Below are 57,671 nucleotides of genomic sequence, written 5' to 3' on the forward strand. Positions count from 1 at the left end.
TTTTTGTAGAGGCTGCCTTTTGGGCCGACAAGTGTGATGGGGGCAGACCCACTAATATCACCTGATTCTCGTAACGGTGGTTTTACTCCTAACCGGACCGAATCAGTTTGACTTACTTCCACTTGGGTCATTGTACGCGCAGGACCAAGAACGCGCACTTTTTCAAGGCTCCCTCTTGGTCCCACAATCGTAATAGATTCGTTTGCAGCGAATTGACCTGGTTGAGATAAATCCGCTTTTTTCGTTAATTCATAGCCCTCACCAAAAAGGGCTTCTAGGTCGTTTTTACTTAAATGACAATGCCGGGCAGAAACAGCCATTGGGACGGAATGATTCCTTGCGGAGGCTTCTGTTAACCGTAAAACAACTTCCTCCACAATCGATTGAATGGCCTGGTGGTCCATGTTTCATGCTCCTAACCTATTATTCTGGAAAAATTAAAGTTCGATATCTAATTTTGGTAAAATGCTTTCCAATTCGTTGTGTGGACGTGGAATGACATGAACACTCATAAGCTCACCTACACGTTCAGCTGCAGCAGCACCCGCTTCTGTTGCTGCTTTAACGGCACCAACATCACCACGTACGAGAACAGTCACAATCCCTCCGCCTACATGAACCTTCCCAATTAAATGAACATTTGCTGCCTTAACCATTGCGTCAGCAGCTTCAACAGATGCTACTAATCCCTTCGTTTCAATCATTCCTAATGCAGTTAATTCTCTTGCCATTTTACATTCCTCCTAAATTAGTTGTTTTTATATTTTTGAATGACTTGATTCACCATTTCAGCAATAACCTTTGCGTCGACTTCCCCTTTTGGTGCTACTTGCTTGAGCACTTGGTCAACGATATGTTCAATATCCTGTTTATCACCTGCACTTTTTTTAGTAGATGCAGATGGTTTTGGGATGGAAACTTCCTTGATTCCATAAGCCATTCTCTTTATGTTAATAAGATGGCGTGCTGTGACATTATCTGAAGTAATATTACCTCCAAAGGAGCCACAGCCAAGTGTTAATGAAGGCATTAAGCCTGTTGTAGCTCCAACTGCCCCAATCGATGAAAGGGTATTGACCATTAATCTTGAAACAGGCATTTCAAGAACAAATTCTTTTGCGACAGCATCATCATTCGTATGGAGCGATAAGCTGTGACCTCTTCCTCCAAGATTCAGAAGCTTTAAACAATATTCCTTGGCCTCTTGGTAGTGTTCAGCCGTATAAAGGGCAAAGACTGGTGACAGTTTTTCAATCGAGAACGGTACATCTTTTCCCACACGTGACTCTTCAGCAATTAGTACCCTTGTTTCAGCTGGGACATGAACTCCCGCCATTTCAGCAATCTTTATGGCTGTTTGTCCTACAATCGCTGGATTTAAATGTCCATGTGTGAGAGTAATGACTTTTTCAACTAATGCTTTCTCTTTTGCATTCAGCATGTAAGCACCATTATTTTTTAACTCACGAATCACCATTTGCTGGATATTCCGATCGACAACTAGTGCTTGCTCCGTTGCACAGATAGTTCCATTATCAAATGATTTACTATCTACTATCATCGATACCGCTTTTGAAACATTTGCACTCTTTTCAATATAACAAGGGACATTTCCAGGTCCTACCCCATAGGCAGGTTTTCCGGAGCTATATGCAGCCCGAACTAAGGCACCACCGCCCGTTGCTAATATTACATTAACATCACGATGCTTCATTAATTCGTTCGATGCAGCCATTGACGGCTTTGAAATCCAGCCAATCAGTCCATCAGGTGCACCCGCTTGTACCGCAGCATCTTGACAAATTTTCAATGCTTCAACCGTACATTTAACCGCACGTGGATGCGGACTGACGACAATTGCATTTCTAGTTTTTAATGAAATCAATGCTTTAAAAATCGCTGTTGATGTTGGGTTAGTCGTTGGGATAATCCCAGCAACCACACCATAGGGATATGCTACTTCCGTTATTTTCTTAACACGGTCTTCCAGAATGATTCCAACTGTTTTTTCATCTTTAATGGATTCAAAGACAGCCATTGAACCAACTTCATTTTTTATTTTTTTATGTTCCACGATACCCATGCCAGTTTCTTCAACCGCCATTTGCGCAAGCTCAAGGGATTTTGAATAAGCGGCTTGTGCCACACGCTTAACAATTTCATCTACTTGTTCCTGAGAATAGGACATGTAGGTTAATTGAGCTTCTTTAGCACGCTTGACGGCATCCCGCATCTCTTGTATCGATTGGAGATCCTGATCAAATTGCACTATTACACACTCCTTTTGTAACTCTAATTCCTACTTAAGAGGATTTTTGGCGATATCCAAAATCGCATCCCTGAAAGCGTCTGCCGCAGCTTGACAAGCTGATTGTGTGCCAGTCAAAAATCCACCGCCAAAATTTGTTTCAGACGGGGGCCCAAAAAACTTAACAAGCTTGACATCTGCTGCCTTCAAAGCAGCATCTAACCCATAGACCGCTTCTAACGGAGGAGCAATTAGATAGGCCAAGGGCTCGCCTAGCTTGATTCCCGCTTCCTTCGAAAGGTAGGATCCTGTTCTTGAAACCACATGTGCATACAGCGCATGCGTTTTTTCCAGATTGATTGCTTCGAAAAAGGCATCAAACTTAGCTGTTTGGAGCACCGCTTCCATTCCACTTTTCACTTCGTCAGGCGACACACCAGCGATTATGCCTATCATCTCTCCCGACAATGGCCCGGAAGCATGGCCGGAACCAGCGTAAAAGGAACGAGCATAAACCACTTGGACATCTGCTCTTTTCGTTGCTTCATCCAGGGCAGTATATCCAATATCATCAACCGTTGAGGTAAAAATGGCCAAGCTTCTATGATGCGGCTCCAGATTAAATTGCTTCGCCAAATCAGGGTCAACATTTGGAATCACACGAACTGCTAATATATCAGCATGAATACGTTCTAAAGCCAAACTACTTACCTCCTAGTTTTCCTTTTGAACAAGCGACACTCCGCTAGCTTCATATTTTAAAATTTTCTGAATAACCGTACCAAGGTAGGCTCCGGCCTCGACAGGCGGGATACCGCCCTTGTGAATATTCGAAATCACCATACGTTCAGCCTCAATTGTTCCTATTCTCGGCTTAAAGCATAAATAGGCACTCAAGGATTCTGCACTAACAAGACCTGGACGCTCCCCAATCAATAAGACGACTACCTTAGGCTGAAGCAACTCACCTACATCATCCATAACGGCAACCCGTCCCTTTTCGATATAAAAAGGGGTACCTATATCAAGTCCCAAACTTCTTAGTGATTGCATTAATGATAAGAAGACGTCCTCAACATTTTCTTCAACTGCACTTGAACTCAGTCCATCGGAAACAATAATTTGAACGGTGGGAGCTTTTCGACATTTCTCGCTAATGATTTGCTTCGCTTCATCCGAAAGCTTTCGCCCTAAATCTGGACGGCGAATGTAAACCTCTTTATCACGAACCTTTGTACTAACCTTAAATAGATCAAGTCGTTTTAAAAGCTCCTCATTTACATCTCCATAAACAGCATCTACAGCAGCAGCATGATCAAAACGGAATTTTAGCCAAGTATTCGTTTTCGGACGTAAACCTGCTCTTCCGACTCCTATTCGGGCTGGTGTTTTGCTAATCAGCTCTTTTAATTCTTCCGGATTAAATGGATTTTCAATTCCTGAAGTAGGATAAATTGCGTTAGTCCGTTGCTCATCCATTACAATTGTTGACTCTTTCTTTTTAAGTGACTTGGATTCAGAGTTTTGCGGAAATGTTATTAATTCCTGTCCGTCTTCCACTTTCATGCTTGGCAGATTTAGAGTTGGACGATTGGAACTTTCATGTTCAGTGCTAGATGAGTGATTCCAGAATTTCACTGTTGAAGCTAGAGAAACACGGTTTGCTTCCAAGTTTCCATCTGAACTATATTGGGTTTGTAATTTTTCGACAATCAATTTTGTTACTTTCTCTATTAGCTCAGGATTCAATTCAATCATCTCCTATCTCGAAAAAATGGTCGGATCCCCAGCAATCTTACTTAGCTTGCCATTTTCAAAAATCCCCATTTTATCGAGCCATTCAGTGAAGATTGGGGATGGTTGTTTGTTCATCGTTTGTCTTAGTGTTGCGACATCATGGTAGCTCAGTGATTGATAATTTAACATGCAATCATCCCCCATCGGTGCAGCGATTACAAAGTTCACACCTGCAGCAGTAAGTAGAACTCCGAGATCTTCAATATCATTTTGATCTGCTTTAATATGATTGGTATAGCAGATGTCAACACCCATCGGAATGCCATGCATTTTTCCCATAAAATGATCTTCTAGACCGGCACGAATAACTTGCTTATTGTTATACAAGTACTCTGGACCGATGAAGCCAACCACTGTATTAACAATATAAGGATCATAAAAACGCGCGAACCCATAATTTCTTGATTCAAGCGTCATTTGGTCGATTCCAAAATGAGCTTCAGCTGACAATTCAGAGCCTTGGCCCGTTTCAAAGTAAAGACGCTGCGGCCCAGTTCCTGTTCCTAAAGTCTTAGCCATATCGTTAGCCTCCTGAAGCAGGGAAGCTGTAATCCCAAACGAGCGATTAGCTACTTCGGTCCCAGCGATACTCTGGAAAATCATATCTGCTGGTGCCCCTTGTTCTATCGCCTTCATCTGTGCCGTTACATGAGCAAGGACGCAATTTTGAGTCGGTATTTCCCATTCTTTAATAAAATTATAGGTCGCATGAAGCAGTCGCTTCACACTTTCTACAGAATCATCAACGGGATTTATTCCTATGACCGCATCTCCCATACCGTAGGACAAGCCTTCCTTAAGTGAGGCAATCATCCCTTCAACATTATCCGTAGGATGGTTAGGCTGGAGCCTGGAAGCCAGTGTGCCTTTATAACCGATGGTGATATTGCATTTTGATAAAATTTCGATTTTGTTTGCGGAATGGACAAGGTCAAGGTTGGACATGATTTTCGCTACTGAAGCAATCATTTCACTATTTAACCCTCGGCTAAGCCTTTTTAAATCTTCACCAGTAGTTGTGTCACTTAAAATATACTCCCGAAGCTCTGCGACAGACCAGTTTTTAATGGATTGATAGACTGGTTCGTTTAGTTGACCTTCAATAATTCGGGAAACTTCATCCTCTTCCGGTGATAGTAATGGATTTTCACGAATGTCTGAAAGAGTCAACTGACTAAGCACTTCTTTCGCTGCAATTCGTTCTTGGACCGTTTCAGCTGCTAATCCTGCCAAACGGTCACCAGATTTTTCTTCGTTCGCTTTTGAAAATAAGTCTTTTAAAGATGTGAATTGATAAACTGTTCCTAAATAATTGGTTTGTAGCTTCATTTGATTGATCCTCCTTTCTTAATGATGAAACGTTAGTGTTTTAATCACCACTGGTACAACACTTGTTTGTAATAAATGACCAATATCGATATAATCACCATGTTCAACTCGAATTTGATCAATACAGATAATGCTTTGAGAAGGATTCTGGACTTTTATCGTCTGCCCCAAGACCTTCGCATGGTCACTTTCAAGAACTATGACTAATGGTTGCTTACGGTTAGGTTTTAATTGCATCGATTCAAGAATCGATGCAGCCAATGCTTGAACATCACGAAAGCCAAGATAAGGGATTTCCGATATATACAAGGCAAAGTTTTGACCTTCCCTCTGTGGGTCATAAATGTCCATTGCATTTTTTACAGCTTCAGACATTTTCATTATTCCTTCTTGTAGCTCATGCCCAAGTCGGACTTGATAAACAGGTAGATTCCGAATGGGGAGATCATTACTTTCAGCATGAATGGTTGCGCCACTTATTTCGGTCGTCTGCGTCCCAGCTCCGAGAACGGTTGCTCGAACCGTTTCTTCCGGCTTCACCCATGTCCACGAAGATAATTCTTGACTTTCCCTAAGGGATGCTGCAAGTAATTCCCCAATATCGTCATAATGAGCTCCTCCAGCTGATAAGGTCTCATATTTATATATACATTCACTTATTCCACCGGAAAACATGATTGTCTCAATCTCATCCTGCCAATTCGGCTCATGTCCTAAAAGTAAAGGGTGATCTGATACCAATAGTTCTCCCTTCAACATTCTCGCAATGACAGCTGCCATATAATCCGTGAGTTTTTTGATCTCTGGCAAATGACGGCTATCCCCTTCCCGGACTGTTGTCCCCCATTGTTGAAACAATTTCTTAATGGGTGGTGAGACACTTTGAATATGGTTACCGTTAAACTCAATTAATCTGCCACCGATATGCAACGTACAAGTACCACAAAGCTTTCCCGATTTATAAACAGCAACATTGGCGGTCCCCCCGCCGATATCAATATTAGCCATTACTTTTCCTGATTTTTTTGAATATTCATAGGCTCCCGAACCTTTTGCCGCAATAATTCCCTCTAAATCTGGGCCAGCAGTTGCGACTAAAAATTCACCCGCATGTTCCGATAAATAATGAACCATTTCTTGTGCGTTTTGTTTTGTTGCGGTTTCACCAGTTATGATGACTGCTCCAGTTTGAATATCATTTGGTTCAATACCAGCCTGACTATATTCTTTCTCTACTAGGGTTTCTACCGCCTTCATATCAATTGTAGTGGTTGATAGTAATGGCGTTCTATATATGGGACTGCGATGTAATACTTCGGTATTAATAATCTCAATCCTAGGCATATGCATCCCACCCGCCATATTCATCAGGGAGAATTTGCTAATGACTATCTTTGTCGTACTAGTACCGATGTCGATCCCCGCACTAAGAATCTCCTCTTTTTGAGGTTCGTACCTTTTAATGACTATCACCTCACTCCAAACATGCAGAAGAGAGTTCGCATCCACATTATTTTTGAAAAATAAAAAAGGCACCCCATTCGAACTATCTGTTTAATGATAGTTCGTATAGAAGGCGCCTTTGCCAATTTCATTCATTTGTATACTTTGAATATAGTCTATTTCTTCACTTTTGTAAAGGGTTTCATAGGAAAATAACTACCTCATCTGAGACACCTTCAGTGTACTTTTTCATCTCTTGCATAGTGTTGCATTTCACAAGATCCCGAATTTCCTGTAAACCTTTTTCAGTAACAGAAGAGGAAATAACGATCGGTCCTCTTGGTATCACTCTTTTTAATTGGGTAATAGCTCCAGCGATATCTGCTATGTCAGAGTCGCTTTTTGTGACCACTCCAATTGGAAGCTTATTGATACCTGTACTGAAACTTGGAGGGAAAATCGTCTTTTGCTTCGTTGCATCCTGCAAATATAATACATGAGTTACCTCAAGTGCCGTTGCCATAATATTTTTATAGAAATATGGATTTTCCGTGTATTCGCCAGGCGTATCAACAATCCAGTCATAATAGGTAAGTGCTTGCGTTTTAACCGCTTCAGCCTCTCGTTCAAGCAACGCGTTGGTTAACGTTGATTTTCCAGCACCGATAGAGCCTATCAGCATCGCTCGATTTTTCTTCGTCATCATAAGATTCCTCCACTACGATTTTGTAATTTGAGCAGGGGTGTACCTTAATATTTCAGACAAGAATCGGTTTATTTCTTCCATCGCCATTTGTACCGAGGATACACTACCGATAATTACAAGACTGCCTGTAAATCGGTCTAAAAAGCCAATTTGAACATCGGCCGCTTTTGTAGCTAAATCTCCAGCGATGATAACGGTTTCACTTGGTGTCAAGGTTAAAATGCCCATTGCACCAGCTTGTTGAATCCCTAATTTGTTAAACATATCAGGATCAGGATTTGCAATGATATGACTTAATGTCACTTGCTTTCCTGGTACGAATTCCTGGATGAATCGTTTTTTTTCTTCACTCATTATTACGGCCCCCCTAGGTGCCAATCTCTTATTATCCTACTTTTTTCACATTTTCCTGTTTCGGTAAATATTCATCCTTACCAATAATTCCTGCCTCACGATCCTTTTTCTCTAATTCAAGTGCCTTTGGTACCGATAACCAATAGGCTAAACCAATGCCAATGATACCTGCAGATATCTTTCCAACAATTATTGGTAATATCAAGGTCGGCTGAAAATTAGCTGTAAATGATAAATGGTCCCCTAATAAAAAAGCCGAACAAACGGCAAATGAAATATTAATTACCTTGTCTTTAGGTGGCATTGTTTTAACAAGCTTAAACATCGCTAGGATATTAGCTATGGTTGCAACAATCCCTGCACTTCCTTCTTTACTCAGGCCTACCTTGCGACCTAGTGCTTCAAGTGGGCCGCCAGCATATTTTTGAAGCAAATAAACCATCGGGAATGCACCCGCTAGCATAATTCCAATATAACCAGCTGTTTCTAAGGCGCGGAATTGATCTGCTTTATCAGCCATAATTGGGTGGAAACCCCAGCCTCCAAACACGTTTGTAAATAGACCTGTAAAAATTTCCACAATGGAGAAAACAAGAACAAGCTTGATAGCAGCATCCATGATTCGTCCAAACCACATAAAGGCCTTGATCATAAAGTCTGGTAAGAAATATAATCCTACAGCAATTATAACAACAAACAGAAGAAGTGGACTTAAATTTAAGAGAATCTTTCCATAACCTAATGCAAATTGGTATTTTGCCTCACCTGAAGTGGAAATGAAATCACGAAATTTTGAGCTTGATAGTGTGATAATCGTACTTGAAATAAGTGCACCTATCGGAATTGTCAGTACTCCTGACATCACACCAAGGGCCATATACTTGTGATCACGCTTATCTAGCATTGCAAGTCCCATAGGGATTGAGAAAACAATGGTCGCACCAGCCATAAAGCCGACGATCATGGCCATTATCCATCCTTCTTGTGTTTGCTTTAACACTTCCGCTAATTGATAGCCACCCATGTCGGTTGCTAATATGGCCGTGGCAGCAATCGCTGGGTCTGCCCCAATTGCAGAAAAGAATGGACCACAAACCTTCCCAATAAACCATGAAAGATAAGGAATTGATGCCATGATCCCAGCAGCTGGTACGAAAATATGCCCGACTGAATGAAGCCCTTCCATAAATTGCTTTCCTAATCCATCATCACTGTTACGAATTGCTGCAATTGCCCCCAGCACAGCACAAGTCATGATTATGTAGATAACAATCTTTCCTACCATTTCCATTATTATTCCTCCAAAAAAGTATTTTCATAATATATTAAGTGGAAAATGTACGAACCCATCATGAGATAGGATATAACTGGAAAGGGAATAACCCCCATATTTAGCCATTTCAATTCTTCTAAAGAAAGACAGCTTGTGCAAAAAAAATTCACTTTTTGCTGCCCTCCGCCCCTTTTCCTCAAAAAAGACAAAAAGGTGCCGTGCGATTTTCATAAATAAAAACCACAGAGCACCTTTGCCCGGACTATTCACTTATTAAGTGTTTTAAGCGTTATACTTTAGAATAATTTTCTTCGCAACATTTTCCATTGTAACCTGCTTGTTCATACTGACTTTTCTCATTTTCCTGAAAGCTTCCTCTTCAGGCAGATTAAGTTTCTGCATGAGGATTCCTTTTGCTTTTTCAATCATTTTTCTTTCCATAAGTTGTTTGTTCATAACTTCTACTTGTTCTCGATATGCATTTGCATTTTCAGCTTGCCTTAACGCTATTTCAACCGCCGGTATTAAATTGTCTTCGTTAATCGGCTTCACTAAATAACCCATAATATTCGCTTGTTTCGCTTTATCCACATACTCACGCTGGCTGTATGCAGTTAAAAGCAGGATTGGTGTGTTCATTCTTTTTGAAATAATTTCGCTTGCCTTTAGCCCATTCAATTTTGGCATTTTTATATCCATAATAATCAAATCAGGTTCCAATAAAAAGGCCTGTTCTATGGCTTTTTCTCCATCTCCGGCTTGGGCGACCACCTCGTACCCAGCATCTTCTAGCATCATTGCAACATCTAAGCGGACGATAGACTCGTCCTCCACGACCATGATTCGCTTTTTCACTCCTCAACCACCTCCCTATCAATAGGGAATCTAACTAAGGCTATGGTCCCTGTTTCCGCAGGTTCAATCGAAAAATGACCGGATAAATCGTGCTCAATCATCATCCCTACTATTTCCAAACCTAATGAATCTTTCGATTTAGGTGAATATCCTTCGCCGTTGTCGATTACCTGGACCTCAATTTCATTGCCATTTTGCGCGAACAGGACCGAAATCTTTCCTTCATTCATGGATTTAAAAGCATGTTTGACACAATTTTGAATTAATTCATTAATCACTAATGCCACGGAAACGGCCTTATTAGATTTAATTAGGAGGTGAGGCGGTCCTGAATAAGAGATGCTGACCTTTTTATTTTCATGCTCTGCTTCAAATACGAGCATGTTGCCAATTTTCTCTATTAATCTATAAATATCAACATCATCAACACTTGAGTTAGAAAGGATAATTTCATATACTGATGCAATGCTGGCAATTCGATTCAGACTTTCCACAAAGTGGACTTTACTTTCCTCCGGCAGACCCTTCCGTATTTGCAGGCGTAACAAGCTAGCCACTGTTTGCAGATTGTTTTTTACCCGGTGGTGAATTTCACGAATCACTACTGATTTAACAATTAACTCTCTTTCCTTTTCCCTTAATTCGGTAATATTTTTAAAAATCACAAAGGTACCATTTGATTTCTCTTGCTGACCTAGTGTAATTTTTTTTATTTGAAAAACTTTATTCAATATATTTACTTCTCTAACTAATAGTTCTTCTGGATCACTGAGAATCTTTTTGATAATTGGGAAATATTGGACAAGCAAATCCCCCGGCTTAAAATTCCCTTCTCCTATTTCTTGGGTTAAATTTGTAGCTGCAGGGTTGCAATAAAGAACCTTCCCTTCATGATCAATAAAGAATAATGCTTCTTCAATTACCTCCGGAATAATGGATCTACCCTCGGTCATGCCAATGAGAATTTCACTTAACGTTTCTGTTGCTTCTGATAACGCTTCCATTTTTTGCTGATATCGAACCTGTTCACTTATATCCTTTTCCATAATAAGTGTCCCAATGATACGATTGTTACTGGCTTTAATTGGGACCACACTTTGATCGACTGTCTTTCCTTCTTGAGTCAATGCCCGATTAAGAAACATCGGCTTACCTGTTCTTAATGTAAAGAAAACAGAAGGTTCAAAAGCCTCATAGACCAACTTTCCTACAACCGGTTTTTTATAGACTGACTTAGTTGTTGTAGGTGCAGCTTCTGCCACGACAATTGCATGCTTCCCCTCTTTTGTAGGGCAATCCACGAAAACATTTGCTTTATTTAAGTCAGCAATTAACGGCAATGTTACCACAATCTCATTAATTCTTTGAACGTCTTCATCCGAAAGATTCGTATGAAGTGTACATAATTCCTCAACCATATTGTAGTGCATTTGTTAGATCTCTCCTAAAAGGTGTAGAAAGACAGAATATATGAAATATTATAGTAGACATTTGCGAATTTTGTCAATAATGTGACGGTCTGGACATTTTAAGAAGATGATAGATTCTAAATGGTATCAGATGAATATTAAGAATAGTGCAGGCTAACACCAGAATTCGATCAAAGCTAATTCAATTTTAATTGGGTCAATATAACTCCACTTGCTTTATGCTGTAAAACATCTGCTAATAAATCAGCTAAATATGCCCCAGCTTCAACAGGCGGTATCCCACCATCGTGGATATTAGAAATAACCGTCCTATCTGCTTCGACTGTGTCTTGATTTGGACGATAAATAAGATAAGCACTAATACTTTTTGAAGTAGCTAGGCCAGGCCGTTCGCCAATAAGAGAAATGACTACATCACAATTGGTAATGGATGCTATTTCATCCTGGATCCATACACGGCTTCTTTTTATAAAAACAGTTTCGCCAATTGAAATATTTTTCACCTGTAATCCTTGAATCAGCGCTGGAAGTAAATCCCGAATATTCGCTTCGATCCCAGATGAGCTAAGTCCATCCGAAACAATAATTTGTACTTGTTTGTTTTTCGAAAGATTCTTTTCAGCCCATTTTCTTGAAGCCTCATTAAGCTGGCGTCCACTATCTAAATTCATTAAATATTCATCCATAGATTCCGATTTAGACTGGAGGACTGGAAGCTTCACTTCTGTTAAAAACTCCTCAGAAACCCCTCTAAATACGGCGTCTTGCGCAGCGGCATGATCGATACGAAAATCAAGGTATTCCCTTGTCTTCATGCGAGTTCCGGTCCGTCCAATACCAATTCTTGCGGGAGTAATCGATTGAACCTTTTCAATTGTTTCACGATCTATCGGACTGTCTACTCTGACAACCTTTTCTTTTTCAAAAACTAGACTCCGAACTATTTCTTCTACCTTTTCCTTGTTGTTTGGTGTTGATAACTGACTTGAATTCTTATGTTCTGCCATTTTCAATTCTTCCAGCACTTGTTTAACTATCGCCTGTATATCCATCAGTAATTCCTCCTTTCTTATTTAAAAATGGATAAATCTCCAGCCCGCTCGGTGAGGCGTCCATTTTCCATAATCCCGATTTTCTCCAACCACAGTTCAAATTCCCGTAATGGACGAAGACCAAGCATTTCTCTTAAGCTAGCATCATCATGATAGCTTGTATCTTGATAGCTAAGCATGACATCATCCCCGCCAGGTACACCCATATAGAAGTTTGCACTGGCAAGTGCTGTCAGCATACCGGCAATTTCCTGATCATTTTGGTCAGCTTGCATATGGTTCGTATATGTTGGAGCAATCCCCATCGGAAGTCCATGTAATTTCCCCATAAAAAGATCCTCAAGATCCGCACGAATCACTTGTTTGCCATCATAAATGGTTTCCGGTCCAATGAAGCCTGAAACATTATTAACCATAAACGGTTTCCAGTGGCGTGCATAGCCATAGGTTCTCGCTTCAAGAGTCTGCATATCAATCCCAAGATGGGCGTCAAGTGATACTTCTGATCCTTGGCCTGTTTCAAAATAAAGCTGATTGGGCCCAGTAGATGTGCCATATTTCGCCATTAATTCATATGCTTCATCCAATATGGCCTTTGAAACACCAAAATCATTATTGGCTGCTTGTGTTCCAGCAAGGCTTTGGAACATAAGCGCAATCGGCGCCCCTTTTCTCAACGCTTGCATTTGTGTTGTAATATGGGCAAGCACGCAGTTTTGTGTTGGAATTTCCCATTTTTGGATAAATTCGTGGGTCATATGTAATATCCGTGAAACTGACTCTACGCTATCATTATTCGGGTTCACACCAATCACGGCATCGCCAGATCCATATGACAAACCCTCTTTCATGGATGCTAGAATTCCTTCAGGGTTATCGCTTGGATGGTTAGGTTGGCAACGAAAGGCCAAACGCCTCTGTTCTCCAATCGTTGTATTACAATGAGCAGTTGGTCTAATTTTTTGAGATGCCATCACTAAGTCAATACTCGACATTAGTTTTGCCACAGCCGAAATCATCTCACTTGTTAAGCCTTTGCAAATTCGAAATAAATCAGATGAATTTGTTTTGTGTGATAATATATTTTCTCTTAATTCTCCAACCGACCAATTTGCTATTTCTTGATAAATGTATTGATTGAGATCATCATAAATAATTCTTGTGACTTCATCCTGTTCATACGGAATAACAGGATTCTCATAAATCTCCTTTAATGTGAGCTCACTTAAAACGACTTTTGCTGCCATCCGTTCTAGGTAAGACTGAGCACCAATACCCGCCATTTTATCTCCTGATTTTTCTTCACTTGCCTTGGCTAAAACCTCACGAATCGAATGAAACTGGAACCTTTCATTTTTAACCGTACATGTAAACAAGCTTCTTCCCCCCTTCAGTCTTGAAAATCCTTTGTATCGCTTTGAATAAACTGTCTGGAAAGCGGTTGCAATTATGGAAGCATTTCAAGACAAAAAGACGCCCTACTCGTATAAGCCATAAGAATGACTTAACAAGTAAGGCGCCTTCACCTAGCATTTTCACTTAATATTAATTATAACAAGATGATGTTTGAAAAGATAGAATTTTTAATATTTTTCAACTGAATTGTCTGTTAATTTAAACAATAAAACTCCCCATATTTAAATCTATGATTCATTTGAATATTCCCATGATAGTGCCCGTCCAGCTCAATCAAATTTTGCCGATCTCGTCTGAAAAATAGGGCGGAGACAACTTTTTTTTCTATTTAAATTTACGAAATAATTCTAAATCCAAAAAACAATGCCAGGTAACCACTTAATTATCGATGGTTACCTGACACCCTATTGTAGCTATGTTTTTTTTAAATTGTATGGTTAGTAAATTACTTACTTATTCGTTTCAACCTCAAAAGTTAAACTCCTTTAAATGCTTGACGATATATTTCAGCTAATTCTGATATTAATGGAAGTTTTGGATTTGCAGTTGTACATTGGTCTTCAAATGCTCGTTCAGCGAGATAATCTACTTTGCTTTCGAATAGTTCTTTCTCCACATTATTTGCTTCAATGCTCATAGGGATTTCAAGCACATGAGCTAGCTTAATAATGGCCTGAACGAGGCTCTCTACGCCTTCTTCCGTTGAACAAGCTGGGAGACCTAATGTTCTCGCAATTTCCGCATAGCGCTTGTCAGCGACAAAGTGGGCATATTTCGGAAACGCGGTAAACTTCTTCGGTTTGGTTGCATTATAGCGAATGACATGTGGAAGCAAAATTGTATTCGCTCTTCCGTGAGCGATATGGAATTCTGCCCCAAGCTTATGCGCAAGGCTGTGATTTATGCCAAGAAACGCATTGGCAAAGGCCATACCAGCAATCGTTGATGCATTATGCACTTTTTCGCGAGCTAATTCGTCACTTCCATTTCGATAGGCTCTTGGCAAATATTCAAATACGAGCTGAATGGCTTTCATGGCGAGTCCATCTGTATAATCATTGGCCATACAGGAAACATAAGCTTCAATGGCGTGAGTCAGAACGTCCATTCCAGTATCTGCTGTAATCGTCTTAGGCACCGTCATAACAAACTGCGGATCAATAATTGCTACATCTGGTGTCAATTCATAATCGGCAAGCGGATATTTCATATTTGCTTCTTTATCGGTAATAACGGAAAATGACGTTACCTCAGATCCTGTTCCAGAAGTAGTCGGAATAGCTACGAATTGTGCTCTTTCACCTAAATGTGGATATTTCACAATACGTTTACGAATATCTAGGAATTTTTGTTTAAGTCCAAAGAATTCAGCATCAGGATGTTCATAAAACAACCACATTCCTTTAGCAGCATCCATTGCTGAACCCCCGCCAAGAGCAATGATGACATCAGGCTGGAATTTAGCCATCATTTCTGCCCCCTTCAAGACGGTTTCAATCGAAGGGTCAGGTTCCACCTCTGAAAAAATTTCGCAATGGACATAATCCGGACGCTTTCTTAAATAATAGAGAACTTTATCAACATAGCCTAATTTCACCATTCCAGGATCAGTAACAATAAAGGCTTTGGATAACTTAGGCATTTTTGCTAAATACTGAATGGAATTTTTTTCAAAATAAATTTTAGACGGAACCTTAAACCATTGCATATTGACATTCCTTTTAGCCACTTTTTTAATATTAATTAAATGGATCGCACCCACGTTAGTGGAAACAGAGTTGCCTCCATATGTGCCGCAGCCAAGTGTTAAGGAAGGCATGTAGGCATTATAAATATCACCGATAGCACCTTGTGAGGATGGCGCGTTTACAATAATCCTCCCTGCTTTCATTCGTAAGCCAAACTTCTTAATCGCGGTTTGATCAGTAGAGTGAATAACCGCAGAATGCCCTAAACCACCAAATTCTAGCATTTCTTCAGCTCTCTTTAATCCTTCCTCAAGACCACTAACCTTGTAACAAGCTAGTACGGGGCTTAATTTTTCTCTCGAAAGCGGGTAACCAGGTCCTACTCCTTTTAATTCAGCAACAAGAATTTTTGTATCCTCAGGGACATTTACGCCTGCCATTGCCGCAATTTTTGAGGCAGCCATTCCAACAATATCAGGGTTTACAGCACAGGAATGTTCATTAATGACTAATTTTTCAACCTTTTCTATTTCTTCTTTATTTAAAAAATAACAATTGTTTGCAATCATTTCATTTTTTACATCATCATAAATTTCTTTATCTATAATGACAGCCTGTTCTGAGGCACAAATCATCCCATTATCAAATGTTTTTGATAAGATTAGATCATTAACTGCTTGATACAGATTAGCTGTTTTATCAATATAACAAGGGACATTCCCTGGTCCAACTCCAAGGGCAGGTTTTCCTGAACTGTAGGCGGATTTAACCATGCCCGCACCACCTGTGGCAAGAATCATCGAAACCTTCATATGGTTCATCAGAGCTTGTGTTGCCTCAAGTGAAGGCGTTTCAATCCATTGAATGCAATTTTCTGGCGCCCCAGCCATTATCGCTGCATCTCTAAGTACCCTAGCCGCTTCACTGCTGCATTTCTGTGCGGATGGATGGAAAGCAAAAACAATCGGATTTCTTGTTTTAATCGAAATGAGTGCTTTAAACATCGTAGTTGAAGTTGGATTTGTGACAGGCGTCACCCCCGCTATAACTCCCACAGGCTCAGCAATTTCAATGATTCCTTCATGTTCATTCTCATTTATGATGCCAACGGTTTTATCATATTTGATATTATGATAGACATACTCCGTCGCAAACATGTTTTTAATGATTTTATCTTCATAAACGCCTCTGCCTGTTTCTTCAACCGCAAGTTTTGCAAGCGGCATATGCTGATCAAGCCCGGCCAAGGACATTTTCATGACAATTTCATCAATCATTTCTTGGTCAAAGCTGCGGAATTCTTCCAATGCTTTTAGACCATTTTCCACTAAAACATCAACCATTTGTATAACACTCTGCTTTTCTATCATTGCTTTTTCTGCCAAAGCCATGATTATCCCTCCAATTGGTTAAAAAAAATGGTGAAGAACTTTACAAAAATACATATAAAAACTAAGGATTAACATTTTTTAAAAAGTTTGTGAAACATTTCACATGTTGAAGAAAAAAAAATGAATATTTACGTTTCACAAGTTTTTAATCGCAAACGGGATTTCTAGGAATTTTTTCAAATGAAATATCCGTTAGTACTTTTGAATAACTTTTTACTATGATCACGTAATTGATCGTCCAAATATATGCTGGAATATTTTCATTTTCTTTAAACATCATTGCCTCAAATTCGTCGCCCACTGTTTCTTCAAACACCTCAAGTGTATAAGTTTCAGAATCTGTAGAGAAGGTTCTCCATTCACAAGCCATCATGTTTTATCACTCCTTATTTCTTTATGTATTCATCATAACACGAGTTTCAAATAATAGTTTGTGAAATATTGAACAATCTTTGAATTGTGATTATTTTTATCAAAAATAGTACAATTCCCTTATATTAGCCTTTACTGCCAAAGTTAACATTAATTAATAATTATCATCTTCTACACAAAAGGAAACGTTTACAAAATTTATGTTATATTGTTATAACAACCCAGGTGGTGCCAAACACCAATATTGTAGCTTCTTTATAGATTGAAATGCCGTGAGCTGATATAAAAAAATATCGGTACGTATTTTTTTATAGTTTAGAATAATCTGATATGAACTCGCAGGTATCTTGAAAATATCTTAGTGTTTAAAAATCCTTCCACGCATGTGATTCTATAAATCCCTTTTCAACCTTTTTAATTACTATTAAAAACTCCGATTAGTTCTCATTTTGTTATACAACAAATCCTAACTGTACTATATCAATTTGTAAGTTTAATAGATACTGATGCTAAAATTATTTCTGATAACCGTAACTTTATAAGCGTTAGTACGCTATTATTATTTCTTAACTTAATAATCTGTTGTAATTGTTTTATTATCCTGTTACAATTAAAATGCATCATTTTTAGAAAATTCATAAAATTAAATCTCAGTAACATTGAGACCTTTAACTGATGGGAGGAATACTTTTGTCAAAAATGCCGAAAAGCAATGAATTAGGTTTTTTTGAGATTCGTCTTGAATCGATCGGCGGGTTGGGAGCTAATTTAGCTGGAAAAATGCTTTCTGAGGATGGAGTTGTTGGAAACGGACTAAACGGAGTCGGTTTTTCATCCTATGGATCAGAGAAAAAAGGCTCCCCTGTAAAAGCGCATATTCGTTTTTGCGATCCCGTTACAAACATCAGAGACACCACACCAATTGAACGTCCACATGTAGTAGGCATATTCCATGATGCCCTTTTTAAAACTATTGATTGTACAAGCGGGATTTATCCAGACAGCACCATCTTAGTGAATTCACAAAAATCCCCTTACGAACTGAAGAATGACTTGAAAATCCCTAGCGGAACAATCGCCATCGTTGATGCAACAGGAATTGCATTAGAAGAACAAACAAAAGTCAATACCGCTATGCTGGGAGCGCTTTATCGGATCTTGGACTTCTTAGACCCTGATTCTATGAAACAAACAATTAGCCGGACGTTTGAGTCGAAGTATCCACACCTTGTGGAACCCAATATCCGGACGTTTGAACGCGGGTACAATGAAGTAAAATTCAAAACATATTCGTTTGATGATGTAATCGAACATAAACCATTTTCTAGAGCAGAACCGCTGCTCGGTTATCAAACTCATGCCATTGGCGGTACCATCACAAATCCAGGAAACAGTATATTAAAGGATTTAAGCATTTCACGTGCCGGAATGCTGCCGCATTTTCATGAACAGAAATGTATTAATTGTGCAGCCTGTGATACCGCGTGCCCAGACTTTTGCTTTGTTTGGGAAGAACAAGAAGACAAACGGGGCCGACCGCAAATGTTCCTTCAAGGTATTGACTACCAATATTGCAAAGGCTGTTTGAAATGCGTCCATGCTTGTCCTGTTGATGCATTAACAGGAGAAAGAGAATATAATGACGGCTACGCAGACAAGAATCGTGTGCCACATCTATTTGATTTGGCCATTCAAAATTAAGGAAAGGACGGATTCTTCATGTCCATTGATTTAAGCCAAGAAAAGTTAACCATTCCAAATGGAACGGTTGAGCAAAGTGTCGTATTTGAATCCGGCAATGAAATGGCTGCCTATGCAGCACACCAAATTAATTATCATGTTATGGGGTATTTTCCGATTTCTCCTTCAACAGAAGTTGCCCAGTTCCTTGATGGGATGAAAGCCAAAGGCGAGCATGATATCGTGTTGATCCCTGCTGACGGAGAACACGGATCAGCCGGTATCTGCTACGGGGCTTCGACTGGCGGCGGACGTGTTTTTAACGCTACAAGTGCAAATGGGTTTCTCTATATGCTAGAGCAGTTGCCTGTTCAATCGGGAACTCGATTTCCAATGGTGTTAAATTTGGTCAACCGCTCCGTATCCGGACCATTAAATATTCATGGAGATCACTCCGATTTATATTTCGCGTTAAATACCGGATGGCCGATCCTAATGGCCCGTGATCCGCAAATCGTCTATGATATGAACATTATCGCGATTAAACTAGCGGAAGATCCTGAAGTCCGACTACCCGTCATCGTCTCATTCGACGGTTATTTCACCTCCCATCAAAAGAGACGGGTCGATGTGATGAAAAATAAAGAAGATGTACAGAAGTTTATCGGCGAGCCAAATGCGAACTTCCCTCATGCATTAGATCGCGAGAATCCAGTCACAATAGGTCCTTATATGAATGAACCCGACTACATTAATAACTGTTATCAACAATCGGAAGCCATGTATAAAGCAGAGCAGGTCTTCGAAAAAATTTCGAAAGAATATGCCGAATTAACCGGGCGTGAATATCCTATTCTTGATTTATATCGCATGGATGATGCAGACGTGGCAGTGTTTATGTTGAATTCGGCCGCCGAGGTTTGCAAGGATGTAGCCGACCGGCTCCGCATACAGGGGATAAAAGCCGGTGTCATCTCTCCAAATATGATTCGTCCCTTCCCGCAAAAACAATTAGTTGAAAGTTTGAGAAATGTAAAAGCGGTTACAGTTGGAGACCGTGCCGACTCATACGGAGCACATGGTGGAAACATGGCACTAGAATTAAAAGCGGCTTTGCAAACAGCGGGAAATGTTAGTACAAAGGTAATTAACCGAATCTACGGATTGGGCGGCAAAGATTTTTATGCTGATGACGCAGAACACTTTTTCCAATTAGCACAAGAAGCGGCTGAAAAAAGCTGTGTTGAAAAGCCATTTGACTACTTCGGGCATAATCCCGGCAACTCGAAATTTGCGTCAAAACGCGTCTTGAACCCAATGAAAAAAGAAGACTTGAACACTGGTTTAATCACCGTCACGCCTGATGAAAATACTGGTGAACTAAAGGTTAAAATCCCTCCACTAAGGAGTTTAACGAAAAAACCAAAACGGTTAGCTTCTGGACACGGGGCATGCCCAGGGTGCGGAATCTTCTCAGGACTAGAGCTGTTCTTTAAAGGAATTGAAGGAGACATTGTTGCTTTATTCCATACCGGATGTGCCATGGTTGTGACAACTGGCTTTCCATACAGTGCACATAAAGCGACTTACATCCACAATCTCTTTCAAAATGGCTCGGCAACGTTATCAGGACTTGTGGAAATGTTTCATGAAAGAAAACGGCGTGGTGAATTAACTGACTTAGGACTGAGCGATGATTTTACCTTTGTTATGGTTACGGGTGACGGTGGCATGGATATTGGCATGGGTCCTGCCATCGGAACCGCATTAAGGAACCATAAAATGATCATCCTTGAATATGATAACGAAGGCTACATGAATACGGGTAGCCAGCTCTCCTATTCGACACCAATGGGACATATGACAAGCACCTCAAATGTTGGCTCCTTCCAAAATGGAAAACCGTTTCATCACAAGGATACGGCGCAAATCATGGCTGCTACTCATATTCCTTATGTATTTACAGGAACAGAAGCGTTTGACAGGGATCTATTAAAAAAGGCAGCTAAGGCCCAGTGGTATGCTAAAAATGAAGGCTTGGTTTACGGTAAAATTTTGATTACTTGTCCATTGAACTGGAAATCGAAGGATGAATTAGGTCAAACGATTGTAGAGGCTGCTGTCAACTCCTGCTTCTTCCCGCTTTATGAGGTGGAACGTGGACTCACGACAGTTACCTATGATCCTGAGAATAAAAACAAACGGATCGCGGTATCAGAGTGGCTGAAGCTAATGGGGAAAACGAAACATTTACTAAAAGAAAACAGCAAAGACATGCTTAAAATGTTTGATGATGAGGTAGAGCGCCGTTGGATTAGGCTCAAAGCAAAGCACGAAAGCCCTTACCTATAGAGGTAAAAATAACATTATCTATGAACCCTTTAACTACACAAAAAGGGGAAATAAATCGAGTAAAAAAAGAGTACTAACAAATTTATATCTTACACAATAACAGATGAAAGGCATTGGTACCGATCCAATGCCTTTTGCATTTCCAATAGTTCATCAGCAAAGGTATCCTGTTTCATCCCCCCATGTTTTTATCAAATGGTAATAAGCAAGCTTGATCTCCTCTTCATATTGTTGAATTTGAGTGGAGTCAATTTTATATAAATTAATGATTGTGGCAGCATCATGTTAGGAAAAGAGTACAGAAGGTACTATACTTATAGTTATGAAAATCAAAAAGGAGGAGTATAGTTTGAAAAGCTTACATGATACAACCACTTTACATAATGGAGTCAAAATGCCTTGGTTTGGACTTGGCGTTTATAAAGTTCAGGAAGGTGAAGAGGCGCTTCAATCCGTTAAATCTGCAATTAAAGCTGGTTATAGAAGCATTGATACCGCAGCCCTTTATGAAAATGAAGATAGTGTTGGGCAGGCCATTAAAGAATCCGGGGTTCCCCGTGAAGAACTATTCATTACAACAAAAGTATGGAATTCGGATCAGCGAAATGATTCAGTATTAGAAGCCTTTGAAACGAGCTTAGTAAAGCTTGGGCTTGATTACGTCGATTTATATTTAGTCCACTGGCCCGTAAAAGGAAAGTATAAACAAACATGGAAGGTTCTCGAAAAACTATATAAAGATGGCCGCATTCGGGCAATTGGTGTTAGTAATTTTAATATCAACCATCTAGAGGACCTAATGTCAGTGGCAGAGATTAAACCAATGGTCAATCAGGTTGAATTACATCCCCTTTTAGCTCAGTCTGAACTTCGCAATTTTTGCAAGAAACAGGAAATCCAAATTGAAGCTTGGGCTCCACTTGGGCAAGGCAGGCTCCTTGAACATCCTGTTTTAAAAGAAATTGCCGCTAGTCACAATAAATCAACAGCCCAAGTCATTTTGCGCTGGGATCTGCAAAATGAAATTGTCACCATCCCAAAATCGGTTAAGGAAAGCCGTATTATTGAAAATGCGAATATCTTTGATTTTGTCCTTAGAGAAAGCGATATGGAGAAAATAAATGCACTGAACGAAAACAATCGATACGGAGCAGATCCGGACAATTTTAATTTTTAAAATATGCTGGTTTGGCAAATACTGTTGCTTTTCTTACTAAATTCCCCAATACCTTTGATTAGGATGGGGATTTTTTTCCTCTCTTTTTTCGGTGTAAGCCTACGTAGAACCCTTCCATCGGCTTTGGCTCTCTTTTTTCGGGAGAATGCCTACGTAGAACCCTTCTACATCGACTTTTGCTTTCTTTTTTCGGGAGAATGCCTACGTAGAACCTTTCTACATCGACTTTTGCTCTTTTTTTTAGGGAGAATGCCTACGTAGAACCCTTCTACATCGACTTTTCCTCTTTTTTTTAGGGAGAATGCCTACGTAGAACCTTTCTATATCGGCTTTTGCTCTCTTTTTTCAGGAGAGTGCCTACGTAGAATCTTTCTACATCGACTTTCCTCTCTTTTTTCGGAGGAATGCCTACGTAGAACCCTTCTACATCGACTTTTCCTCTCATTTTTCGGTGTAAGCTTACGTAGGACCCTTCTACTTCGGCTTTTGCTCTCTTTATTCGGGAGAATGCCTACGTAGAACCCTTCTACCTCAGCGAATTTTATGATATATCAGCGAATCGAAGAGTAATTGTCAAATTGTCCTTAAATTTCAATAAAAACAACATTCTATAAAAAAAGAGACTTAACATAAAATGGTAACAGATTCAGTTAGAAGGTGGAAAATCTAATTTGACAATATTTTGACATTAAAATTGGCAGGTATTAGGAACAAATAAAATAAGAAAAAGGATGTCATTTGACATCCTTTTTAGCTTATTATCGGCTATTTCTTTTTTTAAAGAACAAATAAATGATGCCAAACAACAAAATTACTCCAACAATATATTGTAATAAATTATTCCAATTATATTCGCTGTCACCTTGTTCACCGCTACCAGCATATTTACCGTCATAGTTAGCTTTTATAAATGATTTTTCGCTTTCCTTAACTGCAATTGCATCATTTATGTTAACACCTTTGATTGCATAGTATTCAGTGCCTTTGGGAAATTTATTTGAAAAATTACCACTATAAGTACCTTCGTTGTCTGAATACTTAGTAACCTCACCTATCTTCTTATCGATTTCTTTGGTTTCAATATGAGTTTCCGAAACAATATAAGTGTTACCATCATAGACAACAAAAGCATATGCCCATTTCGCATAAGTTGTACTAATAAGGAAAATAAACCCGAGTATGAAGACGAAAAACAGACTTATTATGTTTCGCAACACTATCCCTCCTTTAAAAATTAGACGATTTCATACTATTATCTTTACATCTTTTAATCTATACTGGACATTTTTTAAACCATATCAAGTTCTTTTTAAAGTTTCTTTACTATTTATTTCAATTTAAACAATGCAGCATCTTAATTTCTCATGAAGAAAATAAAACAGTTTATCAAAACTCCTGAGGGAGTATAGGATGTTTACTCATTATAGACATTTAGTTTTGTATTGCTTGAGGATTTTCCGATTTTTTCCTTTCATATTACTTGAATTTTATTTATATTATGGTAATATTATAAATAAAATTATAATATTCAGTATATTCTTAATAGTTGATTCCGTTGTGTTCCTTTGCCTTCCATAACTTGTGTTGTTCAATATCCCTTCTTATTTAAATTATTTTCTGTCACTGTCACGAAAAATTAAGAAATGATGAAATGGAGTGAATCAAATGTATAATTCACAAAGTGGTTCTTACGAAGTTGTAAACACTAATGTTTGTCATAATTGCGGTGGATTAACCATTAAAAATGAAGAACTTTCTTCAGACAAGAAGCTGGGAATTGCCTATCCTATGTTTGGTTGGCTATTCTTCTTTATTTCCCTTCTTTTTATTCCACTTCTGTTTGGGGCTGGAGCATTAATCATGGGGTTTTTGACTTATCATGATAGAAATAAAATCCACGGTGCAATATTATTGTTTTTTGCAGCTGCAGGTTTAATCATAGGTTCAATTTTCAGTTTTATGGTTTCAGGAACTTTGTTTATTTAGTGCAAATAAATTAAATAAATTAAATATCATATCATTATTGGTTTTTAAATTTAATTAAAATTGTAACTACTGTATTAATGCGGGGTGCCTGTACACCCCGTATTTTCTTGTTCCATATAATGTTTACCCGGTATTTAATTAAAAGAACACTTAGACGAGATTTTCTATACTCGAATGAAATTCTTTTTTATTATTACCTTTATTATTCGAACAATAGACTTTTGAATCATATGATTTTTAAAACGATAAGTGTGTAAAGCACAGTTTTCCTTATTAGAAGCACTATTATTTGAATAGGGGTTTTTTACCTGATGCATACTTCATTTCAAAGTTTGGAAAAAAGCGTCAAATTCATTTAGTATTCTCTTTTTTCCAATAGTCATAAATAAATTCTTTGAACATTTCATTCAAAGCTTTCCTTTTTTGATTTTTCAGCCAATCGACCTGGTCGATTGGCAGTTTTAATTTTAACCTAACTTCTTCATTAGGCATTTCCACTTTTCTTATTTCATCTAATGTGATGCCTTCTTCTATATTCGGAAACCATGAATCATTTTCGTTCACCCTATCGAAATCTTCATACTCTTGAGTGTCTTCAAGCTCACATAATAAATTTAGCTGTGGCAATCCACCTTGCAAGATTTTTACATTCATAATGGAATTGATGATTCTACCATCTTCTAATTCTATTTCAACAATGAGGTTATCTTCCTTTTTATATTTTTTCACCACAACCTCACTGACAATCATATCCAATTCTAAAGTGAATCCCGAATTTGATTCAAAGATATAGATCGCGTTTTTAAATACATGGATACTCTCACCATCAAATTTCACTGATTTTACAACTACCATATACCGTTCCCCCATAAAGTTGTTTCATCTATTCGCTTACAGACAGTTAATGGATATAGGGCCGATCCCTTTATGAGTTTTCGACAGATTGACCCCTTTTTGTATAAAAATCACATTTTTCCTATCATTATATAACCAAATCCCATCTTTCTTCTATAAAAATATATAAAACTATTTAAGCTGTTGTTTAATATTCGATGGTAAATCGGCTATTTTAACAATTGTAACCCACAAATCGCAAACTATTTTTGAAACACGATTTCCTATAACTACAGTAGGACTGATTCCACCTCCTAAATCCGGGGTAAGCCTACCGTTTTCTTCCAAGATTTTTTCTATGGCAACAAGTATTTTCTTCCAATATCTTCATATTCAGATAGTCAAATATTTGGCTGACTGACCAAATAGCAGCAAGTGGATTTGCTATCCCTTTTCCCGCTATGTCCGGTGCTGAACCATTTTATTAACAGACCCTCATCTATGAAACAAATATGTAATCTCAATTAGTAACAATTAGTATTATTGATTTCAGTCTCTGCTTCAATCATCCTGCCAAATCGGTAACCTTCAATAAGAACATGTCGTTCGTGGTCACTTAATCGACGCTCCCATTTGGTTTCTAAATATAAAATGACTTCGTTATAGTAAATTTCCGGATAATCAAAAGGTTTATTCATAAGTATGTCTCCTCCTTATCATAATCACCCCTACCTTAAAAGTCTTGTCCAAACTATCCAATTTTAAAAAAGAACATGTTAAAAACATTTTCTAGTTGTGGCCCAGAAGGGATGATCAATAATGAATCTGAGGAAGAAACAATATTATTAGGGTAGATTTAAAAATTGTCGAAAATATCGTAAAGAAAAAAGGACAACATTTTCAAGTAGCACCTATTTTATTTGCTTCATCATCAAAATGTGTTCCTTCAGAACCCATCCACGACATCATTGTCCTGGGCTATTGGCTCTCTACATGTAATAATAATTCTTATTGGCAATAATCTTAAAAATCCAAAACGGAGTGGTACCCGTACAGGCACTGGACCTTATGGAACTATTCTAGGAATTTTGAATGTTTCCTCTTCAAGTACATGAATACCTCCGATTACTTCATAAGCGGAACCTATTGAAACAAGCAAATCACCGGTGATAGCAAGTTTTTGTTCTTGGAGAAGTTTTAATAAATCCGTTTCTCCTATTTGCCTTGTTACAGATACGGCCTCTAGTATTTGCCCAATCGTCCTAATCCAAACCCCTGTCAAAATTTGTTGTTCACCGAATCTATTGGCATCTTCCTCTAACTTAAAAAGCGACGATAAAGCTTTAAGTTCAAGGATTTGGCCCAATACTTGAATCCAAAGCCCTAATAGTACCTCTTTTTCCAGTTCTAAAATTTTATTGCTTTTTTTATTGCTGGAATTTTTTTGGTTATGGTTCTTTTGTTTTGAATAATCCATGCCTACCAACCCCGGAACTAAATTTTGCTTTATTTTATGTGAAACAAATACAATTGTGTATTCCGTTTTTGAAAACCCGAAAAGCCAGGATAGGTTAAATCCTAGCTTTCTAGTTAAGGTTCTTATGCAAATTAAATAATCCAAAATTCAAAGTCCTCACCATTTGCCCATAAATTCCCTGTGAAAAAATATTAACTGCAAATAGATTTCTCAGGAATGGTTCTAGTTTCCTTCCTGTTCCTGAATAGGAATCAAAGCTAACATTTCTGACAAAATATCGTTTGTCGTCCCTCTTGCTCATTTTCTTCAAAAAAGTGAACTGTCCAATCTCTAAATTCAACTAACAACTCTTGAGGATGCAGCTTATATTGATTAGATACTCGCAGATTCTCGGTCTGCGGTGACTGATAAAAGGTTTCCATAAAAAAATAACCATTCTCTTTTATCATGTTTTTTACTATATGAAAAAGTGAGCGATCAAGGTAATAAGTAATGACAACTAAGTTAAATGAACTGTTTTGCCAATTAAGATCATTCCATTTTGTTAGGTCGTATACTCTTGGGTGGATTTTAAGTTTATTGTTAGTTGCCAGTTCCTGAATATAGTTTATAGCGACATCCGAAATATCAATAGCCTGGACTTGATAGTTCATGCGAGCAAGAAATAAACTGTTTCCGCCCAGTCCACAAGCAAGATCAAGTGCTGTCCCTCCATTTAGAAAATCAATTAGTTTTTCTAACCTGGGATTCGGTACAGGGTCCTTCTGTTCACACACACGTTCTTTATGTTTCGAATTCCATTTCATTCTAGTGTTCATTTGAAAATCCCCTGTGATAGTTTGTTCATAATAATCCACTCCAATTTCGAGCCGTGCTGTTATTTTTAATCAATAACTCTTGCCACATCACCGCCGCATTTTTTACATTTTCCTTCTAAAACAATGCCAGTTGATAAATCTTTAACAGTGTATCTTTCAATTTGAACGACATCTCCACAAGAAACGCACCAAACATTCCGCTCAAGCTTTCTACGGATTTCTATAGGAATAGAAATCCATTTCTTATTTGCGGAAAAAGAGATCACTTCTTGATTATCATTTATTTTAGGTTCATCTTCTACTTTTTCCAATAAATCAATAACTTCTTGGATGTTTGTCCTGACTTTTTTTACCTCAATCATTTGCCACGCATCCAATATGGTAATGAGCTCTTTATTGCCTGATTCTGCAATCTTATCTAATAAAAGAAGAATCAGGCCGCGGTTCCGGTCTTTTAATGTTTCAACAAATTCATATGTTCTATTTTCAGCAGCAGCAAGAAGCTTTTCCATTAATTCATTAGCATAGGTCTCGCGTTCAATTTCCCAGCCTTTATCGGTAAAGACAAGTAGTGGAAGTTTACCATTATATTCGATTGCTAGATATTGATGAAGAATCATCCAGTCTATTTTTGCGAGAATCTCTTTTTGCGAAACCCCATTAAATGCTCCATATACAGGACTGTAGTTCAATTCTAGCTCTAATAACTTTTTATCTTTCGAGCCCGCCAAGATTTTGGCAAGCATAGCACGGCCGCCACTCATGATCAAATCATCTGCCCCTCGCAAAATGACTTTTATTTCATTGGTTGGCAAAGACTTAATCCCGTTTGCATTAAGCTCATATGTTACTCGATTTCTTTTTTTACCCATCACTTCTCCCCCATTTATAAAAACAATTCGTCATACCTCAACCTATTACAAGTATAGCCATGAATAAATTTTTATAAAAGGATTATGTATATTACCCTACAATTTCAAGTTTCTATATTCCACAAATGCTTTCTACCCCATCAAAAGTTATAGTATATGGCATAATCTACTGCATAATATATCCACAAGAATTGCAAGAGTTTTCTGAATTAAATTATTGACGCGAAGTCATATTCCTTGTTATGATTTCCCTTGAAAATATATCCAAAAGAAAGGGATGATAATGGTGGGCTCAGAAAATTTTCTGCCAACACTGGATTTTGCCAAACAACTGGACAAGAATGATTCACTTGCTCGGTTTCGTGAAGAGTTTTATATAAATCCTAATTCCATCTATATGGACGGGAATTCCTTAGGACTGCTTTCGAAACGAGCGGAACGGACACTGTTAAATACCCTTCAAGATTGGAAGGATTATGGAATCGACGGCTGGACAAAAGGAGAGCAGCCTTGGTTTTTCCTGTCAGAAAAATTAGCGAAAATGATGGCTCCGCTCGTGGGAGCTTCTGCTGAAGAGGTAATTGCAAGCGGTTCCACAACCATCAATCTCCATCAACTTGTTGCGACTTTTTATAGTCCAAAAGGATCGCAGACAAAAATTTTAGCAGATGAATTAAACTTTCCCAGTGATATCTATGCCCTAAAAAGCCAACTGCACAACCATGGACTTGATCCCGATGTTCATCTTATTCGTGTAAAAAGTCAGGATGGGAGATTAATAGAAGAGAATGATATTATCGAAGCGATGACCGAAGAGGTAGCAATGATTATCCTGCCAACCGTACTGTACCGCAGCGGGCAAATACTTGATATCAGACGATTGACAGATGAGGCACATAAGCGAAATATCTTAATCGGCTTTGACGCCTGCCATTCGATTGGCGCCATTCCTCATTCATTCACTGATTGGGACGTTGACTTTGCTTATTGGTGTAATTACAAATATTTAAACGGCGGGCCTGGTGCTGTCGGTGGGTTGTATGTTAATCGTAAACATTTCGGAAGGTCTCCTGGTTTAGCTGGATGGTTTGGATCGAGCAAAGATAAACAGTTTGACCTTGAGCATACCTTTACACCGGCGGATACAGCTGCGGCTTATCAAATTGGCACACCGCATGTATTAAGTCTTGCCCCCTTAATTGGGTCTTTAGAAATATTTGCAGAAGCCGGCATTGAAAATATTCGGCAAAAGTCCCTGCACATCAATCAATATTTGATGGATCTTATTAAACATGAGTTAGTGGATATGGATTTTGTCATCGGGAATCCTAGCGAGAATATCCGCCGCGGCGGGCATGTCAGTCTTGAACATAGTGAAGCCGCACGCATTTGCAAGTCCTTGAAAGAAAACGGGATTATTCCTGACTTCCGGGCACCAAACATCATCCGCCTGGCCCCTGTAGCCCTTTATAGTACCTACGAAGAGGTTTGGAAGGTAGTCCAAACTCTCAAAGTCATTATGAAGGAAAAGCAGTTTGAGAAGTTTGCCAATGAACGTGAGGTCGTTGCGTGACATTTATTTTTAGAAATGCAGAAGCCGTCTAGCAGCCGGTAAAAATGATTAGTTTTACTTATTTAACAATCATCGGGGCCCTTCATCTCGTTAGTTTAATGCTTACGACTTGGGTTACCGATTTTAAGATATTGGTTCAGTTCGGAATCCCATGGCACACCTTTTTATGAATATAAGAAAGCTTCGAATCTAGTATTCAGCAAACCAATGAGACAAATATTATTGACTTATAAAATAGGAGGATGAATTTATGGAGAACTTAGACAACAGTGCGCAAAACAAGGCTTCCGGGCTGGAAAAAGCGATTCAAACCAATTTTCAAAAAGAGATGTCTTACGGTGATTATCTTCACCTTGATAAAATTTTATCAAGTCAGCAGCGACTTTCGAATCACCACGATGAAATGCTGTTTATCATCATTCATCAAACGAGCGAGTTATGGATGAAGCTTATTCTGCATGAGTTGCATGCCGCCATTCAGAGTATTCTTCGTAACGATTTGGAACCATCATTTAAAATGCTGTCGCGTGTTTCAAGAATTCAACAGCAGTTAATCCAGTCATGGAACGTTCTTACTACCTTGACCCCGGCTGATTATATGCAGTTTCGTCATAAGCTTGGGCATTCATCCGGATTCCAATCCTTTCAAAACCGCCAAATTGAGTTTGCTTTAGGTCAAAAAAATGCTCACACCCTAGCGGTTTATAAACATCAGGATGATCTATTTGAATCCTTGACGAAGTCCCTTCATGAACCAAGTATTTATGATGCAGCCCTCTCAGCACTCGCCACCCATGGATTACCTGTTGATGAAAAAGTTCTAAACCGGGATTGGTCTCAAAGCTATGAGCCAAATCTTAGTGTCGAGGAGGCGTGGCTGACCGTTTATCGAAACACCGAAAAATATTGGGATTTATATGAACTAGCAGAAAAACTGGTAGACATAGGTAATCAACAGCAGCTCTGGCGCTTTAATCACATGTCCACGGTAGAAAGAATCATCGGGAATAAGCAAGGGACAGGCGGCTCTTCCGGGGTAAACTATCTAAAAAGAGTTCTCGACCACCATTTTTTCCCAGAGCTCTTGAGTCTTCGAACAAAGCTTTAATAAACTTAACTCACAAAAACTAGAGGAGTAGGAGGCTGTTGACAAAAATGAATAAATGGATGGATATTTCGCAGCGGCTGGAAAATCAGATTCCTGTCTGGCCGGGAGATACACCTTTCAGCTACAAAGTGAGCTGGAGCAAAGAAGATAGCGGATCAGTCAATGTGGGTCAGATGACGATGAGTACTCATACGGGCACCCACATTGATGCGCCTTTTCATTTTGATAATGATGGAAAAAGAGTAAATGAACTTGATATTAATTTGTATATCGGGCCGGCGCTTGTTATTCATGTACCAAATGTGACGAGCATCGGTGTTAAGGAATTAGCCGGGATGGATATAGAAAACGTAACCCGTCTGATAATTCGCACGGATGCATGGCAGGAGCGACAAGTGTTTCCTGACTCAATCCCTCCGATTGAACCAGCGTTAGCGGCATATCTTGCTGAGCTTGGAGTTAGGCTTCTTGGCCTTGATTTACCATCCGTTGATCCATTAGATAGTAAAGATCTATCTGCCCATCATGAACTAAATCGTTACGGCATTCATATTTTAGAAGGACTGGTATTAGACGATGTTGCGCCAGGAGATTATGAATTAGCAGCCCTCCCACTCCCGTTAGTGGAGGCAGATGGAAGTCCAGTCCGTGCCGTGATAAGGAAATTAAAATAGGCCTTAACAATTTGTTAAGGTCTTATTTCATGCCAGCATGCTGTGAGGAAAAATGGGGTCAGTCCTCAGGTGCGTTAGGACTTTAGTTCACCTGGGGACTAACTCAATTTACTAGATCATTTACCTAATAATACAATGACGGTATTAATCATGAATGGTAGTGAGGAATTTTGTCTAATAGGAGAATTTATTTTGAAGGTGATTTTTCCTGATTATCGATGAAGATGATGCTTTCGATTTGCAACATAACAGAAAGTACGTGGATAAACGCCTCTTGTATAGTAGAATTTTTTAAATATTCGTCATAGTGGTGGTGTAAGCAACTGGCCATAGCTTCTCTTGCCTCATAATCGAAATGATAAAAATCAACAATTGGGAAAAATAATCCTCCTCCTAATGGGATTAGTGTCCCCATGACGATTTCCCCTTTTTTAGGCGGGATAGCAATTGGATCATAAACAATGACATCCAGCGGTTTTTCCGTCAAAATATCAATAACAACAAAGAATCGATCATTATATAATGTCGCCATAAGACGCACTCCTCATCACTAAAGTAACGAGTGTGCGGGCATTCATCATCAAGCTTTTTGCGCTCTATAAAAACAACGCACTCCTCATGCGCTTTGATAGAAAGGTGATACCGCTACGCTGAATTATTATTTTGCATAAAGGTTTACATCTGTTTTTAGTAACTATATCTAAGTATTCGGTTAATCCCTATATTGTATTGCTAATCCTTTTAAGAAATTCCGAGCGTATCTATCACCACACACTTTATAATTCTTATGTCCTTCTTTTCTTAATAAAGCGCTTAATTCACCTTTTGTTATCAGGACTCCTGCTTCTTCTAATATTTCAAGCATATCCTCACTTGTTAATGATAGTGCTATTTTCAATTTCTTTAGCAATACATTATTAACACTTCCATTATCCTTTATAGACATTGCTGGTCTTTCAGGTTGTCCTGGTTTTGAATCTTGTTTACCTCTTTTAAAGATAATTAGGCCATTTAAAAATGACTCCAACATGAAATTCGTGCATAGTATATTCTCTTCATCTTCATCTATATCACCATCATTGCCAACTTCATTCTGGTAGCTGTCCTTAGATTTTTTGAGGATCTTTAGCAGTTCTTCTTTTGTTACCTCAATGTCTCCAAGTTTAAATATCTCTACCATATCTGTATTTTTTATATCTAGAGCATATCTCAATCGAATTAATATATCATTATTATTCATGTTCATCTTTAATCCTCCAAAAATATTGACTACTTGCAAAGCACTCAAAGATTATTCTCCAAAAATTTAAATCCTTAAAATGTTAAATAATATCACCAAGGCTCCCATTTGTACAGAACCGGAATGAAGAGTTTATGATTGGAAAATGAGTAAACCCAATAAAGAGTTATGTGGAACATCGTTGTGAAACAAGAAAATCCGATGCGTGGCACCGGAACTTCTATTTTTAGGGATGACAAACTCTTAATGGTCCCGGTTCACAATATAATTCATTAAATGCTTCAGAAATGAGGTATTGCGCGGCACCTCTTGCAACGATTCCATTGCAAGACAGTAATGTTCCCACATCTCTATTCTAGCACCATCAGAACCTAGGATGGACACAAACGTCGAATGGTTGTTTTCAGCATCTTTGCCAATCGGTTTTCCGAGTAAGTTCAGCTCTCCTTCAACATCAAGCAGGTCGTCCTTAATCTGAAACGCAATCCCTGCATGATGGGCGAATTTTTTCAAAGCTTCCATTTCGAACTCTTTTGCATGAGCGAGAATGGCAGGCATGATGAGAGAAGCTTCGAATGCTTTTCCCGTTTTATAAAAGCACATCTTATTCAATTGTTCCAGTGTCAAAGGTTTCCCTATGGAATCCAGATCCATTGCCTGTCCCCTACACATAACCTCTGTCGTTTGAGCGGAATATTGAATCAACTTAAGCACTGTTTTCGCATCGAACTGGTCAAGAGATGCTTGTTCCTCAATAGCCTTCTGGGTCAGAAAGAGACCCGTTAATTCAGCAATGGCAATATTATACACCTGATGTAGGGTTGGATGCCCCCTACGGGTGGACGCATTATCCTGGGATGGCAGATCATCGAAGATTAGGGATGCAGTATGCATATATTCCAATGATCTCAAAAGTGGCACGATTGCTGAACTTTTTAATCCATATCCGCTCGTGCCCATAACCCAAGTGATTATTGGCCTCAATCGCTTTCCATCGCCTTCCAGACTGTAATTGGCAGCATCAATAATTGGCTCTTTCATCAGAGAAACATTCTCGGTTTGAGGGATATTTAAGATGTTATTGATCTGAATGCGTACGTTTTCAATCGTATCTAAAAAGTCCTCCTGTTCCTTCCGTTCATTTTTCATAATGGTAATCATATGGTCCCGAATCAGTTTATCAAAGAAATCCACATCATCTGCTTTTTGAACCATATGTTGGATGACACGATTGAATTCCGGATTTCCAGATGCAAATAGCTCCATCACTTCGTTGTATTTTACCTTTCCCATTCGTTCTTTAAATCGTTTTAGACCATTTATGGCACGATCCAGAATCACCTCACAGGTCTTGGGATCTGAGTGGAACACGTTATGGATCAGATGGGAGATGACCGTCCAGTATAATTCAAAGGGGTTGATAAGATCCTGACGCTTATCATGATATTTCATATAATAGGTATACGGTGTTACGGCCCCCTCCTTCATGTCATCAAACATATCTGCAAAATCGTCCGCCAGCTGGTTGTAAATTCCATAAAAGAATGTTCGGTTGTCAAAGCCCTCATCCGCAGGAGCACTGATGACGGAACGGACAATCAATCGGGAAGAAGAGGATTTTAAAATGATCGGTATATAAAGCTCTTCATTTGTGTAATTTGCATTGGATAGATCCTTTACACGGTCCACTTCCTGAGAATGAAAAAACACATAGGATTGCTCGAAAAAATTTTTTCTTGTATCGCGTCGTTGATGGGACTTAATATACTTAAAGGCATCTCGGAGTTCCAAATGAATATATCGGATCAAATCCATGTTTTTTCCTGTCCACTCACCCAATTCTGGTACAGATCCGGTGATAAGGGTGGTACGTATCAAATTGGAATATTGTTTTTTCTCTTTAGCGGACAAGACGTTAGCATCTAGAAGATCGTCAATGAAGGGATAGGTCAGACCATAGGAATAGCCGAGCCTAATCGCTTCATCCAGTTTCTGAGTACGTTCTTCAGGTGTTATTTCATTGTCCATTTCTTCAACCACGTGCATTATTACCCCAGCAATGATTTTAATAAGTTTTCGCTGGGCTTGCTCAGCATCCATCTCCTTTGGAATATGGGTGGAAACAATCTTAAGTTTATTTACCACCCAGATCATGGTGGCTTCAATGCCTTCCTTCTGGGCCCACCGGTACAACCCGGCCATGCTCATCGTCTGCATTTTGTCTCCGTGGTCTGGTCCATTGGAATGAATCAGATGAGTTTTTAAACTGTCAACGACACGCCGCACCCTGGTCTGTGTGTCAGGTGAGTCCAGGGCTTTACCCAGGTCCCGCATGAAAATATAGGAGATGCTTCGATCCAGGTAATTATCTAGTTTGCCTGTGGAATCCAGCCATTTGATATAATTGTGATATCCCTGGGAATCAGGTTTTCCCTTTCTACGTGAAAAAAAGGATAATAATCGATGATGATGAATATGGTTGTGTTTCCACGATTGAATATCTTTTGTTAAGGCCGGGACATAGGTCTTTTGCATGACCTGGAGATAAAGTGATTGATAATAATCAGCAGCCTTCTGCTCAGCCAGCTGATAGCATGCATCGGCATTTTTTATTAATTGCTCATTCATACTATACATACATTACCTCTACTTAATGGTTTCTTATATATATGTTTCGCGATATAAACCAAACGGAGATTAATTATCCAAGCATTATCCCAATCATTGATTGACAAACGAAATCCTAATGAAAAATCATAAATAAAACCACCACACACATTAAAACATCCGTTAAGGTCATCACTAAAAATACATGTACATCCTATATTTTAACAAACATTTTCCTTTAAACTATTAAAATATATGTATACGCTAAAATAACACCTTTATTACCATCTATAATTTTCCATAACTTGTCTTCAATTTCTAAATTTATATTCATTTTTATATCCTCAAAATCAAATTCAGCTTCCGTTTAATGAGATATTCTTAACAGGTGATTTGACTTTTTTTCACTAGGCTCATTTACCCAGCATGCAAAAAGTGAAAGCCAATAATTTTGGAAAAATCCTTTTTGGAGATAATACCAATGATTAATATTTTTATTTAATATAAATGAACCCCACTGTCTCATTATCAGTGGGGTTCCATTCGTTTAATTATTAGGCTGTTTTCGTAAAATTTGTTGTTTTTAATTATAAAATATTTAACAATATATTATTTGACAACTTACCTTTTTGGTGTAAAATTACACTAAACGGTTTATTTACATAATAATTAGAAAGTAATAGCTTTAATTTAGTATTCGGTTTGAAATAACCGTGAATAAATTTTACTGAAAGGATTGATGTTTATGAAGAATTTGCTCTCGATAATTTTGCCAAGTATTGTAATTTTTACATTTATATGGATAGATTCGATGTTTCCTGAAAGTAAATATATATTATTAGGAATATATTTACTCTTCCCAATAATATTTATTATTCAAGGATATATTTGTTCAACCTCAAAAGGAATTTTGATATTCGGATTTTTGTTATCATCTATTGCAATTATTCTACCTATTTCAATTTGGTATAATATGGGGAGTATGATTACTCCAGTAATAGTATATATATTTTTAGGAATATTTTCGTTCTTTTTATTCAGCAAAAATAAAAGATAGACTAAATTTTTACTTTTTGAATTTCAAATCTGAACTACACTGTGATGTTATCCCACTCGTGATTTAATCCAACTCAAAATTTAGCTTATAGACTTTTTTTAAATATTTCGGAATATCCCAAATGCAAACAAGTCCTTTTGGAAGAGAAACCAACATATTTTCTGCTACATTATAAGTTATATCTCCTACTGTAATATTTACTTCTCCTTCATGTACATAAAATGTTTCCGTTTCTTCCACTTCCCAATGAGCCTTGTGTGTCGTGTTTTCCCAGGGTTCCCATGTATCAACTCCTATTTGCTCGAATTCTTGAGTTGAAATCTTTTTAACAACAAACGCCATCATTCTTCCTCCTTATAAAAACGAAATGAATTAAGAAATCTCATTAAAATAATAAATACAAAATCAATTAGATTATTTTTTGAACATCTTTATATTTTTCATTTTCATTAAGATTCCTTAATCTATGAAACTCTCTATACATAAAGACAACAGCTACTATAAATGCAAGTACATCTGCAATCGGAATGGAGTACCATACACCATTAACCCCCAAAAAACTAGAAAGAATATAGAATAGTGGTATCGCAAAAAGAAAAGATCTCCCTATTGCTATAAATGTTGCCTTAATGTTTTGCTCGATTGCTTCAAAGTAACATGATATAAGCAAAATGATCGCCGCAAGCGGAAAAGTAAGATTGAACACTCTGGTCGACCATACACCGATATCTTGTAAAGCAGCGTCTCCTCCTGTAAAGAAACTAACTATTGAATCAGTAAAGAAAAATAATAATACGGTAAAGAAAATAGTCATTATGAATGTGAATTTAATTCCTAACGAAGTAGCTTCCCTTACTCGATTATAAAGTCTAGCTCCGTAATTATAGCTAATTAAAGGTTGAATACCAGTTGTTATTCCCATAATTAAAAGTACGAGAAAGTTAGTTATATATCCATTTTGGATTGTAAAGGCAGATACATGTAACTCTCCCCCTAATGAAGCTAACAAATTATTGATGACAATAATGGAGATAAACATAGTAAGTGAAATTGAGAATGAGGCAAAACCAGTGGCATTAACTTCTATCATGTTGCTAAGCTTCATCCTAAGATCCTTCAACTTAGGTTTTAAGGAAGTTTTACTCAAAAGAAAATAAAAAATCAGCAGACTTGGGAACGATGTAGAAATATTATTAGACCAAGCAGAAGCTACTACTCCATATTGAAACTTATGATATAGAATTAATTCAACAGTAGCAGCCAAAATCGCTCCTGCAAACCAACTCAACGTGCTAAGTCCTGGTCGTTCATCGAGAATAGCAAAAACACTTAGAATAACCGCTAATACCTGAAACGGGAAAAAAATCCAAGCGTGATTTCCAAATTGCATTGCGTACGGTAAAGCCGCATCATTCGCACCAAAAAAACGCATTAGAGGTTCATTATAGATGTAACCAAAGATAGCAATAACCGTTGACAAGATGACACCGAACCAGATCGATTGACCAGTAATACTTCTCGCTTCATCGATTTTGCCAGCTCCCAACCTTAGGGCAACAACCGCTCCAGCTCCCACTCCAATTAGTACACCTATGGCACGAGAGAGAACTTGTACAGTATAACCAATACCAACCCCTGCCATCTCTTTTGTCCCCAATTGCCCTACAATATTTCCGTCTACAAATGAAGGCGCTGCCAAAAAAATGTTACCTAGAATAGCGAGGAAAATATAACGGTAAAACAAACTCTTTATATTTTTTGTTCCTAATTCCCTTTCTTCAAGTGTTTTAGCGTCAATAGTTGATTGCTCTTGGTCATCTATTTTCTTCATAAACTTCCTCCCTTAATTGCAATTTTCAATTAGAAAACCATCCAACAGGGTGTGCCTTATAGCTTACATTAATTTGTTTTATTTCTGAAAATTCATCAAGGCCAAATATTCCTAAGCCTCTTCCGATTCCACTCTGTTTATAACCACCCCATGGAGCTTGTATAGTTGCTACATGATAGCAGTTCACCCAGGTGATGCCCGCCTTTATTTTCTTGACTACACGCATCGCTTTCTCTAAATCTTTACAAAAAACAGCACCACCCAATCCAAATACTGTATCATTTGCTAATGTGATTGCTTCTTCTTCATCTTTAAACTTTTGAATTACTAAGACTGGGCCAAATATCTCTTCTTGAACAATTCTCATATCCGGTCTAGTATTGGTGAAAATTGTAGGTTCAACAAAAAAGCCGTTTTCAAAACCGTTATCTATTATTCTATTTCCTCCACAAGCAAGTATTGCACCTTCCTGTTTTCCTATTTCGATATACCTTAATACCTTTTGCATATGAGCTTCACTAACAAGCGGTCCCATTTCACTTGTAGCTTTATTACCATGACCTATGACTATCTTTTTTGCACGCTCTACCAGTCTTTCAACAAATTGGTCGTGAATACTATCTTCAATTAGGAGACGGGAAGCTGCTGTACATACCTGACCACTATTTAAGAAGATATTGAATAGTGCGTTATCTACGGCAATTTCTAAGTCATTATCAGCAAACACAATGGTTGGAGATTTCCCTCCTAACTCTAAAGAAATTTTCTTTGTATTTTCTGCAGCAACACGCATAATATTCTGTCCTGTTTCCGTTCCACCAATAAAGGCCACTTTATCTACCAAATTACTATCTACCATCTCGCTTCCAACTGTACTTCCTGGTCCCATTACTAAATTTGCAACTCCTGTTGGCACTCCTGCCTTTTCGAAAATTTCGAACAGTTTAACTGCTGTGACAGGTGTGATCTCTGATGGTTTTAATATAAATGTATTTCCTGCTACTAGTGCAGGCGCAATCTGCCACGAAGCCATAAGGAGTGGAAAATTCCATGGAACTATAAGACTGCACACCCCTATTGGTTCACGGATAACTATTGTCTGAACAGAGTCGCCCACATTAAAGATTTCACCTTCTGGTTGAGTAATAAGGCTTGCATAGTATCGGAAACATTCAATCGCATTTTGAACATCTGTTTTTGCAGCCAGTAACATCTTTCCATTATTTAATGTTTCAAGCATCGCTATTTCCTCTGCGTTTTCTTCCAACAAATTAGCGATATTATGCAAATATTTTGCACGAGTTTTAAAAGGAAGTGTAGACCAAATTCCGCTATCAAAAGTTTTACGTGCTACCGATATAGCATATTTGGCATCCTCAGCAGCACCTTCAGCTGCTACTGCAATTAGCTCACCATTTGCGGGGTTTATTACTTCCCTTTTTTCTCCAGAGGTAGAAGTAATCCATTCTCCATCGATAAACATATTAAGTTCCATCATTTTTATCCTCTCCTTTACGCTAACCAATCAAGCAAACGATGATACTTACTTGCTAAATTGATAAGTAATCCTTTCTGACTTGAAAATGGAAATGGCTTTAACTTCATTTCACCAAATCGATACATATCTTCACTTTCTTTAACAACGTATTGTGCAAGTAATTTCCCAAAAAGAGTAGCTAAAGAAGCACCGTGACCACAATACCCAGCTGCGAAGAATGTGCCATCCTCCATTCTTCCGAGAACCGGGAACATATCTCTAGTTACACCAATTAATCCGTCCCAACGATAATTAACATTACATCCCTTTAATTCAGGGAAGACTTTAATCATCGCGTCATAGACTTCGTTGTATACGCTTTCACCGCGGTTTGGAATAATATCTCCTCCACCAAATGCAATTCGGGAATCTGGTGTCCTACGAAAATAATATAAGAAGTTACTCGTATCAAAAATCATTTGTCCTTTTGGAAGCAATCTTTTTAACGTCGATTCTGGTAAAATTTCTGTCGCGATGATTTGACTACTAATAGAAAGAATTCCTTGATGAAGCGGTTTCATAATTTTTTCAGAATAAGCATCTGTTGCTAAAATGAGTTCTTTCGCTTTCACTTTTCCTGATTCTGTAAATACTTCTACGTATCCTGATTCTCTTTTCACATTTAAAACTTTCGACTTTTCATAAATCTTTGCACCATGTGATTCAGCTGCCTCTGCTAAGCCACGTACATAATTTAGAGGATGAAAAGAGTAACTTAAAGGATCTTCCACACCGCCGTAATAGGCTGTGGAATGAATAACCTCACCCATTTGATTTTTCTCTATTATTTTTGTTTCATATCCAAAATGCTTATTGATGAACTCACTTTCTTTTTTCATCCCCTCAAAGTGCTTCGCTTTAAAAGCAGCTACAACATGTCCTGTTTTTTGGAGGGAACAATCAATCTGATAATCATTTATTAATTGCTCAACAAGTTGTAGACTCTCTAATGAAAGTTCGTTAAGTTGCTTTGCTTCATCCAAGCCCCACTTATCGGCTAGCTCCATTAATGTAGGTTTGTATCCAGGCAATAGCATCCCACCGTTACGACCACTTGCTCCCCATCCCACGGTTTCTTGTTCCAAAACGATAGTATTGTATCCCTTTTTCTGTAAGTGGAGGGAAGCAGATATACCGGTAAAACCGGCTCCAACAATGACTACATCAGTATTTTCATCCCCCAAAAGTACAGGACGTTTTTTGGGGGGATTGGCTGTAGCTTTCCATAATGATAAAGTACTCATGAAAATTGTCTCCTTTTAGTAGTTATTTAATTTATTGTTTTATATTTTCATATTTAGAGGTGCTTCTCTCAAATAGGATTTCTCCATCGACTATAGTCATGGTTACTGTTAAATCTTTAATATTCTGATCTTCTGCATTCAGAAGGCTGTTATCTAATACTACGAGATCCGCAAGTTTCCCTACTTCGAGACTTCCCTTACGCTCTTCCTCAAAGCTTGCATAAGCCCCATTCCATGTATACATACGAATTGCTTCTAATACACTGATTCGTTGATTTCTACCTACATTAATACCATTTTTGCTTTTTCTATTTACGGCAACATGGATTCCTAATAACGGATTACAGGAGGTTACAGGACAATCAGAACCAGCAGCAGCTATAATCTTTTGATTCAAGAAATCACGTAGAGGATACATATGATCTACGCGCTTTCCATAATTCTTGATATAACACTCACCAAATTCATAAAAGAATGGAGGATTCGGAATAGGAATGACATCAAGTTTTTTCATGCGCTCCTGTAAGTCTGGTTCAGTAATTCCAGCATGTTCAATACGATGCCGACAGTTTTTTCGAGGATACCTTTTCTGTAAACTCTCAATACTGTTCAGAACCATTTCAATTGCTCGATCTCCTTGAGCATGTGCTGTTATCTGATATCCCTTTTGATGTGCTTTGGTTAAAATCTTATCAATTTCTTCTTGAGTATAATAAAGTATTCCATAATCATTTGGATTACTAGTGTAAGGTTTTCTTGTTGCGATAGTAGGACCACTACTGCTTCCATCAGTAAATATTTTAGCTGGTCCAACTCTAAACTTATCGTCACCTATACCAGTAACAATTCCAGCATCAATCATTTTGTCAATAAACTCTTCCGAATTATTCAACGAACATATCATTGCATATACACGAACCCGAACCTCTCCAGATTGTACTGCCAAGAAAATGTTTCTGAAATGATCTGGACCATGCCCGCCGGCATCATGAATACTTGTAATCCCAAAGGAGAGGAACTCATCAGATGCTAGTTTAAAAGATCTAAGCAATTCTTCACCAGAATATTTTGCTACCTCAGCCATCTTCATATTTGTACTCTCAATTAATCTCCCAGTTAAATTACCTGTCTGATCTCTTTCAATTTGATCATTCTCATAATCAGTTGTATTTTCATTAATACCCGCTATCTCTAGCGCTTTACTATTTACCACGCATATATGGTTACATGTTCGAGAAATATAGATGGGGTGTTCCTTAGAAATTTCATTTAATTCATCTATTGTTGGATATCTTCCCTCCAATATTGTCATTTCGTTAAATCCTGAAGCTCTAATCCATTGTCCGGTTGGTGTTTCTAATTTTTTTGCCTTAAGAGCTTGTAGAAGGTCTTTTATTGACTTGATTTGTAGCTCTTTACAATCGACTCCTAATTTATTCGTTCCGTGTAGGATATGTAGATGCGAATCAATAAACCCTGGAAGGACGGTTTTTCCTTGCAAATCAATAACCTTTGTTTTCTCAGTAATATAAGAACTTGTAACCTGATTTGATCCTACAGCAATAATTTTGTTCCCTTTAATAGCAATCGATTGTTCAACATTGTTTTTATGATCTACTGTTATAACCTCACCATTTAGAAATACAATATCAGCAGCCACACAATTTCCTCCTTTATAATGTAATTTCAGGAATAAATATATTTAGAATTTTCTATATTTTTGTATTGTTATGTAAATTCGTTATACTTATAATAATTGTTAGGTTTAACTTTATGTCAATAGGATATTATTGGATTATTTCTTAAAAATATGGAGTTAAAGACCACTTTTTTTGTAGCTTGGAGGGGTATAATTGAAAATCGGATCTTTTGCTAAACTTTTTAATGTTTCTGTCGACACTATTCGTTACTATATTGAACTAGGGTTATTAGTTCCGGAGAAAAATGGGGCCCAGTTTCATATGAATCAATCCTGCCTCGATGACATGGAATTAATAGTAGAACTAAAGATTCTGCAATTCTCATTAAAAGAAATTCAACAATTCCTTTCGTACAAACGTTTAACGATGAATATTGACATTGGTTATTACAAAAAACTCTTATTGGATAAGAAAAACAATTTTTTAGATGAAAAAAGGGAACTAAACCGATTCATTAGACTCGTGGATAATAAGTTACAATCCCTCGATCAGCCTAATGTTCCATGTAGTTCTATAGGTGTCCCAATTTCATTTGTTCCATTTTTTTATTGTCCGTATTGTAAAATCCCATTAATTATTACTGATGCGTCCATATTGAACAGTTCAATTTCTGCAGCAAAACTAACTTGTTCATGCGGTTACTTTACCTCGATACAAGATGGAATAATTATTACTTCAAATTTAGAGGAATCTCCCTACTGTATCCTAAATGATGAAACAATGAAAGAATTCAACCCAAACTTTGTCAGTTTAAGGGAAAAAGGAGATCAATGGATAATTAAGTTATTGAAGGAACAAAATTTATCTAATAAAGTCGTAATTGAAACAAATATTGATATTTCTGCATCCTTACCAAAGTACATATCGTCACTTGACCTTGACACCTTTTATATATTTTGTGGTTTCTCTTTGACTATGATTAAAAAATTGAGGAATTTTATTGAAAGAATCAATCCAAAACTTCGTGTCATTTATATTCAAAATACTGACTATACTCTTCCTCTTAAACCAGGGTCAATAGATGTCATTATAGATAGTATTACCACTAACGATATTTGTTCGCATATGAATGTCTTCCCCATTACCTTATTACAAAATTATATAAATCAAGATACTAAGGTTATTGGTAACTATCTATACTACCATGAAGGTGCAACCTCTTTACTAAATTTTCGTACCTTATATCCGAATTCACATCAACATGTCTTATATCCAAATTACCTTGAGTATAACTTAGAGAAAGAAGGCTTAAAGATTCAGAACAAAACAGTTATTGGATCGACAGATAACCCTGGTATTTTTCTTGATTATCATGAACAAGGTGAAAAAGTTAATCTACTCGGTTATATTGCAAATAGAATAGATAATTTTAAATTCTCGGAAATATTTTGAACCCCACATCTTTTTTTACTTTTTATGATTTTTGTTGCCACTTCAGCTGTATTACGTCAAACTAAACATCCTGTTACAACGAAAAAACCTTGATATCAAAAAGGATACCAAGGTTCTGTTATGATGACCTGTGAGGGGTTCGAACCCCCGACCTCAAACCTGTCAATTTATCTGAGTTAATGATTTCTGGTAAATAAGGCTCTTTAATGTATGGATTCTAGCCGTAAAAAGAAATGGCTCAAAGTTGAAATAACAAATTTAATCTATCGGCAGCCCCATCATTTTCTTTTTCATCTTTAATAATGTAAAAATTAAGAATTACTGCTTAATGGTTTTTCTGGATTCCATCCATTAATATAGAGACAACTTGTTTTACAACCAACTTAGGATCGCTTTTGCTGTCCCACCATAATGGAACCGAATTTGCCGAACTGAAAAGAGTATTGATAATGATTTTATCGTCGATTGATTTAAGTTGGTCAGGATTTTTTATACGCCATTCCCGTAAACATAGTAAATAAGGTTCTACAATCGCTTTTTTAAATTTGATAATTTGGTCTTTATATTCGGGCGGAGAAGAATCATCTGAACTTAATGTTGGAATAGAAAACGGAAAATCCTCAAGAAATAATAGAATATGTGCTTCTAGCATTTTTGTGAGACGTGTCTGTGGGTCTTGAATAGATTTTGGTTGCTCGAGTTTTTCTAGCCAATAATCAAATACCACCTTGTAACAATTAAATAATAATTCATTTTTGGATGAAAAATATCGATACAAAGCAGCTCTAGTTATCCCCATTTCTGAAGCAATATCTTCTAATGTTGTTTTATAGTAGCCTTTTTTAGCAAACATATTAAATGCTGTTTTTATTATTTCTCTTTTCTGATTCACCCTATTTTGATGTATTCGTTCGCTAACATCTTCAGGTTTAGTTTCTTTTGTAAAATTATTAATAAAATCCACAACACTTTTCCTCCATTATTAACAAAAAACAAAATATTTTTAAATGACAATATTTTTGCAAGAGTCAAGTATATATTTTCACCATTTTACAAGAAAATCCTTCTTTTTTAAATAATTGCTCCTAAACTAGTTATATTACAAACTACTTCCATGATATTTTTTTATATTCTTGTAATCGGTTAATGGAGGATGATTCCTCTCAGTTTTGTTACATTTTATCCAACTTTATTAACAAAATGAGTACCCAATAAATGAAAAACATTTACTAAGTACTCATTTTTATAAAGGGCTTGACAAGTTTCCCGCTGTTATTAATAAATCATTGCTTTATTTTTTTAGAATAGTGACAGCTGCGACGGCATTTTCCAGTCCAAACATACCACCTGCATTTTGCGCTAATGCCATCTTTACATTTTGAACTTGAGTAAAACCAGCTGTACCTCGAATTTGATTTACCAACTCACAAATCTGACCAAGTCCAGTCGCACCAACTGGATGACCTTTTGCTTCAAGCCCTCCACTCGGATTAACGGGTTTTAGACCATTAATATGTGTAATCTTTTCTTCTATTAATTTTCCAGCCTCACCAAATTTACATAGACCCAGCTCTTCGTAAGCCATCAATTCCGCTGATGCAGCTGCATCATGAACCTCAAAAACATCAATCTCTTCTGGCCCAACACTTGCGGTTTGATATGCAGCTCTACTGGTTTCTTCTATTACATTCGGTTCCCCTATGGAATGTTCTTTTCCTGAAAGGATAACAGATGCAGCGACATAAATCGGTTTATTTGTTAATTTTTTTGCATAGTTTGCAGAACATAGAACAACTGCGGCTGCACCATCACTGATTGGAGAACACATATATCTGGTAAAGGGTTCAGCGACTACCCGGTCAAGAAGTACTTCTTCAATCGTTATTGGCTTGGATCTTTGAGCAAAAGGATTTTTACTTCCATTTGTGTGGTTTTTAGAAGCCACCATCGCTAAGTGATTTTTAGTGACACCCGATCGATTCATATATTCTCTAGCTTTCTTGGCATAGACATCCATAAAAATACTATGAGACCTGTTCGAAGCATCTATTGCATCCTTTATCTCTTCAACATCTACTCCACCTTCAAAAGCTTTAATCGTGACTGTTCGGTCTTCATGTGTCATTTTTTCAACACCGAGAACTAATACACAATCATACATGCCTGCTTTTATAGCAACTGATGCTAGATGCAGTGCAGAGGAGGAACTTGCACAAGCATTCTCAATGTTAAAAATAGGTATACCACCCATACCAACAGAACGGAGGACGACTTGACCTCTAATCGATTCCTGACCAGTTACCACTCCAGCTACCGCATTCCCAACGTATGCTGCTTGGATTGCTTCCCTTGGGATTCCAGCATCATCTAGAGCCTTTATGATCGCTTCACTACCGAGCTGTTTAAGACCTTTATTAAGAAACTTACCAAATTGTGTCATACCGATACCACAAATTACAACATCATTCATACTATGGTTTTCTCCTCCAAAAAATTATTATTCATCCTTTACAATCGTGATGGCGTTTATCGGACAACTATCAGCTGCTTCTTGAATTTTATTACTATCATTTCCATCTACATTCACGACTGTTGATTTTCCCTCTGAATCTAATGTAAATGTCTGTGCCGCATAATAAATACATGTTGTCGACCCTATGCACTTATTTTTGTCCACATATACCCTAATTCTATTGCCCATGCTCAATCCATCCCTCTCGGAAAATTAGTCGAAAATTACCGGTAACTGCTTTAATGCTCGGCTGATAATGTTTGGTTGCCACTCCAAGTCTGTCCTTTCTAATTGAATATTTTTAAGATGCTTTAAAACTTGATTTATCGCTATCGTTGATTCGAGTCTGGCTAAAGGAGCTCCTAAGCAATAGTGAATTCCCTTGCCAAATCCGAGGTGATGATTGGACTGTCTTGTTATATCTAATTTATCCGGATATTCAAATACTTCGGGATCACGATTTGCTATGTTTTGCATTAATAGAACACGTTGGCCCTTTTTAATTTCTTTGTCAGCTATTTCAACATCTTCCTTGGCTATTCTCATAATTGCTTTACTGGGGCCTTCATAACGAATTAATTCTTCAATCGCTGAATGAATTAGTGATGGGTTTGCTCTTAATTTTTCTAGCTGGGCAGGATTTTTTAGAAGTGAATATAAACCGTTTGCAATTAAATTAGTTGTTGTTTCATGTCCGCCAAATATAAGCAAAGTGCATGTAGAGATCACCTCACCCATAGAAAGGACATCACCTTTTTCTTTTGCAGTTACAAGCGCTGTAATCAAATCATTTTGTGGATTTTTATGACGAGCCTGAATCACATCTTCTAAATAATAAACCATTTGCTGCAAGCCATTTTTTGCCCGTTCATGTCTATTGGTTTCTTTTACCGCTCCAAAAACAAGCAACAACAAATCGTCAGACCATTGCTTTAATAAATCTCTGTCTTCATCAGGTAACCCAAGCATTTTAGAGATGACCAAAATGGGTAGTAGAAAGGCATAATCACTGATAACATCCATTTTTCCCTTACTTTGTACGTGATGCAACAAATAATCAGTAATTTCGTGCATAAACGGGCGCATTTCTTCGACTGCTTTTGGTGTAAATGCTTTGTTTACCAACATCCGAATTCTGGTATGATTAGGTGGATCATTAAACACCATCCATTTTGAAAGAATCTCATACGTAGAAGCCATGTCCAGCACCATCTGTTCCGGCATATTTTTTGAAGGTCTAATCCGTTCAGCGGTAAAACGGTTATCGATTAGTATTTTGCTAATATCATGATATCGTGTAAAAACCCAACCATTCCATCGTTCATTCCAATATATTGGATCTTCTTTACGTAATTGATGAAAATATGGATATGGATTATTAACAACTTCTTTATCTAGTAAATCTTCTATTAATGGCATTTGATAATTCCTCCTGAATTAATAAGAATGTTCCCAAGTTGAAAATTACTTTGCTATTCTGCTAATTTTAAAAAGAAAAATTTCCTTATTTATGCTTGTTGACATGCTGATGAAATTATCGCTTATTGTCCACTGCTATTGGACTTTTCTTAAATCTAGCTTCATCTGGTTTAAGAAATTCTACAATGCCATCTTTTTTAAATAACTCTGCCATTTTCTTACTAAAATCAGTATTATTTTTTAAGTGTTCAAACACCTGATTTGGTGTCAAAGAAGTTCCCTCTATTTTTATTAGCTCACGATCCAACAATTTTGATGGTATGCTTTCCATAAACTTATGGAATATTTTACCTGCATTTTCTTCGTCGTCAAGTACTCCCCAAAAATCAACCAGACTCTGTTTTAAAACTTTTCCAGCAGGATTTGCCGGTAGTTCCTTAGCAAAAACGACATATTCTGGTACTTCATAATAGGTCACAAGTTTGCTGCAATAGTCCCTTATTTCTTGTGGAGTACTAGTTTGACCAGGTTTAAGCACAATTACTGCTTTGACTCTCTCAGCAAAAAGTTGATCGGGTACACCGACTACTGCCGCTCTTAAAACTTTATCATTTAGATATAATTGATTTTCCACTCCGATACAATAAACGTTCTGTCCGCCTCTTACAATCATGTCTTTCTTACGATCAAGCAGCCAAAGGTAGCCTTCTTCATCAATTTTTGCCCAATCGCCGGAAAGCACATATCCATCCTTACGAAAAGTTTCGTTCGTCTTTTCTTTATCTTCCCAATATCCGGCATTCGTTTGCTGTCCTTTATAAGCTACTTCGCCAATTTGATCACGTTCGGTAAGTTCATTCCCTTCTTCATCAAAAACAGTAATTTCAGTACAAGCAGTAGCTAATCCACAGGAAGTAATCTTTCTAATTGTATCTTCCGTTGGCAATCCGAAGCCTGTTGCAGTACTTTCTGAAACGGAGCCAGCATTTACTGCCGCAATAAGTGAAAATTCTTTCATAAGCTGATTGATAAAACTTTCAGAAGATGCGTGTCCTCCAAATACTAGTTTCGTTAATGAAGAACAATCATGTTTTTTAAATTCAGGATGATTCATGATAAATGTGAGCATGATTGGTGCTGCTACTGCAAATGTAGCTTTTTCTTTTTCGATTAATTTAATCGCATCTAACGGAGAAAACGCTTCCATTATAACGCATTTTGCCCCAACCAATAGCGCAGGCATAATATCACAATAAACAGCTGTATTATGGTACAAAGGAGGCATACAGATATTTACATCTACAGACGATAACCCATAAACCATATCTTGTATTGTTTGAGCACAAGCTAAAGCATTCGAGTGTAATGTCATCGTTCCCTTTGGGCTTCCAGTTGTACCAGAAGTAAAGGAAATTGCACACAAGTCCCATTCATCTACTTCTTCCGAAACATTTTCTATTTGATTTTCATATTTTAATAGGTCTGAAAATGGCACACATTTTTCCGATACCTTTTGGTTACCAGTAACAAAAATTTCTTCTACATGTTGTAATTTATCTCTGATTTCTTTTACTTTTTCCCACATGTGAGGTGAAACCACTAAGATTTTAGATCTTACTTTATTTACTTGTGTAGCAATACCTTCAGAAGCCAGACCTAAATTAATTGGTACAGCTATTCCACCCAATTTTATTGCACCGAAAAAACTAAAAATATATTCTGGACTTCCTCCGGTAATGATGGCTAAACGATCGCCTTTCTTAAAATCGTATTTGTATCTTAATGAATGAGCTACACTATTTACTTTAAGACCTACTTCTTTCCACGTCATCCGAATTCCTGTTGGATGAAAAACATATGCTTCTTTATCTGGAAAATCTTTTATATTTTTTTCAAGAACCTCCGTAATACTATTTGGTCTGTCTTTATAGGCATATATCTCAGCGCCTTCCCATTGAATCCCCCTGTTGAAGGGAGCCTTTACCTTTTCAACTTTCTCATTGAGTACCGGATACTGATCTCTCCATGATTTTGCCATTCCTTTTACAACACCATTCACTTTCCATGCGGGCATAATATCAAGCTCCTTCTAAATAAATTTAAAATTCACAACCTGAAATAGTCCTATCAGGACAAAAAAATTTAAAAAGAGATAATGCCCCTTTTAAATTTTCTAACAGCTATAGATGATATTCTTTTACCGAAAAAATGGTTGAATATAAATAATAGACTACCAGTTATATAAATCCGGTTACTTTAGAGGATGTTTTGTAACAGTGCTATATTTTTTTGGAGAACACGCTCATGCGTTTTTCTAAATCAGGTAGTAGACAAATGATTAATTACTCTTATGCTTCATGAGGTTTGTTAAAATGAAGGGTAACGTTGTATTCTAATTTTTTGATGGTAGATCAAGGAATCCAGCTAAAGCCGTTCGTTTTTACTTATCCCAATAATTCAGGGGTTTTGAGAAATAAAAATTAACGCGAAATAACTCTATTTAGATAGTGAATACAATAAAAATAATAACTCATGAGTAACTTTTTTGTCAACCTATTATTCAGAATATTAACAATAATTAATTTTCATTTCATTCTGTTTATCTATGATGGATTTAAATAAATTAATAGCTATTAATCGGATATAAAAATAAGGGGTTTTTTATTTATCTTTCTAAAAAAGGGGTTAAAGATAGAGTAGTTGAAGGCAAAAATATTTAACATATAAAAAAGAAAAAACGCCTAACGGCGCTTAAAACTGCATTTCCAACTTCCTTTACTCATGGTGGTAAAGGATCAGTAGATTTTCACATCCATTTATTTTCCGCAGCACTTTTTATATTTTTTGCCGCTTCCACAGGGGCATGGATCATTTCGGCCTACTTTATTTTCCTTTTGAAAAGGAACGTTTTGAAGTAAATTCCCCTGCTTACTTTCGTTTCTAAAATCCATTTCCCTTTCCATTGCTGCTAGTCTCCACTCCTCTAGCTCAGGGTGACCCTCGCCTAAAATGGAATAAAATCCATAAACTGTCTGTTCAATATCAACAAGAGTTGAGAAATACTCCTTTTTCATATGGTCGCTAATTTCGGGAAGTGCCTCTTTAGATAGCTGATGACAGAGTGCTTCGACAAGTAAATCTTGGTCACTCAACTCTTCTGTACATTGATAGGTCTCTCTTAAAACCTGAACAGCGAGCTCTGTTTTAATATTTTCAACAATGGAGCTTGCAAAAATAATCGAATCCTCCCTCTGTAAATAAGGTGCTACCGCCTTAACCACCTCATCCGTTTGAAAACGAATTAACGCATTAGAGACTTCTTCTAACAAGATATCGTCATCACGTACTAACAAGCTTGCAAGAAATGGGATTTGCTTTTTAAGTTTTAGCAGTCCAATCATATAAACTGTTAAAATACCCTCAAAAGAAAACCATTGTTCGTTTAATTCCGCTTGAATAATCAAGTCTATTTCATCTTCTGTGACCCAGCCATGTTGAGCAATGCATGCTGCCAGTTTTTTCGCTTTTATGTATACGTCATGCTGGTAAGAGTCAGCACGTTCAAGGGCATTTAATATTGCAGCGTATTCTGAGCATATTACTTCTTCCGTCCCATTTATTAAAAACTCATAGAACGACCACATTTCCTTCCTAATATATCTTTCCAGTGGCTCCCTATATTTTAGAGCAAGTTCTGGATCAATATGGTCTAACAATTTCACTGCTAAATGCATTTTGGACTTATCCATCATTGGGATATTTTCGATTAGAACCTTGACTGCCTCTTCATTTATCGTTTGATTATCTACATAGATTAGAATGGAAGTTTGCTTCTCTTTGTTTTTAAAAGCTTCCTTTAATAATTCTATCGTCCATTCTTCCGGTACGTTTGGAAAATCGTGTAGTGCATGAAGTACAGTTTCTTGAATTAAAGGATCATTGCTAGTTAAGTACGGTTTTATTTTTCCTAAAAATGTCATTGTGTAAGTCCTTTCCATCTTCTTTTTGTTCAACCTCAATTTTCATTATAGTTGTTGTAATCACTTTCACCAAAATTAATTGTACTCAAAATTATAAACTAGAGCACTTTCAAAATATATAAGAGGAAGGAAATAATAATACCGTTTCGATATTTCCTACCCCCCCTTTAATATAGGAAGTTCTTGTCTTTCTAATTCTTAAAAGAAAGTAAAAGGCTGTCGAGAACATCTCGACAGCCTGATGAGCCTATTCAGGTCGCATAATAAATACAAACAGATCCTCCCGCACCTCCTCAGAAGGTTGAATGGAGTTTTAGCATAATTTCGGCCACATTCTAGTGCTATCAGCAATTGAAGTATGTTCGATGATTGAGTAAGCAGCATTCGTAATCGCTTGTGCCAACGTATCGCCAGTTGCACAAATGTCATTAATGCAAACCTTGGAAACCCCTTTTATTGTATAAGTGAATCCTAACTCTTCTAATCTTTCAACGATTCGCATGGCATGATCAAGGTTTTGCTCGGGCTGAAACTCCGAATCATGGATGAAAATTCCCTTTTCATAATCATACCATCTATCCCATCTATTTAATTTCCAACCTAATATTCTACGTGCTATTGCGTCTATTTTTAACAAATCCGCTTCCTCCCTTTGTTATATAACAATTAATTTAATTATTTTTAATTATATAACAGAAAGAAATTGATTTCCAGTATTTATTCAAAAATTTTGAAAACCATTTTTCTATTTTACACGCGTCATTCCAGCTTTCTGGTATGAATCACCTGTAATTAGTCAACAGTCCAATTATAAAGCGTTATCCTTAATGAAAAAGCAATACTGTGTTTTGATATAAGTTCCGCAGCTACCGTTTAGGACGGATCGCTATATTACCTGAAATTAGTAAACCAGCTACAACAAATACTGTTGCTGTAATATTAAACATAGTAATAGATTCATTTAATAAAATTACGGCTAATACGTATCCAAAAATTGGGGTCATAAATAACCAATTGTTAGCCCTTACCGTATCCTGTTTCAAAAGGTAAAACCAAAGCAACATCGAACCGATAGAAATAATGAACACTAACCAGATTAATGATACAAATAGATTAAAATCCAATATTAAAAAGTAATGATCTTTTTCGAGGATATAGGTTATAGGGATTAACACAACTCCACCAATTGACACTTGCCAAGTATTAATAACAATACTAGGTAGATTTAAATTTACTTTATTAAAATAAACACTCCCAATTGCCATTGATACCATTCCTATTCCTAAAATAACCAATCCAAATAATTTTACCTCATTGCTTGTAAAAGATGGACATGTGGCAATTACCAATCCCATACCTCCTACAATCATTCCGATCCATTCTTTTAATGAAACTTTTCGTTTTAACCAAATATTAGACAAGATAGCAACCACAAATGGATTTGTTGTAACAAATAAATTAAATAAGCCTGCCGATACATATTTCAATGCCCAAAAGGTTGCACCTAAATAAATTGTTGTATTTAATAACCCTAAGATAATTAGTGGCCGCCACTCCTGTGTCTTAGGCCAAGGATATTTTTTATGAAACAGGTAAACATACAGAAATAGCAACACTCCAGCAATCAGAAAGCGAGTAGTAGCCAATACCAAAGGGGTTGTAGAGTTTAATCCAAACTTTGTGGCTATCGCTGCAGATGACCATAAGAGTGTAAAAAATAAGCCCAATACTGTTTTCATCATTTTGCTCCTTAAATGGTTTATCAAAAAAAATAACCATGACTAAAACATAATCACAGTTATCAAGGGTATTGGACCTTCAACCAAGCAGATCCATATTTAATTTTACATTCATGGGTATAAAGAATTTTGACTAAATATCAGAACCTTTTAACCAAATGTCATTTTTTAATGGGTTATTAATTGTTTGTTTATTGGAACGACTTCTGAAGTCGCGTAAAAACGATAAAACATAAACCACACCAAATAAATAGTGTTACTAAAAATCATAATACAATGGCATCCATTGGCATCGTTTAACTTGATAATTTTAGACAAATTTTACAGATTTATCGAGGTTATATTTCTAAAATCCTGGTTTCTTTTCGGAATTGGCTAGGAGTTATTCCCTCATATTTTTGGAACAAACGAGTTAACGAGGATTGATGTTCTAATCCGACTTGGATTGCAATGTGTATAATAGGTAAATCTGTACTACGGAGCAATTCTTTTGCTTTATTCAAACGTACTTCCTGTATATATGTTGAAGGGGATGTTCCTGTTTCTTTCAGAAACCAATAGGAATAATATGAACGATTATAATGTTCAAGAGATGCTAATTTTTGTACGGTAATTTTCTCATTATAATGTTCATGGATATAACTGATTGATTTAGGTTGTTGATCTTGAAGTAAATAAAATGAAATATATGGATATAGTTCCTTAAGCGCAGATTGATTTATAGGTTTATGGTCGATTTCATTTAGGATAAGATATCGAATACCTTTCCATTGATTATTTAATTTCCATGAATATCCCCTATTATGTAACACACTTTTGGTAAGCATAGAATGAGGGATATCTAAAATCAAAAACTCATTACGTACAGATGAATGAAAAGTATGTAAACACTTGGGAGGGAGAAAAAATAATGTTTCATGATCCAGTCGAAGTTCCTGTGCTCCCGCAATTATTGACAGTTGCCCTTGAAGAGGTAAAATTAGCTGTGCATAACAATGAGAATGAGTATCTTGAATTGCACTATAAGTTCTTCGTTCTGCCACAAGGTCATTGATCTTTTCCATTTTACAATCCCTCCTACCTATTTTAATAAGAATATAAATACAATATGTTCCCCACAATTTTACACTATCTTTGGATCAAATCATCCCTTATTAATACTTCTATTTTTATCCACTAAAATTCCTTCTTTTAACTCAACAATCTGTCCTTATAATGAAAATAAGCACTGTTCCTTTTTTCAGGAAAGCGCCCGTTTGTGGAAGATCAAGAAAATGATAGTGATTGCTATTGTTCCTTATTGCTTGGAGAACTACCGCATCCGTTGATTTAGCAAAAGAGAATTTCTAATTAAGTATTTCTCCTCGTTTAATTCAAAACGAAAAAATTCATAAACAACTTAATAATAATTTATATTTATTGAAAAGAACTCTCCATTATAAAATCTGGACGCTTTTTTAAGTATTCTATCTTTTTTGATTGGTACATATTATCCTTGAATTGATAGGTAATCAGAATTCCGCCTTCTGTTGAGGGAGAAAGTTGACCACTCATATAAACCACCAGTTCGTTTTTATATACAGAAAAATCAATTGTCTCATGTTTCAAGTATTCATAAAAAGTATCATTTATTTTCTTCTTACCAATCGTTATCTCAACTTGGTCATTAGATATTTTTTTCGTTTTTACATTCTTATTTATGATTGCCACTGGATTATCAATTAGCTTTTCTTCATATATTTCTCCAATGTTTGTCTTCGTTTTCTGTAGTACATGAGCTTCTGTAATCATTATTCCTGTACCATGTCCTGTTGTTAATAAGATGACTAACTCTTCTTTTCCGTCCTGGTTAAGATCATCAAAAAATAACCTCGGACCAAATGATGGAAAATCAGAATTTTTCCAGTCAGGGAACCATCTAATTTTCCCATCTATCTCCAATCTTAATTTTTCTAAATTCCCTTCTCTTTTTGTAGCATAAAGGGTCGCTTTTGCTTTCTTTAGTGTGGCTACTACTTCCGATTGAGGTTCTCCTATATTCGAAATATGAAGAGTTTTCTTTTTCCCATCATATTCGACATTCAATTTAAGTTCGCTACTTATCTCATCAATAGCAACGTAGGGAGACCCTCCTATGAACTGTACAATGGAAGTAGGACCGAAAATTGGTTGCCCATTCACAAATACCTTAAAAGGAGCAGCAGCCGATGCAAAAGGAACAATGGTAATTAATAACACAATGAATATGGTTAAGGTCCACCTTATTTTCATCTAATCAACAGCCTTTTTGAGTATATTTATTTTGTTTATTTTCCCCAGGAGTTCCCTTTACTTGCAAAAAAAATTTTTAAGCCCAATTGAAATGTTCTTAGAACAAAAAGCGACTGTTCTTATTGAACAATCGCTACCCGTTAGCGTAAGTACAGTTCTTCACAAAGTTCTAAACAAAAAGTTGTTAAGTTAATTCCTTTAACCATCTTGCTAACCATCCAATGGATAGTTTTACTTTAGAAAAATTCATTAAATAGTGAATGGATTTATATGTTAAAATATTTTCAAATGAATAAATGGAGTTGTAGAAAATGCAGCTAAAAATTGGTGATTGGGTAACTCAATATAGTGCTGGAATTTATCGAGTTGAAAAGATATTCGAATTTAAGAACCATCAACCGATTGCAGTTTTAAAAAAGGGATTTACTAATAAATTAAAACCCTCTGTAAGTTGGGATTCTTGTTCAATTTCTTTTTGTGAAACAATTAGTGATGACTTATTAAAAGAAATTAAATCCATTTTCGAAAACAACAGTAAATTTTCAAAAAGGTTTAACGACTATGATATTCCTCCAATTCAAATGTTGTTTAATACCAATGTTGTTCTGAAGGATAAGCATGATAAAGAAACTGTAATTTCTCAACTCAAATTTCCAGAAGGTAAGACCATTCAACAGATTGAATCATTACTTTTTGAAAATGATATTGAAATTTTAGATTCGGAACAATCCAAGGATAGTGTGCCTTTTCAATTAACTTGTTTTGATTACGAGACAGATTCCAATGGAGAATTTATTTATAGAGACGCACGATTTATATAAAAGGAAATTATAAAACAAAGAGCTAGGACATCCTGGCTCTTTTTGTGTGAAATATAATATGAATTACCTAGCTAAAAACTGGTGACCACTACAGTAACCGCAACCCGGTGATTAATTAAAGTTTGCAATAGGTAAGCGTTTGAAGTGATCTCCAGCTTTTCCCCTGCTCCACACGGAACGTGATAGTTTCCCATCATTCCGCGTTCCATCTAAATATTCATACTAGATTATAAGTTCCATGTTACTTAGGTTTTGGTCTACTTAATGGGTTCCAAACCGCATTTTTCACGGTATTTATTTAATTTATTCATAATCGAATTGTCAGTTGTAAATTCCATTAAATGTGACTTAATTGCCGTTTGGTCTGTCTGATGAATAGCTATGTGTACATCTTTATGGATAATTCTTAAATTATT

The 57,671-nt window shown here is 37.1% G+C and carries 51 protein-coding genes (2 of these 51 running past the window's edge); 9 read left to right on the forward strand and 42 right to left on the reverse strand.

Features of this window, described 5'->3' with window-relative positions; genetic code table 11:
- The 16 genes from M5A78_RS04735 to M5A78_RS04810 all read right to left on the reverse strand — a co-directional run.
- A protein-coding gene (locus tag M5A78_RS04735; RefSeq protein WP_248734127.1) for a phosphate propanoyltransferase crosses the window boundary here: on the reverse strand, positions 1–404 show its 5' portion. It extends 250 nt beyond the left edge of the window; the window shows 404 of its 654 coding nt (coding positions 1–404); its start codon is at positions 402–404; the stop codon falls past the left edge of the window.
- Positions 405–437: 33 nt separating this feature from the next.
- Complete coding sequence (locus tag M5A78_RS04740; RefSeq protein ID WP_248734128.1) at positions 438–731, reverse strand: BMC domain-containing protein; 294 nt, start codon at positions 729–731, stop codon at positions 438–440.
- A 17-nt stretch (positions 732–748) separates the two neighbouring features.
- The gene (locus M5A78_RS04745; protein WP_248734129.1) at positions 749–2,269 is read right to left on the reverse strand and encodes an acetaldehyde dehydrogenase (acetylating); all 1,521 of its coding nucleotides are present in this window, start codon (positions 2,267–2,269) and stop codon (positions 749–751) included.
- Positions 2,270–2,299: 30 nt separating this feature from the next.
- Positions 2,300–2,950 carry an ethanolamine utilization microcompartment protein EutL gene (gene eutL / locus M5A78_RS04750; RefSeq protein WP_248734130.1) on the reverse strand — a complete coding sequence of 217 codons (651 nt, stop codon included), beginning with the start codon at positions 2,948–2,950 and terminating at the stop codon, positions 2,300–2,302.
- Positions 2,951–2,962: 12 nt separating this feature from the next.
- Positions 2,963–3,997: an ethanolamine ammonia-lyase subunit EutC gene (eutC, locus tag M5A78_RS04755; protein WP_248734131.1), complete on the reverse strand. Its 1,035-nt coding sequence runs from the start codon at positions 3,995–3,997 to the stop codon at positions 2,963–2,965.
- 12 nt (positions 3,998–4,009) lie between these two features.
- A complete protein-coding gene (locus M5A78_RS04760) occupies positions 4,010–5,374 on the reverse strand; it encodes an ethanolamine ammonia-lyase subunit EutB (protein WP_248734132.1) in 1,365 nt (454 codons plus the stop codon).
- A gap of 18 nt (positions 5,375–5,392) precedes the next feature.
- Positions 5,393–6,838 carry an ethanolamine ammonia-lyase reactivating factor EutA gene (locus tag M5A78_RS04765; RefSeq protein WP_248734217.1) on the reverse strand — a complete coding sequence of 482 codons (1,446 nt, stop codon included), beginning with the start codon at positions 6,836–6,838 and terminating at the stop codon, positions 5,393–5,395.
- Positions 6,839–7,019: 181 nt separating this feature from the next.
- Positions 7,020–7,520, reverse strand: coding sequence for a EutP/PduV family microcompartment system protein (locus M5A78_RS04770; protein WP_248734218.1), 501 nt, complete (start codon positions 7,518–7,520; stop codon positions 7,020–7,022).
- A gap of 15 nt (positions 7,521–7,535) precedes the next feature.
- Positions 7,536–7,877: an ethanolamine utilization microcompartment protein EutS gene (gene eutS / locus M5A78_RS04775; protein WP_248734133.1), complete on the reverse strand. Its 342-nt coding sequence runs from the start codon at positions 7,875–7,877 to the stop codon at positions 7,536–7,538.
- Positions 7,878–7,908: 31 nt separating this feature from the next.
- The gene (eutH, locus tag M5A78_RS04780) at positions 7,909–9,168 is read right to left on the reverse strand and encodes an ethanolamine utilization protein EutH (RefSeq protein WP_248734134.1); all 1,260 of its coding nucleotides are present in this window, start codon (positions 9,166–9,168) and stop codon (positions 7,909–7,911) included.
- Between the two features lie 264 nt (positions 9,169–9,432).
- Positions 9,433–10,005 (reverse strand): ANTAR domain-containing response regulator, encoded by a 573-nt coding sequence (locus M5A78_RS04785; protein WP_248734135.1) that lies wholly within the window; start codon positions 10,003–10,005, stop codon positions 9,433–9,435.
- A complete protein-coding gene (locus M5A78_RS04790; protein ID WP_248734136.1) occupies positions 10,002–11,435 on the reverse strand; it encodes a sensor histidine kinase in 1,434 nt (477 codons plus the stop codon). Before M5A78_RS04790 ends, M5A78_RS04785 begins: the two co-directional genes overlap by 4 nt.
- A gap of 176 nt (positions 11,436–11,611) precedes the next feature.
- On the reverse strand, positions 11,612–12,487 hold the full coding sequence (gene eutC, locus M5A78_RS04795) for an ethanolamine ammonia-lyase subunit EutC (protein ID WP_248734137.1): 876 nt from the start codon (positions 12,485–12,487) through the stop codon (positions 11,612–11,614).
- 17 nt (positions 12,488–12,504) lie between these two features.
- Entirely contained in the window at positions 12,505–13,863 is a 1,359-nt protein-coding gene (locus M5A78_RS04800) for an ethanolamine ammonia-lyase subunit EutB (RefSeq protein ID WP_248734138.1), read from the reverse strand.
- A gap of 515 nt (positions 13,864–14,378) precedes the next feature.
- Positions 14,379–16,982, reverse strand: a complete 2,604-nt coding sequence (gene adhE / locus M5A78_RS04805) for a bifunctional acetaldehyde-CoA/alcohol dehydrogenase (protein WP_248734139.1) — start codon at positions 16,980–16,982, stop codon at positions 14,379–14,381.
- Between the two features lie 145 nt (positions 16,983–17,127).
- Positions 17,128–17,355 carry a hypothetical protein gene (locus tag M5A78_RS04810; RefSeq protein WP_248734140.1) on the reverse strand — a complete coding sequence of 76 codons (228 nt, stop codon included), beginning with the start codon at positions 17,353–17,355 and terminating at the stop codon, positions 17,128–17,130.
- Between the two features lie 689 nt (positions 17,356–18,044).
- Between M5A78_RS04810 and M5A78_RS04815 the strand changes: the two genes are divergently transcribed.
- The 3 genes from M5A78_RS04815 to M5A78_RS04825 all read left to right on the forward strand — a co-directional run bounded on the left by M5A78_RS04815 (position 18,045) and on the right by M5A78_RS04825 (position 22,563).
- Positions 18,045–19,055, forward strand: a complete 1,011-nt coding sequence (locus tag M5A78_RS04815) for a 2-oxoacid:acceptor oxidoreductase family protein (protein ID WP_248734141.1) — start codon at positions 18,045–18,047, stop codon at positions 19,053–19,055.
- A gap of 18 nt (positions 19,056–19,073) precedes the next feature.
- Positions 19,074–21,386, forward strand: a complete 2,313-nt coding sequence (locus M5A78_RS04820; protein WP_248734142.1) for a thiamine pyrophosphate-dependent enzyme — start codon at positions 19,074–19,076, stop codon at positions 21,384–21,386.
- 322 nt (positions 21,387–21,708) lie between these two features.
- Positions 21,709–22,563: an aldo/keto reductase gene (locus M5A78_RS04825; protein ID WP_248734143.1), complete on the forward strand. Its 855-nt coding sequence runs from the start codon at positions 21,709–21,711 to the stop codon at positions 22,561–22,563.
- 758 nt (positions 22,564–23,321) lie between these two features.
- Here M5A78_RS04825 and M5A78_RS04830 read toward each other — a convergent pair.
- Entirely contained in the window at positions 23,322–23,777 is a 456-nt protein-coding gene (locus tag M5A78_RS04830; RefSeq protein WP_248734144.1) for a hypothetical protein, read from the reverse strand.
- A gap of 451 nt (positions 23,778–24,228) precedes the next feature.
- On the opposite strand from M5A78_RS04830, the gene M5A78_RS04835 reads away from it, so the two are divergent.
- Positions 24,229–24,549, forward strand: coding sequence for a hypothetical protein (locus M5A78_RS04835; protein WP_248734145.1), 321 nt, complete (start codon positions 24,229–24,231; stop codon positions 24,547–24,549).
- A 351-nt stretch (positions 24,550–24,900) separates the two neighbouring features.
- On the opposite strand, the gene M5A78_RS04840 is transcribed toward M5A78_RS04835, so the two are convergent.
- The 6 genes from M5A78_RS04840 to M5A78_RS04860 form a co-directional block, all read right to left on the reverse strand.
- Positions 24,901–25,404, reverse strand: a complete 504-nt coding sequence (locus M5A78_RS04840; RefSeq protein WP_248734146.1) for a hypothetical protein — start codon at positions 25,402–25,404, stop codon at positions 24,901–24,903.
- A 310-nt stretch (positions 25,405–25,714) separates the two neighbouring features.
- Positions 25,715–25,846, reverse strand: coding sequence for a hypothetical protein (locus M5A78_RS24865; protein ID WP_406603666.1), 132 nt, complete (start codon positions 25,844–25,846; stop codon positions 25,715–25,717).
- Between the two features lie 61 nt (positions 25,847–25,907).
- The gene (locus M5A78_RS04845; protein ID WP_248734147.1) at positions 25,908–26,081 is read right to left on the reverse strand and encodes a hypothetical protein; all 174 of its coding nucleotides are present in this window, start codon (positions 26,079–26,081) and stop codon (positions 25,908–25,910) included.
- A gap of 368 nt (positions 26,082–26,449) precedes the next feature.
- Positions 26,450–26,860 carry a hypothetical protein gene (locus tag M5A78_RS04850; protein WP_248734148.1) on the reverse strand — a complete coding sequence of 137 codons (411 nt, stop codon included), beginning with the start codon at positions 26,858–26,860 and terminating at the stop codon, positions 26,450–26,452.
- Between the two features lie 257 nt (positions 26,861–27,117).
- Entirely contained in the window at positions 27,118–27,678 is a 561-nt protein-coding gene (locus tag M5A78_RS04855) for a class I SAM-dependent methyltransferase (protein ID WP_248734149.1), read from the reverse strand.
- 65 nt (positions 27,679–27,743) lie between these two features.
- Positions 27,744–28,550 carry an RQC-minor-1 family DNA-binding protein gene (locus M5A78_RS04860; protein ID WP_248734150.1) on the reverse strand — a complete coding sequence of 269 codons (807 nt, stop codon included), beginning with the start codon at positions 28,548–28,550 and terminating at the stop codon, positions 27,744–27,746.
- Between the two features lie 283 nt (positions 28,551–28,833).
- Here M5A78_RS04860 and kynU point away from each other — a divergent pair, with 283 nt between their 5' ends.
- The 3 genes from kynU (at position 28,834) to kynB (ending at position 31,905) form a co-directional block, all read left to right on the forward strand.
- Positions 28,834–30,123, forward strand: coding sequence for a kynureninase (kynU, locus tag M5A78_RS04865; protein WP_406603665.1), 1,290 nt, complete (start codon positions 28,834–28,836; stop codon positions 30,121–30,123).
- A 250-nt stretch (positions 30,124–30,373) separates the two neighbouring features.
- A complete protein-coding gene (gene kynA, locus M5A78_RS04870; protein WP_248734151.1) occupies positions 30,374–31,231 on the forward strand; it encodes a tryptophan 2,3-dioxygenase in 858 nt (285 codons plus the stop codon).
- A gap of 47 nt (positions 31,232–31,278) precedes the next feature.
- On the forward strand, positions 31,279–31,905 hold the full coding sequence (kynB, locus tag M5A78_RS04875; protein ID WP_248734152.1) for an arylformamidase: 627 nt from the start codon (positions 31,279–31,281) through the stop codon (positions 31,903–31,905).
- Positions 31,906–32,092: 187 nt separating this feature from the next.
- On the opposite strand, the gene M5A78_RS04880 is transcribed toward kynB, so the two are convergent.
- From M5A78_RS04880 to M5A78_RS04915, 8 genes are all read right to left on the reverse strand, one after another.
- Complete coding sequence (locus tag M5A78_RS04880) at positions 32,093–32,437, reverse strand: hypothetical protein (protein ID WP_248734153.1); 345 nt, start codon at positions 32,435–32,437, stop codon at positions 32,093–32,095.
- Positions 32,438–32,617: 180 nt separating this feature from the next.
- Complete coding sequence (locus M5A78_RS04885) at positions 32,618–33,151, reverse strand: YehS family protein (protein ID WP_248734154.1); 534 nt, start codon at positions 33,149–33,151, stop codon at positions 32,618–32,620.
- Between the two features lie 237 nt (positions 33,152–33,388).
- Entirely contained in the window at positions 33,389–35,782 is a 2,394-nt protein-coding gene (locus tag M5A78_RS04890; protein WP_248734155.1) for a polyprenyl synthetase family protein, read from the reverse strand.
- Positions 35,783–36,872: 1,090 nt separating this feature from the next.
- Positions 36,873–37,154, reverse strand: a complete 282-nt coding sequence (locus M5A78_RS04895) for a cupin domain-containing protein (RefSeq protein ID WP_248734156.1) — start codon at positions 37,152–37,154, stop codon at positions 36,873–36,875.
- A gap of 64 nt (positions 37,155–37,218) precedes the next feature.
- The gene (locus M5A78_RS04900) at positions 37,219–38,640 is read right to left on the reverse strand and encodes an MATE family efflux transporter (protein ID WP_248734157.1); all 1,422 of its coding nucleotides are present in this window, start codon (positions 38,638–38,640) and stop codon (positions 37,219–37,221) included.
- Between the two features lie 25 nt (positions 38,641–38,665).
- Positions 38,666–40,138 (reverse strand): aldehyde dehydrogenase family protein, encoded by a 1,473-nt coding sequence (locus M5A78_RS04905; protein WP_248734158.1) that lies wholly within the window; start codon positions 40,136–40,138, stop codon positions 38,666–38,668.
- Between the two features lie 14 nt (positions 40,139–40,152).
- A complete protein-coding gene (locus M5A78_RS04910; RefSeq protein WP_248734159.1) occupies positions 40,153–41,421 on the reverse strand; it encodes an NAD(P)/FAD-dependent oxidoreductase in 1,269 nt (422 codons plus the stop codon).
- Positions 41,422–41,452: 31 nt separating this feature from the next.
- Positions 41,453–43,081, reverse strand: coding sequence for an amidohydrolase (locus M5A78_RS04915; protein WP_248734160.1), 1,629 nt, complete (start codon positions 43,079–43,081; stop codon positions 41,453–41,455).
- A gap of 193 nt (positions 43,082–43,274) precedes the next feature.
- Here M5A78_RS04915 and M5A78_RS04920 point away from each other — a divergent pair, with 193 nt between their 5' ends.
- Entirely contained in the window at positions 43,275–44,513 is a 1,239-nt protein-coding gene (locus tag M5A78_RS04920; protein ID WP_248734161.1) for a MerR family transcriptional regulator, read from the forward strand.
- A 325-nt stretch (positions 44,514–44,838) separates the two neighbouring features.
- On the opposite strand, the gene M5A78_RS04925 is transcribed toward M5A78_RS04920, so the two are convergent.
- The 10 genes from M5A78_RS04925 to M5A78_RS04970 form a co-directional block, all read right to left on the reverse strand.
- Positions 44,839–45,477 (reverse strand): TetR/AcrR family transcriptional regulator, encoded by a 639-nt coding sequence (locus tag M5A78_RS04925; RefSeq protein ID WP_248734162.1) that lies wholly within the window; start codon positions 45,475–45,477, stop codon positions 44,839–44,841.
- A 327-nt stretch (positions 45,478–45,804) separates the two neighbouring features.
- Positions 45,805–46,983, reverse strand: coding sequence for a thiolase family protein (locus M5A78_RS04930; RefSeq protein ID WP_248734163.1), 1,179 nt, complete (start codon positions 46,981–46,983; stop codon positions 45,805–45,807).
- A gap of 27 nt (positions 46,984–47,010) precedes the next feature.
- Positions 47,011–47,214 (reverse strand): ferredoxin, encoded by a 204-nt coding sequence (locus M5A78_RS04935; protein ID WP_248734164.1) that lies wholly within the window; start codon positions 47,212–47,214, stop codon positions 47,011–47,013.
- Positions 47,215–47,238: 24 nt separating this feature from the next.
- Complete coding sequence (locus M5A78_RS04940; RefSeq protein ID WP_248734165.1) at positions 47,239–48,444, reverse strand: cytochrome P450; 1,206 nt, start codon at positions 48,442–48,444, stop codon at positions 47,239–47,241.
- 115 nt (positions 48,445–48,559) lie between these two features.
- Entirely contained in the window at positions 48,560–50,518 is a 1,959-nt protein-coding gene (locus tag M5A78_RS04945; protein WP_248734166.1) for a class I adenylate-forming enzyme family protein, read from the reverse strand.
- A gap of 742 nt (positions 50,519–51,260) precedes the next feature.
- Positions 51,261–52,424 (reverse strand): YecA/YgfB family protein, encoded by a 1,164-nt coding sequence (locus M5A78_RS04950; protein WP_248734167.1) that lies wholly within the window; start codon positions 52,422–52,424, stop codon positions 51,261–51,263.
- Between the two features lie 313 nt (positions 52,425–52,737).
- Positions 52,738–53,061: a BC1872 family protein gene (locus M5A78_RS04955; RefSeq protein ID WP_248734168.1), complete on the reverse strand. Its 324-nt coding sequence runs from the start codon at positions 53,059–53,061 to the stop codon at positions 52,738–52,740.
- A 229-nt stretch (positions 53,062–53,290) separates the two neighbouring features.
- Positions 53,291–54,166 carry a DMT family transporter gene (locus M5A78_RS04960; RefSeq protein WP_248734169.1) on the reverse strand — a complete coding sequence of 292 codons (876 nt, stop codon included), beginning with the start codon at positions 54,164–54,166 and terminating at the stop codon, positions 53,291–53,293.
- A 335-nt stretch (positions 54,167–54,501) separates the two neighbouring features.
- On the reverse strand, positions 54,502–55,227 hold the full coding sequence (locus tag M5A78_RS04965) for a helix-turn-helix transcriptional regulator (RefSeq protein ID WP_248734170.1): 726 nt from the start codon (positions 55,225–55,227) through the stop codon (positions 54,502–54,504).
- A 352-nt stretch (positions 55,228–55,579) separates the two neighbouring features.
- Entirely contained in the window at positions 55,580–56,401 is an 822-nt protein-coding gene (locus M5A78_RS04970) for a hypothetical protein (protein WP_248734171.1), read from the reverse strand.
- A 344-nt stretch (positions 56,402–56,745) separates the two neighbouring features.
- Between M5A78_RS04970 and M5A78_RS04975 the strand changes: the two genes are divergently transcribed.
- A complete protein-coding gene (locus M5A78_RS04975) occupies positions 56,746–57,255 on the forward strand; it encodes a hypothetical protein (protein WP_248734172.1) in 510 nt (169 codons plus the stop codon).
- A 257-nt stretch (positions 57,256–57,512) separates the two neighbouring features.
- Here the strand turns inward: M5A78_RS04975 and M5A78_RS04980 are convergent, their stop codons facing one another.
- On the reverse strand, positions 57,513–57,671 hold the 3' end of the coding sequence (locus M5A78_RS04980; RefSeq protein WP_248734173.1) for an HNH endonuclease. Its footprint extends 165 nt past the window's final position; the window shows 159 of its 324 coding nt (coding positions 166–324); its start codon lies beyond the right edge, outside the window; its stop codon occupies positions 57,513–57,515.

It is taken from the genome of Neobacillus rhizosphaerae, from assembly GCF_937468385.1.
GTDB classification, from domain to species: Bacteria; Bacillota; Bacilli; order Bacillales; family Cytobacillaceae; genus Neobacillus; species Neobacillus rhizosphaerae.

Bases quoted from the DNA above. Each gene is read 5' to 3' on its own strand.
- M5A78_RS04740 (WP_248734128.1), bottom strand. From the start codon at position 731: ATGGCAAGAGAATTAACTGCATTAGGAATGATTGAAACGAAGGGATTA.
- M5A78_RS04760 (WP_248734132.1), bottom strand. From the start codon at position 5,374: ATGAAGCTACAAACCAATTATTTAGGAACAGTTTATCAATTCACATCT.
- M5A78_RS04770 (WP_248734218.1), bottom strand. From the start codon at position 7,520: ATGACGAAGAAAAATCGAGCGATGCTGATAGGCTCTATCGGTGCTGGA.
- eutS (WP_248734133.1), bottom strand. From the start codon at position 7,877: ATGAGTGAAGAAAAAAAACGATTCATCCAGGAATTCGTACCAGGAAAG.
- eutH (WP_248734134.1), bottom strand. From the start codon at position 9,168: ATGGAAATGGTAGGAAAGATTGTTATCTACATAATCATGACTTGTGCT.
- M5A78_RS04790 (WP_248734136.1), bottom strand. From the start codon at position 11,435: ATGCACTACAATATGGTTGAGGAATTATGTACACTTCATACGAATCTT.
- eutC (WP_248734137.1), bottom strand. From the start codon at position 12,487: ATGGATATACAGGCGATAGTTAAACAAGTGCTGGAAGAATTGAAAATG.
- adhE (WP_248734139.1), bottom strand. From the start codon at position 16,982: ATGGCTTTGGCAGAAAAAGCAATGATAGAAAAGCAGAGTGTTATACAA.
- M5A78_RS04810 (WP_248734140.1), bottom strand. From the start codon at position 17,355: ATGATGGCTTGTGAATGGAGAACCTTCTCTACAGATTCTGAAACTTAT.
- M5A78_RS04820 (WP_248734142.1), top strand. From the start codon at position 19,074: ATGTCCATTGATTTAAGCCAAGAAAAGTTAACCATTCCAAATGGAACG.
- M5A78_RS04825 (WP_248734143.1), top strand. From the start codon at position 21,709: ATGAAAATCAAAAAGGAGGAGTATAGTTTGAAAAGCTTACATGATACA.
- M5A78_RS04835 (WP_248734145.1), top strand. From the start codon at position 24,229: ATGTATAATTCACAAAGTGGTTCTTACGAAGTTGTAAACACTAATGTT.
- M5A78_RS04840 (WP_248734146.1), bottom strand. From the start codon at position 25,404: ATGGTAGTTGTAAAATCAGTGAAATTTGATGGTGAGAGTATCCATGTA.
- M5A78_RS04845 (WP_248734147.1), bottom strand. From the start codon at position 26,081: ATGAATAAACCTTTTGATTATCCGGAAATTTACTATAACGAAGTCATT.
- M5A78_RS04850 (WP_248734148.1), bottom strand. From the start codon at position 26,860: ATGGATTATTCAAAACAAAAGAACCATAACCAAAAAAATTCCAGCAAT.
- M5A78_RS04855 (WP_248734149.1), bottom strand. From the start codon at position 27,678: ATGAACACTAGAATGAAATGGAATTCGAAACATAAAGAACGTGTGTGT.
- M5A78_RS04860 (WP_248734150.1), bottom strand. From the start codon at position 28,550: ATGGGTAAAAAAAGAAATCGAGTAACATATGAGCTTAATGCAAACGGG.
- kynU (WP_406603665.1), top strand. From the start codon at position 28,834: ATGGTGGGCTCAGAAAATTTTCTGCCAACACTGGATTTTGCCAAACAA.
- kynA (WP_248734151.1), top strand. From the start codon at position 30,374: ATGGAGAACTTAGACAACAGTGCGCAAAACAAGGCTTCCGGGCTGGAA.
- kynB (WP_248734152.1), top strand. From the start codon at position 31,279: ATGAATAAATGGATGGATATTTCGCAGCGGCTGGAAAATCAGATTCCT.
- M5A78_RS04880 (WP_248734153.1), bottom strand. From the start codon at position 32,437: ATGGCGACATTATATAATGATCGATTCTTTGTTGTTATTGATATTTTG.
- M5A78_RS04885 (WP_248734154.1), bottom strand. From the start codon at position 33,151: ATGAACATGAATAATAATGATATATTAATTCGATTGAGATATGCTCTA.
- M5A78_RS04890 (WP_248734155.1), bottom strand. From the start codon at position 35,782: ATGTATAGTATGAATGAGCAATTAATAAAAAATGCCGATGCATGCTAT.
- M5A78_RS04895 (WP_248734156.1), bottom strand. From the start codon at position 37,154: ATGATGGCGTTTGTTGTTAAAAAGATTTCAACTCAAGAATTCGAGCAA.
- M5A78_RS04900 (WP_248734157.1), bottom strand. From the start codon at position 38,640: ATGAAGAAAATAGATGACCAAGAGCAATCAACTATTGACGCTAAAACA.
- M5A78_RS04905 (WP_248734158.1), bottom strand. From the start codon at position 40,138: ATGATGGAACTTAATATGTTTATCGATGGAGAATGGATTACTTCTACC.
- M5A78_RS04910 (WP_248734159.1), bottom strand. From the start codon at position 41,421: ATGAGTACTTTATCATTATGGAAAGCTACAGCCAATCCCCCCAAAAAA.
- M5A78_RS04930 (WP_248734163.1), bottom strand. From the start codon at position 46,983: ATGAATGATGTTGTAATTTGTGGTATCGGTATGACACAATTTGGTAAG.
- M5A78_RS04935 (WP_248734164.1), bottom strand. From the start codon at position 47,214: ATGGGCAATAGAATTAGGGTATATGTGGACAAAAATAAGTGCATAGGG.
- M5A78_RS04940 (WP_248734165.1), bottom strand. From the start codon at position 48,444: ATGCCATTAATAGAAGATTTACTAGATAAAGAAGTTGTTAATAATCCA.
- M5A78_RS04945 (WP_248734166.1), bottom strand. From the start codon at position 50,518: ATGCCCGCATGGAAAGTGAATGGTGTTGTAAAAGGAATGGCAAAATCA.
- M5A78_RS04950 (WP_248734167.1), bottom strand. From the start codon at position 52,424: ATGACATTTTTAGGAAAAATAAAACCGTACTTAACTAGCAATGATCCT.
- M5A78_RS04960 (WP_248734169.1), bottom strand. From the start codon at position 54,166: ATGATGAAAACAGTATTGGGCTTATTTTTTACACTCTTATGGTCATCT.
- M5A78_RS04965 (WP_248734170.1), bottom strand. From the start codon at position 55,227: ATGGAAAAGATCAATGACCTTGTGGCAGAACGAAGAACTTATAGTGCA.
- M5A78_RS04975 (WP_248734172.1), top strand. From the start codon at position 56,746: ATGCAGCTAAAAATTGGTGATTGGGTAACTCAATATAGTGCTGGAATT.